This is a genomic window from Propylenella binzhouense, assembly GCF_009866965.1.
Classification (GTDB): domain Bacteria; phylum Pseudomonadota; class Alphaproteobacteria; order Rhizobiales; family Afifellaceae; genus Propylenella; species Propylenella binzhouense.
This window is the reverse complement of the sequence record NZ_SPKJ01000001.1, coordinates 53,871-110,894: the sequence shown is the minus strand read 5'-3', so window position 1 is coordinate 110,894 and position 57,024 is coordinate 53,871. Positions and strand designations below refer to the sequence as shown.

The 57,024-nt window shown below is 65.4% G+C and carries 51 protein-coding genes and 2 pseudogenes (2 of these 53 running past the window's edge); 40 read left to right on the top strand and 13 right to left on the bottom strand.

Going from position 1 to position 57,024, the window contains the following annotated elements; genetic code table 11:
* The 8 genes and pseudogenes from E4O86_RS00570 to E4O86_RS00540 all read left to right on the top strand — a co-directional run.
* Window positions 1–360 carry the end of a hydantoinase/oxoprolinase family protein gene (locus tag E4O86_RS00570; RefSeq protein ID WP_161138566.1) on the top strand. 1,692 nt of this gene lie to the left of the window's left edge, so only the last 360 of its 2,052 coding nucleotides appear in the window; the start codon falls outside the window, past its left edge; the stop codon is at window positions 358–360.
* The gene (locus E4O86_RS00565; protein WP_161138565.1) at window positions 357–2,084 is read left to right on the top strand and encodes a hydantoinase B/oxoprolinase family protein; all 1,728 of its coding nucleotides are present in this window, start codon (window positions 357–359) and stop codon (window positions 2,082–2,084) included. Before E4O86_RS00570 ends, E4O86_RS00565 begins: the two co-directional genes overlap by 4 nt.
* Entirely contained in the window at window positions 2,085–3,227 is a 1,143-nt protein-coding gene (locus E4O86_RS00560) for an NAD(P)/FAD-dependent oxidoreductase (RefSeq protein WP_161138564.1), read from the top strand. It abuts the gene before it with no gap.
* Between the two features lie 440 nt (window positions 3,228–3,667).
* Complete coding sequence (locus tag E4O86_RS00555) at window positions 3,668–4,594, top strand: ABC transporter substrate-binding protein (protein ID WP_161138563.1); 927 nt, start codon at window positions 3,668–3,670, stop codon at window positions 4,592–4,594.
* 70 nt (window positions 4,595–4,664) lie between these two features.
* Window positions 4,665–5,327: an ABC transporter permease subunit gene (locus E4O86_RS00550; RefSeq protein ID WP_161138562.1), complete on the top strand. Its 663-nt coding sequence runs from the start codon at window positions 4,665–4,667 to the stop codon at window positions 5,325–5,327.
* A 15-nt stretch (window positions 5,328–5,342) separates the two neighbouring features.
* Window positions 5,343–5,593: pseudogene (locus tag E4O86_RS23365) on the top strand (integrase core domain-containing protein); the annotation flags it as partial.
* 706 nt (window positions 5,594–6,299) lie between these two features.
* Window positions 6,300–7,028, top strand: coding sequence for an AbiV family abortive infection protein (locus E4O86_RS00545; RefSeq protein WP_425500098.1), 729 nt, complete (start codon window positions 6,300–6,302; stop codon window positions 7,026–7,028).
* Window positions 7,029–7,434: 406 nt separating this feature from the next.
* Entirely contained in the window at window positions 7,435–8,778 is a 1,344-nt protein-coding gene (locus E4O86_RS00540) for an integrase arm-type DNA-binding domain-containing protein (RefSeq protein ID WP_161138560.1), read from the top strand.
* Window positions 8,779–8,902: 124 nt separating this feature from the next.
* On the opposite strand, the gene E4O86_RS00535 is transcribed toward E4O86_RS00540, so the two are convergent.
* From E4O86_RS00535 to E4O86_RS00515, 5 genes are all read right to left on the bottom strand, one after another.
* A complete protein-coding gene (locus tag E4O86_RS00535; protein WP_161138559.1) occupies window positions 8,903–9,340 on the bottom strand; it encodes a hypothetical protein in 438 nt (145 codons plus the stop codon).
* Window positions 9,341–9,413: 73 nt separating this feature from the next.
* Window positions 9,414–9,701, bottom strand: a complete 288-nt coding sequence (locus tag E4O86_RS00530; protein ID WP_161138558.1) for a hypothetical protein — start codon at window positions 9,699–9,701, stop codon at window positions 9,414–9,416.
* A 28-nt stretch (window positions 9,702–9,729) separates the two neighbouring features.
* Complete coding sequence (locus E4O86_RS00525; RefSeq protein WP_161138557.1) at window positions 9,730–10,767, bottom strand: CBASS cGAMP-activated phospholipase; 1,038 nt, start codon at window positions 10,765–10,767, stop codon at window positions 9,730–9,732.
* Window positions 10,757–11,257, bottom strand: a complete 501-nt coding sequence (locus E4O86_RS00520; protein WP_161138556.1) for a type II CBASS E2 protein — start codon at window positions 11,255–11,257, stop codon at window positions 10,757–10,759. The genes E4O86_RS00525 and E4O86_RS00520 overlap by 11 nt, the downstream gene beginning before the upstream one ends.
* Window positions 11,247–12,488, bottom strand: coding sequence for a nucleotidyltransferase domain-containing protein (locus E4O86_RS00515; RefSeq protein ID WP_343039051.1), 1,242 nt, complete (start codon window positions 12,486–12,488; stop codon window positions 11,247–11,249). Before E4O86_RS00515 ends, E4O86_RS00520 begins: the two co-directional genes overlap by 11 nt.
* 191 nt (window positions 12,489–12,679) lie before the next feature.
* On the opposite strand from E4O86_RS00515, the gene E4O86_RS00510 reads away from it, so the two are divergent.
* From E4O86_RS00510 to E4O86_RS00475, 8 genes are all read left to right on the top strand, one after another.
* Complete coding sequence (locus tag E4O86_RS00510) at window positions 12,680–13,033, top strand: helix-turn-helix domain-containing protein (RefSeq protein ID WP_161138554.1); 354 nt, start codon at window positions 12,680–12,682, stop codon at window positions 13,031–13,033.
* On the top strand, window positions 13,030–13,908 hold the full coding sequence (locus E4O86_RS00505; protein ID WP_161138553.1) for an ImmA/IrrE family metallo-endopeptidase: 879 nt from the start codon (window positions 13,030–13,032) through the stop codon (window positions 13,906–13,908). Before E4O86_RS00510 ends, E4O86_RS00505 begins: the two co-directional genes overlap by 4 nt.
* 464 nt (window positions 13,909–14,372) lie before the next feature.
* On the top strand, window positions 14,373–15,551 hold the full coding sequence (locus tag E4O86_RS00500) for a DNA cytosine methyltransferase (protein WP_205520539.1): 1,179 nt from the start codon (window positions 14,373–14,375) through the stop codon (window positions 15,549–15,551).
* Between the two features lie 7 nt (window positions 15,552–15,558).
* The gene (locus tag E4O86_RS00495) at window positions 15,559–17,766 is read left to right on the top strand and encodes a hypothetical protein (RefSeq protein ID WP_161138552.1); all 2,208 of its coding nucleotides are present in this window, start codon (window positions 15,559–15,561) and stop codon (window positions 17,764–17,766) included.
* A complete protein-coding gene (locus tag E4O86_RS00490; RefSeq protein ID WP_161138551.1) occupies window positions 17,763–18,635 on the top strand; it encodes a hypothetical protein in 873 nt (290 codons plus the stop codon). Before E4O86_RS00495 ends, E4O86_RS00490 begins: the two co-directional genes overlap by 4 nt.
* Window positions 18,632–24,277: a DEAD/DEAH box helicase gene (locus E4O86_RS00485; protein ID WP_161138550.1), complete on the top strand. Its 5,646-nt coding sequence runs from the start codon at window positions 18,632–18,634 to the stop codon at window positions 24,275–24,277. Before E4O86_RS00490 ends, E4O86_RS00485 begins: the two co-directional genes overlap by 4 nt.
* 1 nt (window position 24,278) lies before the next feature.
* Entirely contained in the window at window positions 24,279–25,424 is a 1,146-nt protein-coding gene (locus E4O86_RS00480; RefSeq protein ID WP_161138549.1) for a PD-(D/E)XK nuclease family protein, read from the top strand.
* A 12-nt stretch (window positions 25,425–25,436) separates the two neighbouring features.
* Window positions 25,437–25,922: a DNA mismatch endonuclease Vsr gene (locus E4O86_RS00475; RefSeq protein WP_161138548.1), complete on the top strand. Its 486-nt coding sequence runs from the start codon at window positions 25,437–25,439 to the stop codon at window positions 25,920–25,922.
* Window positions 25,923–26,029: 107 nt separating this feature from the next.
* On the opposite strand, the gene E4O86_RS00470 is transcribed toward E4O86_RS00475, so the two are convergent.
* The 3 genes from E4O86_RS00470 to E4O86_RS00460 all read right to left on the bottom strand — a co-directional run bounded on the left by E4O86_RS00470 (window position 26,030) and on the right by E4O86_RS00460 (window position 28,394).
* Window positions 26,030–26,812, bottom strand: a complete 783-nt coding sequence (locus E4O86_RS00470) for an HNH endonuclease signature motif containing protein (protein ID WP_161138547.1) — start codon at window positions 26,810–26,812, stop codon at window positions 26,030–26,032.
* A 102-nt stretch (window positions 26,813–26,914) separates the two neighbouring features.
* Window positions 26,915–27,784, bottom strand: a complete 870-nt coding sequence (locus E4O86_RS00465) for a nucleotidyl transferase AbiEii/AbiGii toxin family protein (RefSeq protein WP_161138546.1) — start codon at window positions 27,782–27,784, stop codon at window positions 26,915–26,917.
* Window positions 27,777–28,394 carry a type IV toxin-antitoxin system AbiEi family antitoxin domain-containing protein gene (locus E4O86_RS00460; protein WP_161138545.1) on the bottom strand — a complete coding sequence of 206 codons (618 nt, stop codon included), beginning with the start codon at window positions 28,392–28,394 and terminating at the stop codon, window positions 27,777–27,779. The genes E4O86_RS00465 and E4O86_RS00460 overlap by 8 nt, the downstream gene beginning before the upstream one ends.
* A 328-nt stretch (window positions 28,395–28,722) precedes the next feature.
* Between E4O86_RS00460 and E4O86_RS00455 the strand changes: the two genes are divergently transcribed.
* The 12 genes from E4O86_RS00455 (at window position 28,723) to E4O86_RS00400 (ending at window position 41,548) form a co-directional block, all read left to right on the top strand.
* Window positions 28,723–29,685 (top strand): ArdC family protein, encoded by a 963-nt coding sequence (locus tag E4O86_RS00455; protein ID WP_161138544.1) that lies wholly within the window; start codon window positions 28,723–28,725, stop codon window positions 29,683–29,685.
* Window positions 29,682–30,053: a DUF2958 domain-containing protein gene (locus E4O86_RS00450; protein WP_161138543.1), complete on the top strand. Its 372-nt coding sequence runs from the start codon at window positions 29,682–29,684 to the stop codon at window positions 30,051–30,053. The genes E4O86_RS00455 and E4O86_RS00450 overlap by 4 nt, the downstream gene beginning before the upstream one ends.
* A 179-nt stretch (window positions 30,054–30,232) precedes the next feature.
* Window positions 30,233–32,386 carry a ParB N-terminal domain-containing protein gene (locus E4O86_RS00445; protein ID WP_161138542.1) on the top strand — a complete coding sequence of 718 codons (2,154 nt, stop codon included), beginning with the start codon at window positions 30,233–30,235 and terminating at the stop codon, window positions 32,384–32,386.
* Window positions 32,387–32,447: 61 nt separating this feature from the next.
* Window positions 32,448–32,669 (top strand): hypothetical protein, encoded by a 222-nt coding sequence (locus tag E4O86_RS00440; protein ID WP_161138541.1) that lies wholly within the window; start codon window positions 32,448–32,450, stop codon window positions 32,667–32,669.
* 71 nt (window positions 32,670–32,740) lie between these two features.
* Window positions 32,741–33,394 (top strand): hypothetical protein, encoded by a 654-nt coding sequence (locus tag E4O86_RS00435; RefSeq protein ID WP_161138540.1) that lies wholly within the window; start codon window positions 32,741–32,743, stop codon window positions 33,392–33,394.
* Window position 33,395: 1 nt separating this feature from the next.
* Window positions 33,396–33,590, top strand: a complete 195-nt coding sequence (locus tag E4O86_RS00430; protein ID WP_161138539.1) for a hypothetical protein — start codon at window positions 33,396–33,398, stop codon at window positions 33,588–33,590.
* Between the two features lie 72 nt (window positions 33,591–33,662).
* The gene (locus E4O86_RS00425) at window positions 33,663–34,088 is read left to right on the top strand and encodes a hypothetical protein (protein WP_161138538.1); all 426 of its coding nucleotides are present in this window, start codon (window positions 33,663–33,665) and stop codon (window positions 34,086–34,088) included.
* The gene (locus E4O86_RS00420; RefSeq protein WP_161138537.1) at window positions 34,085–34,327 is read left to right on the top strand and encodes a DUF6117 family protein; all 243 of its coding nucleotides are present in this window, start codon (window positions 34,085–34,087) and stop codon (window positions 34,325–34,327) included. Before E4O86_RS00425 ends, E4O86_RS00420 begins: the two co-directional genes overlap by 4 nt.
* A 141-nt stretch (window positions 34,328–34,468) precedes the next feature.
* Entirely contained in the window at window positions 34,469–34,777 is a 309-nt protein-coding gene (locus tag E4O86_RS00415; RefSeq protein ID WP_161138536.1) for a DUF4326 domain-containing protein, read from the top strand.
* Window positions 34,778–34,873: 96 nt separating this feature from the next.
* Complete coding sequence (locus E4O86_RS00410) at window positions 34,874–39,229, top strand: strawberry notch-like NTP hydrolase domain-containing protein (RefSeq protein WP_161138535.1); 4,356 nt, start codon at window positions 34,874–34,876, stop codon at window positions 39,227–39,229.
* Entirely contained in the window at window positions 39,229–40,290 is a 1,062-nt protein-coding gene (locus E4O86_RS00405; protein ID WP_161138534.1) for a DUF7146 domain-containing protein, read from the top strand. Before E4O86_RS00410 ends, E4O86_RS00405 begins: the two co-directional genes overlap by 1 nt.
* A gap of 334 nt (window positions 40,291–40,624) precedes the next feature.
* Entirely contained in the window at window positions 40,625–41,548 is a 924-nt protein-coding gene (locus E4O86_RS00400; RefSeq protein ID WP_161138533.1) for a DUF2493 domain-containing protein, read from the top strand.
* Window positions 41,549–41,615: 67 nt separating this feature from the next.
* Here the strand turns inward: E4O86_RS00400 and E4O86_RS00395 are convergent, their stop codons facing one another.
* Window positions 41,616–41,840: a hypothetical protein gene (locus E4O86_RS00395; protein WP_161138532.1), complete on the bottom strand. Its 225-nt coding sequence runs from the start codon at window positions 41,838–41,840 to the stop codon at window positions 41,616–41,618.
* Window positions 41,841–42,172: 332 nt separating this feature from the next.
* Here E4O86_RS00395 and E4O86_RS00390 point away from each other — a divergent pair, with 332 nt between their 5' ends.
* The 3 genes and pseudogenes from E4O86_RS00390 to E4O86_RS23360 all read left to right on the top strand — a co-directional run.
* Window positions 42,173–42,613, top strand: a complete 441-nt coding sequence (locus E4O86_RS00390; RefSeq protein ID WP_161138531.1) for a hypothetical protein — start codon at window positions 42,173–42,175, stop codon at window positions 42,611–42,613.
* A gap of 594 nt (window positions 42,614–43,207) precedes the next feature.
* Entirely contained in the window at window positions 43,208–43,534 is a 327-nt protein-coding gene (locus tag E4O86_RS00385; RefSeq protein WP_161138530.1) for a DUF736 domain-containing protein, read from the top strand.
* Window positions 43,535–43,874: 340 nt separating this feature from the next.
* Window positions 43,875–44,037: pseudogene (locus E4O86_RS23360) on the top strand (glutaredoxin); the annotation flags it as partial.
* Window positions 44,038–44,120: 83 nt separating this feature from the next.
* On the opposite strand, the gene E4O86_RS00380 reads toward E4O86_RS23360, so the two are convergent.
* Complete coding sequence (locus E4O86_RS00380; RefSeq protein ID WP_343039054.1) at window positions 44,121–44,396, bottom strand: c-type cytochrome; 276 nt, start codon at window positions 44,394–44,396, stop codon at window positions 44,121–44,123.
* 207 nt (window positions 44,397–44,603) lie between these two features.
* Between E4O86_RS00380 and E4O86_RS00375 the strand changes: the two genes are divergently transcribed.
* The 7 genes from E4O86_RS00375 (at window position 44,604) to E4O86_RS00345 (ending at window position 52,172) form a co-directional block, all read left to right on the top strand.
* Window positions 44,604–44,993 (top strand): hypothetical protein, encoded by a 390-nt coding sequence (locus E4O86_RS00375; RefSeq protein ID WP_205520535.1) that lies wholly within the window; start codon window positions 44,604–44,606, stop codon window positions 44,991–44,993.
* Window positions 44,994–45,066: 73 nt separating this feature from the next.
* Entirely contained in the window at window positions 45,067–46,551 is a 1,485-nt protein-coding gene (locus tag E4O86_RS00370) for a multicopper oxidase family protein (protein ID WP_161138529.1), read from the top strand.
* A gap of 264 nt (window positions 46,552–46,815) precedes the next feature.
* A complete protein-coding gene (locus E4O86_RS00365) occupies window positions 46,816–47,202 on the top strand; it encodes a DUF302 domain-containing protein (RefSeq protein ID WP_161138528.1) in 387 nt (128 codons plus the stop codon).
* Window positions 47,202–47,726, top strand: a complete 525-nt coding sequence (locus E4O86_RS00360) for a hypothetical protein (RefSeq protein WP_161138527.1) — start codon at window positions 47,202–47,204, stop codon at window positions 47,724–47,726. The genes E4O86_RS00365 and E4O86_RS00360 overlap by 1 nt, the downstream gene beginning before the upstream one ends.
* Window positions 47,727–47,841: 115 nt before the next feature.
* On the top strand, window positions 47,842–49,149 hold the full coding sequence (locus E4O86_RS00355) for an APC family permease (protein WP_161138526.1): 1,308 nt from the start codon (window positions 47,842–47,844) through the stop codon (window positions 49,147–49,149).
* Window positions 49,150–49,216: 67 nt separating this feature from the next.
* Window positions 49,217–51,550, top strand: coding sequence for a heavy metal translocating P-type ATPase (locus E4O86_RS00350; RefSeq protein WP_161138525.1), 2,334 nt, complete (start codon window positions 49,217–49,219; stop codon window positions 51,548–51,550).
* Window positions 51,551–51,557: 7 nt separating this feature from the next.
* The gene (locus E4O86_RS00345) at window positions 51,558–52,172 is read left to right on the top strand and encodes a class I SAM-dependent methyltransferase (protein WP_246206022.1); all 615 of its coding nucleotides are present in this window, start codon (window positions 51,558–51,560) and stop codon (window positions 52,170–52,172) included.
* Window positions 52,173–52,215: 43 nt separating this feature from the next.
* Here E4O86_RS00345 and E4O86_RS00340 read toward each other — a convergent pair whose 3' ends face one another.
* From E4O86_RS00340 to E4O86_RS00330, 3 genes are read right to left on the bottom strand one after another with little or no spacing between them, the layout of a single operon-like run.
* Entirely contained in the window at window positions 52,216–53,535 is a 1,320-nt protein-coding gene (locus E4O86_RS00340) for an MFS transporter (protein WP_161138524.1), read from the bottom strand.
* A 12-nt stretch (window positions 53,536–53,547) separates the two neighbouring features.
* Window positions 53,548–53,883: a YnfA family protein gene (locus E4O86_RS00335; RefSeq protein ID WP_161138523.1), complete on the bottom strand. Its 336-nt coding sequence runs from the start codon at window positions 53,881–53,883 to the stop codon at window positions 53,548–53,550.
* Window positions 53,880–54,335, bottom strand: a complete 456-nt coding sequence (locus E4O86_RS00330; protein WP_161138522.1) for a MerR family transcriptional regulator — start codon at window positions 54,333–54,335, stop codon at window positions 53,880–53,882. Before E4O86_RS00330 ends, E4O86_RS00335 begins: the two co-directional genes overlap by 4 nt.
* Before the next feature lie 90 nt (window positions 54,336–54,425).
* Here E4O86_RS00330 and E4O86_RS00325 point away from each other — a divergent pair, with 90 nt between their 5' ends.
* On the top strand, window positions 54,426–56,657 hold the full coding sequence (locus E4O86_RS00325; protein WP_205520533.1) for a heavy metal translocating P-type ATPase: 2,232 nt from the start codon (window positions 54,426–54,428) through the stop codon (window positions 56,655–56,657).
* 251 nt (window positions 56,658–56,908) lie between these two features.
* Window positions 56,909–57,024: the beginning of a DUF411 domain-containing protein gene (locus E4O86_RS00320; RefSeq protein ID WP_246206020.1), read on the top strand. The gene runs 358 nt beyond the window's last position; the window shows 116 of its 474 coding nt (coding positions 1–116); its start codon is at window positions 56,909–56,911; the stop codon falls past the right edge of the window.

Sequence of the window (57,024 nt, the reverse complement as noted above, 5' to 3'; positions counted from 1 at the left end):
GAGGCCTTCTCGCTGGTTCATCGCCGGATCTACGGCTTCGACAACGCCAATGCGCAGATCGAGGTGACCTCGGCGCAGCTTGCCGCGTCGGGCCGCCATACCGACCGTGCCGAGTTCACCCCGGCCGCGGTTTCCAGTGGGTTCGCCGGCCCTCCGCAGCCGGTCGATCACCGCGAGGTCTGGTTCCAGCGCGAGGCGCCGCACCGCGCCGCAGTGTATCGGCGCGATGACATCGGGCCGGGGCAGGAGATTGCCGGGCCGGCCATCGTCGAGCAGCTCGATACGACCACCGTGCTGTTCCCCGGCGATCGCGCCCGCTCCAGCTCGACCTCCACCCTTGTCATCGAGATCGATCCATGAGCCTCCCCGCCTATATGACCGATGCCGCCGCCCGGCCGGAACTCGACGCGGTGACGCTGGAGATCATCCTTTCGGGACTGCGTTCGATCGCGGATGAGACCTACATCGCGCTGATGAAGAGCGCGTTCTCGACCAACATCAAGGAACGCAACGATCACTCCACGGCGCTGATCGACATTCACGGGCGGATGCTCTGCCTGTGCGAGAAGTCGCAACCCATTCATCTGTCGTCCATGCTGGGGCTGACCGGGGCTCTTCTGCGCAAATACCCGCTGGAAGCGTTCCGGCCCGGCGACATCTTCATCGCCAACGACCCCTATGTCGCCGACGGCTCGCATTTGCCCGACGTCAATTTCTCCATGCCGGTCTTCGTCGACGGCAAGCTGATCTGCTTCATGTGCAACATCGCCCACCATGCCGATATCGGCGGCATGGCGCCGGGATCGATGTCGGGCGGCATGACGGAGATCTATCAGGAAGGCCTGCGCATTCCGCCGGTTCGCCTGTTCTCTGGCTACGAGCTGCAGCAGGACATTCTCGATCTGGTCCTCCTGAACGCCCGCGTGCCCGATGAGCGCCACGGCGATTACAACGCGCAGATCGCCGCCTGCCGGCTGGGAGAGCGCCGTGTGCACGAACTCGCCGCCCAGCACGGGCTCGCCGCGCTGGAGGCGGCGTTCGCGCAGATTCTCGCCCGCAGCTATGGCCGAATGATCCGCGCGATCGAACAGGTTCCGCCCGGAAGCTACGTGTTCGAAGACGTGATGGACGATGACGGGTTCGGCGCCATCAACATGCCGATCCGGCTGCGCGTGACCGTGGGGGACCCGGCGGACGAAGGACGCATACGCTGCGACTTCACCGGCTCGCATCCCATGGTCCGGGGCAATATCAACGTCCCTTACCGGGCTTTGCAGTCCTCGGTGGTCTATGCCATGCGCGCGCTGCTCGATCCTAACATTCCCTCGAACCAGGGCATGCTCGACGCCATCGACATCGTGGCGCCGGCCGGATCGATGCTGCACGCGACCTTCCCGGCAGCGGTCGCCGGGCGCGCCAATACCTGCCAGCGTGTCATCGACGTGGTTCTGGGCGCGCTTGCCCCGGCGCTTCCCGACCGAGCGGTCGGCGCCGCCAATGGCGCGAACACCATGGTGGTGTTCGCGGGTCGCGATGCGCAGACCGGCAAGGATTATGTCTATCTCGAAACCGTCGGAGGCGGCTTTGGCGGCCGCGCCGGAAAGGACGGCAAGGACGGGGTCCAGGTTCATCTGATCAACACCTCCAACCTGCCGGTCGAGGCAATCGAGACGGAGTATCCGCTTCTGGCGGAAGCCTATGAGTTTGTCGAGGATTCCGGCGGCGCGGGCCGGCATCGCGGCGGGCTGGGCCTGCGCCGGACCATTCGTCCGGTCGGCCATACGGCGCAGTTCACCGGGCAGGGCGAGCGGTTCCTGAATGCGCCCTGGGGCATTTTCGGCGGGACCGAGGGCGGGCGCGGTCGCTTCTACATGCAGGACGGCGAGGGGCGCCAAGACCTGCCGACAAAGCCCGGACTGACGCCGGTGACGCCGGACCAGTCGATCACCGTCGAGACGGCCGGCGCCGGCGGATATGGCGCGCCGCAGGCCCGCAGCCCGCAGTCCGTCCAGGCGGACCTGAGTTCCGGGAAATACACGCCGGACTACCTTGCTCGCCATTATCCGCAGTTTGAGGAGCCGTGAATGTCCGCAACACCGTCAGTCGGGAGCGTCATCGTCGTCGGGGTCGGCATCATGGGGCTGAGCCTCGCCTGGGCCCTTTCCAGGCGCGGCGTGAAGGTCACGCTGTTCGATCAGGGCCCGATCCCCAACCCGATGTCGTCCTCGCTGGACGAGCATCGCATCAACCGCCACGCCTACGGCAAGCTCAACGGCTATGCGCGGATGATGCCGCAGGCCTTCCGCGCCTGGGACGCGCTGTGGGCGGATCTGGGGCGATCGCACTATGAGGAGACCGGCGGCATTTATGTGCTGCGCCATGAGGATGCCTGGTACGACAACACGGTAGCCCAACTCGCGGAAATGGGTATTTCCTGCAAGGATCTCGGTGCCGCCGAGGTCGTCCGGCGCCTGCCGGTGCTGAACGAGCAGGGCATTTCCCGCGCGGTCGAGGTCGGCGGATCAGGGCTGCTGTTCCCGCGCCGGATCATGACCGACCTGATCGTCCATCTGAATCTGCTGGGCGTTGAATTCCAGGCCCATACGCCTGTCACCGACGTCGATCCTGACAGGGCCACCGTTACCACGTCCAGGGGCGTGTTCGGCGCCGACCGCGTGATCGTGGCGGCAGGGCCTTGGATCGGGCGGCTGGTGCCGGGCCTCGACGGCGTGGCCGTGCCTTCGCGGCAGGCCGTGCTCTATCTCGCGCCGCCGCCCGAGCATCTGCGCGTCTGGATGTCGGCGCCGGTCGTAGTGGTCCGGGATGTCGAGGCCGGGCTCTACTGCCTGCCGCCCCGGCGCGGCACCCGCCTCAAGATCGGCGATCACCGCTTCTCGCTCACCGGCGATCCCGACGAGGACCGCATCGCGACCGCGGACGACATCGCGCCCATCTGGGCCGGCATGAAGAAGGCCTACCGCGATGTCGAGAGCTACAGCATCATCGAGCCGCGCGCCTGCTTCTACACTGTCACCGACGACGAGACCTTCCGGGTGGTGCAGCCGGGCGCGAACGGCTTTGCGGTTTCGGCCTGTTCCGGCCACGGTTTCAAGCTGGCCCCGCTTGTCGCTTCTGGCATCGCCGCGGCCGCTCTTGGCGAGCAGCCCGTGGAGCGGATCGCCCCGTGGGCGGCGGGCAAGGCCGAGCCTTCGCTGCCGCTGTTCTAAAGGGGCCTGGCGGGAGCGGGCTTCCGCCATTTCAGGCTGCGTGGCCGGCCGGTGCGGCCGCGCCGCGCGTTCGCATCCGACCAAGGCCGCCTGCCTGGGCGGCAGTACTCGCACGCGCGTATAGGGCTGCGGAGAAGATGAGGCGAAGACAATTCGATGTGAAGTGACGTTTGGAAAGGTGTATCAATTTCATTTCAAAGAAGTTCTTGGTTCTGAAGCCAATACACTAATTCGTTGAGCTGAAAATTTTTTCTCCAATAATAAAGTTATTGAACGATTTGCTTGAATCTATGCGAATTTTATGAGACGTTACTCGTCGCTCGCGAATGAGCCGGGTTGAGCAGCGGCTGCGTAACGGCGAGCGATCGTTCCGTCGGCAGCATCACCTTCCGGGCTGACGACGATGGGGAACAACCCCCTGCATCGAAGCAGGGACAATCTTGGAGACGGGCATGACTGCATCTCACGATACGCCGTCCGCGCGGCCGACCTTCGGCCGTCGCGATTTCATGCGTGCCGGCCTCGCTTCCGCCGCGGGTGCCGCCGTGCTGGCCAATGCGCCGGCGGCCCGCGCCGCGGCGCCGGCCATCGACACCAGCTTCGAGGGCTTTTCCATTCCCGATATCGGCGGCTCGGACAGTTCCTTGGCCGATGTTCAGGCCAAGGGAAAGCTGGTCGTGGCCACGGCGAACAGCTGGCCCTTCAGCTTCTTCGACGCCGGCTCCAACGAGTGGCAGGGCATCGATGCCGATATCATCCGCCTCGCGGCAAAGATGCTGAAAATCAAGGAAATCGATCCCCAGACCGTAACGTTCGATGGCCTTGTGCCGGGCGTGGAGGCCGGACGCTTCGACATGGTCGGCGATTCCATCATGTCCACCACCGAGCGGGCGAAGGTCGTGAGCTTCAGCTTCCCGACCTATTATTACGCCGAGGCTCTGGTCGTGAAGAAAGGCAACCCGCTCAAGCTGCACCAGCTTGCCGATCTCAAGGGCCATCGCGTCGGCACGCTGATCGGCAGCAACTATGCCGAATGGCTCGACGCCGAGAAGGGCCTCGATGCCCAGCTCTATCAGGACTGGGTGCAGATGCTGCCTGAGCTCGCCATGGGCCGCCTCGACGCCGTGCTCTACGACCAGCCGGTGATGGCGGCCTCGCTCAAGGACCATCCCGAATGGCAGGTGGAGATGGTCGAGGACTACGCCCCGCGTTCGGTCAAGAACCCGAGCGCCTATAGCCGCTATGCTTTCCGCCAGAAGGACGTCCAGCTCATGAGCGCGATCTCGGCCGCCGTGGAATGGATGCAGTACAATGGCGAGATGCCGAAGATTCTGGCCAAGTGGGGCCTGACCGCCGTCAACAACTGAGCATCGGGCGGATTGTCGTGGGACGGTCCGCCCTGCCTGTTCCCGGGCGCCGGACCACGAGGATCGCACCGTGCAGCAGCTTGTCTCCTACCTGCCGCCCCTGCTGTACGGCGCGCTGGTGACGCTGGAGGTCTCTTTCGCCGCCTATGCGCTCGCGCTTGGCCTTGGCCTCCTCATCGGGCTTTCGCGTCTGTCGCAGCTGGCACCGGTGCGCTGGCTGGCCGCCGCCTATATTCAGTTCATACGCGGCACGCCGCTGCTGCTGCAGCTTTTTACGCTCTATTACGTGCTGCCCTATGGCGGCATCGTGCTGTCGCCCTTCGTCGCGGGGGTGGCGGGGCTCTCGATCAACTATGCCGCCTATATGGCCGAGGTGTTCCGCTCCGGCATCCAGGCCGTGCCGCGCGGCCAGTTCGAGGCGGCGACGGCGCTGGGCATGACGCGACGGCTCGCCCTCTGGAAGATACTCATTCCGCAAGCGATCCGGCTGGTCATTCCTTCGCTGGGAAATTTTTTCGTATCGATGTTCAAGGATTCGTCGCTTGTCTCGGTCATCACCATGAGAGATCTGATGATGACGGGACAACTCCTCGCGGCGAAAACCTTTCACCATTTCGAGATTTTCGGATTGGTGGCGGTTCTTTATTTCGCAATCAGCTATCCTGCGGCCAAACTGGTCGAATGGACCGAGCGTCAGCTCGACGTGAGCAACCGCCGCCGCACCGCCAGGTAGCCTCTGAAAAGCATCGACGAGCTGCTCAACGAGAGCCTGTTCTTCGGCCTCGATCACGCCCGGAACGCCATCGCCGAGTGGGTCAGCGAGTACAACACGAGAGGCCTCACTCGGCGTTGGGCTACGCCATTCCGGCCGAGTTCGCCACCACCATCACCGCAACCGGCAGCGACGCTCCGCCGGATGAAAGCTCCGCGACGGCGCCGATTGCTCATGCAGCGCCAAATGGTGCATCAACAGCCGAGACTCCAATCGCCGCTCGATGAAGGTTCAGCGGCAGGTCAAACCTTATAGCGCCGATCATCGGGTTTTCCGACGGACCGAAAGCGGATTGCGTCAAGATCAGCAGTGAGGCAGGTCTCGCCCTATCGGGCGAAATAGTCGCATTGCGCCGAAAGCAGGCGTTCCGAACCGCTGCTATGGGTCACAGGAAGCCTTACCGTCCACCTGGCAAATTAGCTTGCGCCAATAACGATGGGCGTTGCCCACGTGAGCAACGCTCGATGGGTTAGCTGTGTCTCGAGCCGAAATGCTTTCGCCAAGAATGGCTCAGGCGCGTCCTCGAATTCCGCAGAAACGCGTCCAACGCCCCCTTTTCCGTCGCGCAGGAAACGCGACGCGGCGCTTCCGTGGGCAGAGGCCGCCAAAACCTGGAAGGCGCGCACAATCAGATAATTCGTTGACTTCATTGCGGAAATTGGCGCGCCGGATAGGATGAAACTGGGCACCGCTATGTCATTGTCAGTGCTACATATAATTCTTCGGCGTCTGTCCGCGCATGACCATCATCACCATCCGCTCTCGACCAATCAGCGTCAGGCGGGCATTCTTGTGCACGTTCATCCGGACCTCTTCCTGAAGTGCTGCGGCTTTGACACCTTCAGCTTCTCCCGGATCGGACCGGATGGACAACCTAATGAAACCTCACATTTAGGTTGTGAGGGGGTAACCGCATCATGCGACAGCACTCCAATGAGGAAATTGGTAAGCAGTTCGATGAAGGATCTTGATCTTAGAACCCTGTGTCAGGGCATCGTTGCCGTCAAAGATAACGCGCTTGACCTGTTGGAGGATGCAAAGATTCTACGCGCTAACAACAAGCTAGCCAGATCTTATGCTGTGGCCTACATGGCTTGCGAGGAAATTGGCAAGCTTTCCATTCTGCTCGGCGCTGCAACGCAAATAATCATTGGCCATGCTGTCGATTGGAAATCAACGGCCAAGCGGTTTAGATCGCACGACTCTAAGGCCAGCCAGTTTATGGGCTTAGCAAATGCCATTCCGATATTGGAAAGCGCCATTAAAGAAGGCCAGAAATCTGTCAGCATCGACGAGGTGCTGTCTAAAGCATTCGTCGGTGTCAACGTGGGCCCCATGCTTTTCCAGGGACGGAACGCATCGCTTTATTGCGACTTCGTCGATGGGCTTTTCAAGCGACCGTCGGATGTCATCACAAGCGAGATGGTGGATAGAATGATCGACGCAGCGGAAATTAACATCCGCGCTGCAACTGTGCTCGCATGCGACACCGCAGAGGAAACCGCAGAGAAACTGAAGGAACAGACATCAGCTCAACGGTACGAATCGATTGTGAATTCGACGCACGAGTTTGTGGACGAGTTCTATGCCAACCTGCGTTCTAAGGAAGAGAGGGAGGCGATGGTGAAAGAAATTTACGCCCGCAAGGCCTCCAAGAAATAGCCGCTTACTAGCGGTGGTGCTCTTCGAGGGGCGGCCACGACGTAGCCCTTTCCTGTCCCATTCGGTGCCAACTAGCCTGCAGTGAAGCGGACATTCCGGACATCAGGAATGGGGTCGATAGCAGACCCAGTGCCCAGCCTTATTCCGGAATGGACCTGAGGAAATTGGCGCACCCGACAGGATTCGAACCTGTGACCTCTGCCTTCGGAGCCTGAAAAGACGGTTTGCGCCACAGTTTCTATTTGCACGCTAGGGCACGCTAAACCACTGTAGACGCTGATCTTTTCTGGTTATCAATCCCGAAGCCAGTATCCTGTGATGACCCCGAATTTCCGTCCGGCTGCTTCCGTGGTGCTTCCGCGGAAAGGGTCCAACGGAACGCGGCGCAGCCGCCGGAGTATGTCACATGGCGAAGTTAAGCAAGCGCATCGTCGATCACGCCGAAGCCGGCGACAAAGACTATTTCATCTGGGACGACGAACTGCCCGGCTTCGGGCTGCGCGTCTTCAAGTCGGGCAAGCGCAGCTACCTCGTGCAGTACCGCGCCAAGGGGCGCACGCGGCGTTTTACGATCGGCACGCACGGCGTCTGGACGCCCGAGACTGCGCGCGTCCAAGCGCGCGTCCTGCTCGGCCGCATCGCGCAGGGCGACAATCCCGCCGAAGAGCGCGAACTCGATCACAAGGCGATCACCGTCAAGGAGCTGTGCGAGCGCTATCTCGAGGACGCGAAGAATGGCCTGATCCTCGGCAAGAAGCGGCGCCCGAAGAAGGCCTCGACCATCTATACGGATGAAGGCCGCATCCGGCGCCACATCATTCCCCTGCTGGGGACCCGGCGCGTGAAGGATCTCACCAGCGCCGACATCATCCGGTTCATGCGCGATGTCGCTTCAGGAAAGACCAAGGCCGATCAGAAGACCAAGAAGCGTGGCAGGTCGATCGTGCGCGGCGGGATCGGCACGGGCACACGGACAGTCGGCATGCTCGGCGCCATCCTCACCTATGCGCGCGAGAACGGGATTATCGAGACCAATCCGGCTCATGGCATTCGCAAGCCGGCCTATGACAAGCGAACCCGACGCCTGTCGGAGGACGAATATCGGCTCCTTGGAAAGCTTTTGCGGAAGGCGGCACAGGATGATCAACTCGCCACGGCAGCGGCGATCGCGCGAACAATCGCTCTGACCGGCTGCCGGCGCGGCGAGATCATCAATCTCATCTGGCCGGAAGTGGACGCCGATAACAGTTGTCTGCGTCTGACCGACAGCAAGGAAGGCGCATCGGTGCGCCCCGTCGGGCTACCAGTGATCGATCTGCTAACCGCTCGTCGCCCAGAACACCCAGCCGGACCCGTGTTCGTCGGAACCCTTGAGGGAAAGCCGCTCGTCGGGTTTCCCAAGCACTGGCACAAGATGGTCGGGGGTACGCCACTCGCCGGCATCACGCCCCACGTGCTTCGACACAGTTACGCTAGTGTGGCCAACGACCTCGGCTTTACCGAATCGACCGTCGCTGCGCTTCTCGGTCACGCACAAGGCACTGTCACAAGCCGATACATCCACACCGTCGACACCGCCTTGATCATGGCTGCTGATGCTGTGGCCGGTTACATCAACGGGTTGCTCGAAGGCGTACAGTTCAAGCGAAGCTCTTACGCAATTGATCGTGAGTCGCGTCTAGCAGCGATGGAGCGCCTGTTTGCGTCAGCCGAGAACGCGGCCGAACCGGGAAAGCGCCTCGCGGCATAGGAGAGCGGGTTCGTGCGCGGCGATGTTTGGTACCGGCCACTTCTCGACCGACCGTGGCAGGCGACGATGTGCGTGACCTCCTCGGCGAGCCCATTGCATGGCGGCGAGGCGGACGCAGCGGTCGCTAGGTTATGGCTGCACCCATTCCCCAGCTGCGAACGGGCCACGCGCCGTCGCTTCCCGCCTCCAGCGTAAAGTGAAAGCCTCGCAGGCGCTTTGCCTCGAACATCCGCAGCATGTCGGAGAACTGGCCGCGCGTGACATCGAGCGAAAGCGCAAGCGCAGGCAAATGTGCCGCCTTGAACAAGCTGCCGGCGTCAGCATGTTCGGTCTTCATCGGCGTCGGCGTCATGATCACGATGACGCCGGGCCAGGTGAACCGGGTCTCCGGCATCGCGAGCGCCGCTGGCATGATGAGATAGGTGAGCTCGACGGACTGCCTCGGTGGCCCGTCCTGCACGACCTGCCCGAAATTGACGGAGCAGCTTCCAACGATTTCCCCGATCCAGTCGCCGGGGCAGATTTCAGGGAAGCGCGGCGCGTGTTTCTCTCTTTCGGTCATCGGGATCAGCGATCAGGATCGTCGAGGCGGGCAAGGTGTGGAGCCATGCCACGCGCTTGACGGTTTTCGACTCTTAGGTGGCGACCTCTTCCTTGAGCGTGCGTTTGGCATCCTGCGTGATCCGGGTTTCAAGAGCGGTCCTCTGTCCGAGCCAGCGGCGGTTTTCGGTTACATGCTCTATCACAGCGTCCAGGACTGGCTGCTCGTTGTTGCGCAGCAGCGTCTGGAGGTCTCCGACGTCGTAGTCCCTGCCGCCCGCGACCCGCCTGGCGAAACCGTCGTAGTCGAGATCGCCCTTGTCGCTCTCCCACAGTTTGATGACCGCGAGCGCACGCGTCAGGTCGCACGTAGACCATCCCATTGAGAAGGCCGCGCCCTGACGGTCCTCCTCAATCTCCGTGCGGCACGCTTGTATAGTGCCGTTCGCGCGGCGCGGCGGCCTGCGCGAAGAAGGGCGCGACGGCCTCCTTGTGCGCGGCGAAGTCCGCGGCGGCCAGCGCCGGAAGGCAGGCGAACGCCGCGTCATAGTCGTCCATCTCGACTGCCGCGTCATCACCCGCCGGTTCGATCCGCAGGCAGCGTTCGGGACCGAGCAGGAGCTTGACCTGCGCGGTGGCGTTGTCGGTGGTCAGGAACATCGCGGCCTTGATGGCTTCGCGCCAGGCGACAAGGCCGCTCATGACTTTGTCCCTGCTGAGGGAGAACGGCGCGTTGCCGGTGCCGATGCTCAGCATCTGCACCTGGTCGGGCGTGATGTCGTAGGCAGTCAGTGCATCCACCAGCGCGACCATGGCCGGGTTGTTCGCCCACACGCCGCCGTCGATGAAGATGCGGCCGCTTTCCTCGTGCTCCAGCCCCTTGAGATAGGTCGGGGCCGCCGATGTCGCCCGGGCCACCTTCCACATCGGCGTCTTGTAGTCGTTGCGGAAATCCTCGTGATGGTCAGTCTTGAAGACGGCGATCTCGGTCTTCGGCATCATGAAGGCGGGGATTACGAGGCGGCATGTCGACTCGCCGAGAAGATGATCCTCGAACCGCCGCTTCAGGGCGCGCTCCAGCTCCCCGTGGTTCAGCTTGGGGCCGTGCAGCGCGCACCAGAGCTTCCACCACCGCATCAGTCTGCGCTGCGGCAGCGGCGGAAAGATATGCCGCCCGTCGTCGTGGTAGAAGGCGGCGATTTCGGCAGCGGATTTGCCGAGGCCAAGGCCGAGGGCGATGATGCCGCCGGTCGAGGTGCCGGCGATCATGTCGAACGCCGGCGCCACCGGCCTCCTAAAATGCTCTTCGCACAGCCGCATCAGTTCAGCGGTGTAGACGCCCTTGATGCCCCCGCCATCGAGCGCCAGGATTCTGAACGGCCGGTCCTCGGGCCAGGGCTGCTTGCGCCGACGCGTTCCCCGGCTGTTTGCGCGGCGGTCAGTGAACATCGTCCAGCACCGCCTTCACGGCCTCCGCATCGGCCCGTATCATCCGCGCGACGCTCTCGTAACCCACGCCCGGCGCGAGCCATTCGCCGGTCATGTGCCACAGTTCATAGTAGGTCAGCCATTCGGCGGTCCACAGCACTGTGGTGTCGGCGATCAGATCGGCCGGCGACCATTCACGGCCCTCGGGATCGAAAAGGCACAGACCCGACTGTTCCGGCTTGTCAGCATAGAAGATGAGGTGCGGGATTTCCGCGAAGGCGCCGCCCGGGCGGGGCCGCAGCGGCGGATCATCCACGATGACGTAAGGCAGGGACATCGTGACGGGATGCCAGCAGATGAAGACCGTATAGAGTTGCGCTTTCGGCCGCAGCGGTCCCTGCCAGATCAGCGTCCCGTCGCCAAGGCGCCGGCCTGCAAAGTCCGGCCACTGGCGGCGCATCGCCGCCAGTTGCGCGTCAGGAGAGCGTCGGCGAGCGGGCTCAGCCTTCATCCTCGCCGCCGAGGATCATGGGATGGAAATTATGACGCGGGACCTCGCGGTAGGTCTGCGGCGCGGGCACAATGGCCGGGGCGGCGATGGCGCCACTGCGCGGCACCGCGAAGAGCCGGCCCGGCTCCTGGCGGCGGTCGTAGCGGGCGGCCATCGCTTCGCGCTGCGCCTTGCCAACGCGCTCGCCGAACAGCTCGTCGATGACCTTGGCCATGTCGTCGAGCGGCGCGATCGCCATCTGCTCGAGGCGGTCGCAGAGATATTCAAGATGCTCGGCGAACATCTTCATGTCCTTGATGCCCACCGCGCCGTCAGCCGGCCAGCGGTCGTTGATGCGGTCGGGATGATAGGAAGGATTGAGTTCGCGGGGGCGCGTCCCGGCGGCGATGTGGCCGCGCATGATCTTGGCCGTTGAATCGGCGAGCGCGAAAAGCTGCGCCGTGAGACCCTGCGGGACGTAACCAACATCCCCGGCCCGCTTGGTCAGGTAGATCGAGGGCGGCCGCTTCACCGGCAGGCCCTCATAGCGCAGGTTGAGGAAACGCTTCAAAAGCTTGAGCGCGACGGCCTCCTGCGCGTCGATGGCACTCGGGATCATCGGCGGCAGATCGACCTGGTCGGCCTTGGCGACGACGAGCCGCTCGCGCTCGTTGAGGAGCGGCAGCCGGTCCCGCCCCGCGGCGCCGCGGTGGCGGCGCAGGATTTCCTTGAACGCCTCCTGCCCGATGCCGACCGTGCGGCGGAACCACGACGTGAAGCCCCACGGGTTGGACGGCACGCGGGACGATTCGCCCTTGTCGGGCGAGTGGAAAATCTCCCCCGCCCGCTCGACCGCGATGCGGGCGCGGCGGTCCATGATGGTCACGTCCATATGCATGAAGGCGAACTGAAGCTGGACGCAGCGCGTGCAGCGCACGATCTTCACGACGCCGGGGAAGCCCTGCAGCGACTCCTCAAGAAGATCGAGCGCCCGGTCGTTGTCCCAATGCGCCGGCACGTCGATCTCGACGATTGCGTCAACGTCGAACCGGTCGTCATCGGTGCCGCTGACGATCGTCGTGCTGGTGGCGATCGAGCCCTGCGCGTAGATCAGGCTGACGCCGTCTACGAGATACGGCGCCAGCGGGCTGCCCTTGCGCTCCAGATGCTGCTTGAGAAGGCGGTAGCGGTTGTCCGCGACGCGGCGGTCGCGGGGACTCAGTTCGATCAGCGCCGCGACGTCGAGCAGCACTTCGTCGAGGGCATCGGTCTGCCGGAAAGGGTTCACATGCTCGTTCATGGCGTCGCTCCTTGGCGCTGCCGCGGCCAGTCGCCCGGCCGGTGAGGGTTTTGCTTGCACATGTCGGGGGCGACATGAGAAACTTGACTCGCATTATATAGAACGGGGAAAAAACCCGTCAAGTCGCACTTGCCGGAGACGACATGAACGAAGAGCCATCCCCCTCGGACATTTTCCGCCAGCGCCTGCGGGAGGCGCGCGAGATGAGGGGCTACAAACAAGAGCAACTGGCGGAACGCGCGAAAATGCCCGCAACCACGGTCGCTCATTTCGAGGCCGGCACGCGCAAGCCGTCCTTCGACTCACTGCGCAAGCTCGCCATCGCGCTGGAGATTACCACGGACTACCTGCTGGGCCGCGTCGATGACCCCGAACTTGCCGAGGCCGGCGATCCTCTGTTCCGCGACGTGGCGAAACTGAGCGGCAACGACCGGGAGATCGCGAAAGACTTCCTGAAGATGCTCGCGGAGCGCAGCAAGAAGGACAAGGGATCATGAGCCGGCCGTTCCGCCTCATGATCGCGCGGCGCGGCGCCGAGGCCTTGCTTAGAGAGGAGGGTATCACGAGCCTGCCGGTCGATCCGTTCGCCCTCGCTGCCGGGCGCGACATCACGGTCGAGGGCAAGCCCGAAGCGCATGACGGCGTATCGGGCATGTTGCTGCGCCATGGCAACAGCTTCGGCATCGTCTACGCAACGCATATCCCCAACGAAGGCTTTCAGCGTTTCAGCGTGAGCCACGAGCTGGGGCATTATTTCCTCGAAGGCCATATCGACCAGCTTCTGAAGACGGGCGTGCATGTCTCGCGCGCCGGCTTCGTCACGGCAGACCCTTATGAGCTGGAGGCGGATCACTTCGCCGCCGGCCTGCTTATGCCTGAAACGCCCTTCCGCATGGAGATGGAAAATTACGAGCCGGGCCTCGCCGCCGTGGATGCCCTTGCCGCCCGCTGCGTCACCTCGCGCACCGCGACCGCGATCCGCTATGCCGAACTGACCCGCGCCGCCGTCGCGATCATCGTCAGCACCGGCGGCGTCATCGACTATTGCTTCATGTCGGACGCGATGAAGACCCTGCCGAAACTCTCATGGCTGAGAAAAGGAACGAAGCTTCCCATCGGCACGGTCACCGCGCGGCTCGCGGATGACCCGGACCAGGTGCGCGCCGGCGCAACTGTGGCCGACGAGGCGGACGTACGCGACTGGCTGGGCGGAACCACGAAGGCGTCCGTCTCCGAGGAGTCGGTCGGCCTTGGCGGATACGGCAAGGTCCTGACCGTCCTTTCCTCTGGCGCGATCAGCCGCGAAGAGGAAGGCGACGATGAAGAAGACGAGGACGATCTCGTCGAGCGATGGACTCCGCGGTTTCGATGACGAAGGGGTCGCACTCGGCGCTTCACCATTGGAACGCACGGAGTATGGACGCCCGAGACGGCGCGCGTGCAAGGCGCGCATCAAGAGGGCTCCAGCTTGCTGGAGCGGCACCGGAACGGGGCGCTCTCGCTGCCCTGCGATCCAGCAGGACTAGGCTTGCAAAGCCGATTCAGACCGCTGGCGCTACTGTAGCGTGTGGGCTAGAGAACATAAACTTCTTTCGCCTATACTGTTCGCGAAACGAGCGCCTAGGGCCGCCACACACGGGATTCATCGCCTCGGAAAATGCGCCGACTCTGCCGGCGTTTGGTGCGTCTGGGTCCACGCGCGCTCAATATGAGGGAATCTGCGGGACGTGGATCGAACCGCAGCCGTGACGGGGGGGACTATGGGGCATATCGAATTTCCACGATACCGAAGCAGTGGTGGCAGCGGCAACATCCGATGCCGGCAGGCAGCTTAACATGACTCTGACGGCCGTGTCGCTCTTCAGCGGTGCAGGCGGATTCTGCGAGGGCGTGCGCCTCGCAGGATGGGATGTCGTTTGTGCCGTCGAGTCGGATGCGCAGGCGTGCCTAACCCATGCTGCCAATTTCTCCGAAGTCGCACTGTTCAAGGGCGATATCGCCCGCTTTCTGGAGGATGAGCAGCCTGGCGTGCCAAGCCTGCGCGAGTTGACTGCCCGCAAGATCGACGTGGTTTATGGCGGGCCGCCTTGCCAGGGCTTCAGCCAGATTGGTCCGCGCAATCTCGCCGACCCCCGGAACCGCCTCTACGAAGAATTCGTCCGCGTTGTCCGGCTTCTTCGGCCTCGCGCCTTCGTGATGGAGAACGTCCCGAACATGGTGGCCATGAAGAATGGCCACTTCAAAGCGCGAATCCTCGATGCATTCCGGGAAGCAGGATATTCGCGAACGGCGATCCTGCCGGCCATCGCCTCAGACTTCGGGGTTCCGCAGCACCGGCGCCGCGTCTTCATCTTCGGAATCCGTGACAGGCTGCCGTTCGCCGGGAGTTTCGAAGAAGCCATCAAAGCGCTGGTCGAGCGGGAGAAGTCCGACACGATCGTCACGGTCCGCGAAGCGCTGTCCGATCTTCCCAAAACCGTGTCGGACGACAATGCGCCGCTCCCCTATCCAAAAAAGCCCGGCGGGCGCTACTCCGACTTCCAGAAGCTCATGCGTCTGGACTGGGACCATGAGCTGCTGACCTCTGAGCGAAAGCGGACGGGTCTGGCCGAAGACGCGCTTCACAACCACCATACGAAAGGCATCGAAGCCCGCCGCAAGAAGATCATCGCCGCCATTCGTCCTGGCGCCCGCGGGGATTCCCTTCCGACCGCGCTGTGGAACGGCACGCGCGGGCACAAATGGCGCCGCCTGGATCCTGAGAAGCCTTCCTACACCATCCTCGCGCAGATGCATCGGGACCTGTCCGAGTGGATCCATCCGACACATGACCGCTGGATCACGGTCCGCGAAGCGGCGCGGCTTCAGTCGTTCCACGACGGTTTCGTCTTCTACGGCAGCGAGTGGCAGCAGCTAAAGCAGGTCGGCAACGCGGTTCCCCCGCTCATGGGACGGGCGGTCGCGCGTGCCGTTTCAGGCCTGCTGGACCAGATACCCCGCAAGGCAAGCGGATAGCGCCGCCATGGAGGGAACAGGCTTTCTCGCTGTCGCCGGGCTGATCGCCGCACTGGCCATCATGGCCGGTCTTTGGGAGTGGCGGCGGCGTTCGCGGACCAGTAGCTTCGAGACGGTGCCCCGCACGGCTGCCGCCACGTTGCGGGTCTCCGCCCCCGAGGTGACTCGCAGCGATCCCGACGTGGACAGCGGGAGCCTGCGCCCGGGCCCCTCTGTTAAGACGGCGCTGGACAGTCCGGCTGGAGCCTCGGCAGCTATCCCCGCAGGACCCGCGCTCGCTGGCCCGGCCGCAGCCGCCCACCCGACCGAAGCTCCGGGTGAGGACGAGGCGCCGGCGCAAAGCGACGCGCCGGAAGTAGCATCCCAGCCGCCCGGGCCTAGCCTTCCCATCCCACCGCCACCGCCCCCGCCGGCCAAGGACGAAGCGGGGCCAGTATCGCCGCACGATGGCGACGAGCCGAACGGTCCCGAGCCAATCCTGCAGCCGGCTGACAGTGGCGCGCCGGTTCTGGAGACAGCAAGTCAGGCCGCAGAAACTGCGACCGGTGGCACCGTCGCGCAAGAGGCCAGCGTCACTGCGCATCAGGATGGTGCGGAGCCGCTACCGCCTTCATCCGGCATACCCGACGCGCCTGGCGACGCCGATCCGGCCGAAGCGGACGGTCAGGACGACGCGCCACAAGAAGGCATCGGGGATCAGCCTGACGCTCACCAGCAGACGTTGCCCTGCGCAGAGCCAGACGCCGATACGGCTGGCTTGCTATCACCGTCAGCGGACGAGGCCAGGCCCGAGGACACCGTGGAGGTGGAGCCGGAACCCGGTCCCGATCCAGCTCTCCCCCCTGCGCCGGAAGCTCCCGCCGGCCCAGCGATCCGGCCCAGGCAGCCCACTGTCCATCGCGACCGCAGAGGAAAACGCCGGGCGGTCACGGCCGCCGCGCTGTCGCAGACAGTCGCGCCCACTCCGGGACTCTCTGCCCGTCCACCGGCCGAAGCCAGGCTGCGTCTGTCGCTCCATCCGATCCGCCGCGTAGCGCGGCTATCCGTTGTACTGACACGTCCGGATGGCTTTCCAGCACGCGTAACGGTTCTCGAAGCCGGCGGCGATGCGGTCGAAGCCTATGACGAGCAGCGCTACGACGATCTGGACCTGCCGTGGACGAGCGAGCTCCTCGAGGGGGAGCTGCGTCTCACGAGCGCCGACGGATTCCAATGGCTCCGCAGCGCGCGGCAGGTCCATATCTTCGCGCAAGATCCGAACGAACCCGAGCTGATCTCAACAAGCGCGGCAAGGGCGAGCACCGCGCATACGCTGATCTGCCGGTCCAGCGATGCAGAGGCCGTCCGCCTGGCTGCGGCTGCGACGGGCTCCCCCGAACTCCAGACTCACGAGCATTGGCAGGGCATCCCCGACGGCTGGCTCGTGCTGTCGGGCTACACCCCAGTCCACGCCGCTGCGCCGCCGCTGCCCTCAGGGTTCCGGACGATGGACCCAGGTGAGGGGCTGGAGATCAGTTTTAATGGAGGCCTCGCGGTCCGCGCCCGTGTCTACGCCGCCGGCCATCCTCCGCGCATCATCATCACGCCAGCGCCGGGCGTTGCGTCAGTCACGATTGGCGGCATGCCGGCGGAGCTCTCGTCCGACGGCGCCTGGACTGCGCCTGGATGGGACAGGCCCGGCCAGCACATGGTCGACATCGTCCCCGGGCCTTCTGTCTCCTACGAGATTGCCGCCGATCCCTGGCTGTCCGGAGGCTGGGACTTCTGGGATGCCCATCCCCAGCGATTCTTCAATGGCGCGGGGGAGCCTTGGGCCCGAGCGAGAATCTGCGGTGCGCGCATCCGGGGGCCGGCCGACGAAATAGTATTCGCCGCCGAGACCCAGCCAACACTCGTCGCTCTTGGTGCCAGAGCAGGCGCAACGCCGCTCCGCCGGCGCGCCGATGCTGCGGTCTCGGTCGGCCTCGTGGCCGAACCGCCCGCATTCCTGCTTTCGGCGACCGGTCCCCGCCGGTCGCAAGGCCGCGTCGTCTGGCTCGGCCTCGCGCCCGCGCAGAGCCCATCCCGGCGGCACGACGCGGAATGGGTCGCGATTGTGCGGAGCGCAGCCGCACGGCGCCTGCCTCTCGTCCAGGCCGATGCACCCGGCGAGGATGCCTGGCGGAAGGCCAAGGAGCGCGCCCGCCGGCTCAGGAACAGGAGGCCGCGCCCATGACCGACCGCCTGCTCGAATGGATGTCCTTCCGCCGGTCCGGCCGGGTCGGCGACATCGCCTCCGACCTCGTCGATGCGGGCGCGATCCGCCGCACCGTGGATGACCTGGCCACGCTCGGGCATATCGAACTGCTGCCCGGCGCGAACTGGAAGATTGCGCCGCCCGTCCTCGCGACGCTGCCGGAAAGGCCAGACGGCGGCGCCTCTGCGGTGCTGTGCGGCGCCCGGACTCCCGGCGTTCTCGCATCGCTGGCCAGCGCATGTGCAAGCGCTGGCGTACAGCTCGACACGCAGGCCGCGGCCGCGCGGCCTTCGGTGATACGCGTGATTGCCGGTTCAAACAGCGAGCTCGCCGCCACTGCGTCTGCCGCCGGCATTCCGCTGCAGCACGACGCGGCGCTAACGCTGCTCGCCTGCACACCGGCCATCCGGGACTGGCCGCGCACGCCCTGTCCGATGGTGGCCGGACGCGTCGAGACCGTGCGCCGCTTCTCCCGGTCGCGGATCGGCTGGATCGACTCCACCCTCCCAGAGGCGACCGCTGCCCGGTCCGGCTTCTTCCGCATCAAGCGCGATTGGGACTGGGTGAGCCTGCTTAAGACGGACGTCTCCGAATGCGCCTATATCGATGACCGCGCGGGCCGGCTCGCCGCTGCCGCAAAGCTCAAGGCTGCCTCCTGGACGGCCAGCACGGGCACGCTCGATCTGCCCGGTCAGCTCTATCCACCTGCGCCCATCGCGCGGGCTCTTGCCCTCTGCACCGGCTTTCTTCCGAGGTACGATGCTGCGAGCCGGCGGATCTCCTTTGCCGGCGTCCCTCCAGAAATCTTGAGGCTGACGCTGGCCATTACGGGGCTGAAACACGCATGAGCGATCCAATCCTGACCTTTCAGAACCTGAAAGGCGCATATCTGCGCTATTTCGACAGCCCCTTCGACCTGCGCTTTGACGAATTGGTCCGATCCCGCCGGCAGCTGCTCGACCGCGACGGCGTACTCTATCGCGAGCCGCTTGTAGAGCCGCAGCCGCCATACGCCGGCAGCGGCCATGACGTGCGCTCCGCTGTGACGAGCGTACTTGGAGCGGCTGCGGGCTGGACAGCCGCAGCCGTAGGCGACCTCGCAGGCATTGCCGAACGGGGCCTGTACCTGCCGCGCGGCGCCGTTCCGATCGAGCTGTACGCACATCAGGTGGAGATGCTGCGTTCGAGCGTCCTGCGCGGCGCTGACTCGGTCATCCTCACCGGCACAGGATCGGGCAAGACCGAATCCATCTATCTCCCCGTCCTTGCCGCACTCATCAGAGAATCCGCCTCCTGGCCCGCGCTTGCTCCAGCGCCGCGCAACGACTGGTGGACCATGCCGCCGCCCCTGGGCTCTGGAAACCGGCGCTACCATCCGCGGATCTCCCAGCGTGCGCACGAGCAGGGAGGCCGGCTGCCGGCCATGCGCGCGCTCGTTCTCTATCCGCTCAACGCACTCGCCGAAGACCAGATGGCGAGACTGCGCCTGGCCCTCGACGGCGATCAGGTGCGCGCCTGGCTCGGCGCAAACCGCCCGGGCAACCGCTTCTGGTTCGGGCGCTATACGGGCTGGACACCGGTTTCGGGACGGCCGGACCGCGATGGCGCGGAAGGCGAGCTGCGCACCGAACTGCAGCGGCTGAGCAGCATGGCCGCGCGCGTCGCCGGAACCGACGCCGAGCGCTTCTTCCCCCGCTTCGATGGCGGCGAGGCGTGGAGCCGCTGGGATATGCAGGATGCACCGCCTGACGTCCTCATCACCAACTACAGCATGCTGAACATCATGCTGATGCGGGACGTCGAAGTTCCCATCTTCGACCAGACCCGCCAATGGCTAGAGGCAGATCCCGCCAACATCTTCCATCTCGTGATCGACGAGCTGCATACCTATCGCGGCACGCCGGGGACCGAGGTTGGCTACATCCTTCGCGTCCTCTACGACCGTCTCGGCCTCGATCCCGATCATCCGCAACTGCGCATCCTGGCCTCCAGCGCATCGCTCGGCGAAGACGAAGCCCGGGCGCAGGACTATCTGCAGCAATTTTTCGGCCGGTCGCGCCCGTTCGACCTGATCAGAGGCGGTGCGCTCCCGCTGTCTCCCGGTGCGGCGAACCGTCTGCGCCACCTCGCCGCTCCGCTTACGGACCTTGGACATCAGATCGCCAATGGCGGCGGGACCAGTCTCTCAGCTGCGGCCAGTGCGTTCGCGGCCGCAGCCGGCCTGCCGGCGCCCGACGCCAGCCTGCCCGAAGCGCAGCAGCTGGGCACCGTGCTGGCGGACGCCGGCGTGCCGGATGCCGTGCGAGCCGCATGCAATGGCGGCACGGACGAGAATCCAACGGTCGTACCCCGGACCATCGGCGCGCTCGGCGCCACGCTCTTTCCCGATGACGCGCGGGAGGATGCGACGGCGGCCGCGACGGGGCTCGTCGCAGCCATGGCGCCCGCGCAATCGCCAAGTGCCGCGCCGCTACTGCCGATCCGTGTCCATCTTTTCTTCCGAAATGTCCAGGGCGTCTGGGCGTGCAGCAATCCGCAATGCAGCGAGGCGTCCTGGACCGACGCTGCCATTCCGGTCGGCCGGCTCTTCGACCGCCCGACGACCACCTGCGCATGCGGATCGCGCGTCCTCGAGATGCTCTACTGCGAGCCCTGCGGCGACATCTTTCTGGGCGGCTACCGCCGCACGCTGCAGCAGAATGTCTGGTCGCTGGTCCCCGACGATCCCAACATCGAAAAGGCACCAGACCATTCGGCCAACGATCGCGACTACGACAACTACGCCATCTACTGGCCCGCGCGGCTGCCGGACGGCACGCTCCGGCAGCCGCAGCGGGACAGCTGGGTCCAGGAGGGCGTCACGCGCAGGTGGCGCATGGCCGTCTTCGACCACCGCACAGGCGAGATCCAGGTTGCGCGGCGGAGCACCGACGCGACGGGCTGGATCTACCATGTCGCCGATCTTCACCAGAATCCCGTGCCGCCGCGTGCGGCCGTCCCGAGCGCCCGCAACGAGCGTCCATCGGTTTGCCCCCAGTGCGAAGCCAACTGGAGCGGAATGGCCAGCTCCGCGCCCATCCGCACGCAGCGCACCGGCTTCCAGAAGGTCGCGCAAGTGCTCTCCGATTCACTGCTGCGCGAGATCGCACCACCGCAGCCGGCTGCCGGTCCGCCGCCGGAAGATGTGCGCCGCAAGCTCGTCCTCTTTTCCGACAGCCGGCAGGACGCTGCCAAGCTCGCCGTCGGCGTCGCCAAGTCCCACTGGCTCGACGGGCTGCGCCAGGCGCTGGTCGATGGCATGACCGAGAGCACGCGCGCGGTGCTTCTCTTCGAGCGGCAGGTCCAGGGTGCCGCCCTGAATCCTGAAGAAACCACGCTCGCCGGGCGGTTCGCCGTTTCGCGGCAGACGGAAGCACAAGCCATCCACTCGGCGCAGCACCCGACTTTGCGCACCTTGCCGTCGGCAGTCGGCGGCCTGACGATGGAGCAGCTCGCGGCCCAGGTTCTTGCGCGGGCCCGTGCAGGGCTCTCGCGCGTCACCGACCTCGAGGAGGAGGCCGCACGCCGCCTGCTCACCACCGGCATGAACCCCGGCGGTGTCGACCGCAGCGTCATGTGGACTGACCTCGACGAGCACCAGGGCGAATGGCAGCGGCTTTTCGACTGGACCCGCTCTCCGCCGGACTACAGGCCGGCGCTTTCAGGCGAGGAGCAGGCACACCGCACGCGCATCCAGGTTGCGGCACGCGAAGCCGTCGCCGAGACGCTGTTCTCCGGCGGCCGGCGCGACCTCGAATCCCTGAAGCTCGGCTATGTCACGTTCGACCGCATGCGGCCCGTCGGCACTTCCGCAGTCATCCGCGAAGCCGCAGACAGCTGCATCCGCATGCTCGGCAAGCGGCGCCGCATCGACACTCATCGCGCGACCGTCGATGACCCGCGCCTCCCGAAATATGCGCGCGATTATCTCGAAGCCGTCGCCGCCTTGAATGGGCTCGTTCCGGCCGACTTCGAGCGCGACGTCACCGATCTCCTGACATCGGCGGGCGTGTTCGATCAGGGGCTGCTGCTCTTCCGCGGCCTGTTCGCCGCCGATGCCGGCGAGACCTATTATGAATGCGGCCGCTGTTCGCGCATCCATCTGCATGCAAGCGGCGGAATCTGCAGCGGCTGCCACAACCGGCTCGGCACGCCGCTGCGCATCGGGATCGATGACGCCGGCCAGGAGGCCGACTACTACCGCTGGCTGGCTGTGAGCGCCGGCCCCATCTTCCGGCTCAATTGCGCCGAGCTCACCGGCCAGACGGACAAGCTGCTGGCACGCGACCGCCAGCGCCTCTTCCAGAACATCACGGTCGGTGCTGAAGTGCCGCTCACCGACAATATTGACCTGCTAAGCGTGACCACCACCATGGAGGCCGGCGTCGACATCGGATCGCTGCTTGCCGTGATGATGGCCAACATGCCGCCGATGCGCTTCAACTACCAGCAGCGCGTCGGACGCGCAGGACGCCGCGGCGCACCGCTTTCACTGGCGCTGACGCTTTGCCGCGGCCGCAGTCACGACGACTATTATTTCCAGCGGCCCGAGCGGATCACGGCCGATCCACCGCCTCCGCCATATGTCGATACCAACAGGCCGCAGATCCTCCTGCGTGTTTTTGCGAAGGAAGTGCTGCGCAGGGTCTTCTCCGAGCTCAGTCTATTCCCGGGCACGGCAGGAGACAGCGTGCATGGCGAGTTCGGCACGGCCGACGCGTGGACTCAGCCGCCGCCCAATCCGCCTGCCGGCTATACGGGCACGACCGTCGCCGACATCATCCAGGAATGGATCGGCCGGCATCATGCTGCCATCGCAGGCACCTGCGATGCGCTCCTGGTCGGCACGCGTCTCGCCGACGACGCCGCCCAGCGGACGGCCGCGATCGGCTGGATCACCACCAGGCTCGTGCCCGAAATCACGGCTGCGACCCAGGATCAGAGCCTTATCCAGATCGGCCTGAGCGAGCGGCTCGCCAATCGCGGCATCCTTCCGATGTTCGGGTTCCCGACCCGTGCACGCCTGCTCTACCACAAGCAGCCCGCGAACTGGCCGCCCCGCCAGGTCGTCGACCGCGATCTCGAACTCGCGGTCAGCATGTTCGCCCCCGGCGCCGAGACCGTGAAGGAGCGGACTATCCACACCGCCATCGGCGTCGCGCACTATCGGCCCCAGGGACCTCGCGCTGTCGAAGACAGCAACCCGCTCGGTCCATCGGTCCGCATCGGACTTTGCGGCAACTGCCAGCATGTCGAGACGGTGACCCCCGACGTCCCAGCCTGTCCAGTCTGCGCATCACCGACGGGGCCGGACGAACGCGACTACCACCCGATGGACCTGCGCCAGCCAAAAGGCTTCGTCAGCTATTTCACCAAGGCGCGCGACTATGATGGTGTGTTCGATTTCGTCCCTCGTGCCGCGCGGCCGAAGGTCGGCAGGCCAGCCTTTCCCATCACGCCGCACCTGAATTTCGATGTCGGCGCTGGCCAGGGACGGCTTCACGTCGTCAATGACAATGCCGGCAGGCTTTTCCGTTTTTCACAGGAGCGCCGCTTCGGCAGCGAGGCGATGATCGACGTCGCCGCGGCCAATGCCGCAGAGGAGAAGTGGGCTGCATCGGTCGGACGGCGGCCGGCGCCGCCGCTCCCGCCGACTGCTCCCGTGGTGCCTTGCGCGCTAGCAGCGATCACCGAAACCGACATGATGCTGCTGGGCATCCGCGACTATGGCCCTGGGCGTGGCGCCGATCCCCGGACACCGCAGGGGCGGGCGGCGCTCTATTCGCTGGCCTTCATGCTGCGCCGCGCTGCGGCCGTCTATCTCGATATCCAGGACTATGAGCTGAAGGCGGGCATCCGCAGCCAGGAAGACCCCGCGCTCGGCACTGTTGTCGGCCAGGTCTTCCTCTCCGACACGCTCGAGAATGGCGCAGGCTACGCCACCCACCTCGGCACACCGGCAGCCATGCAGGAACTGCTGGAGATGATCGCGCAGCCGACGCCGCGCGAATTTCATGACCGGCTGGCTGCCCACTCTCACGCGGACGTCTGCGACACATCCTGTCCCGACTGTCTGCGCAGCTACAGCAACCTCGCCTACCATAATCTGCTCGACTGGCGGCTCGCGATCGACATGGCGCAGCTCGCGCTCGATCCGTCCGTTCCGCTCCTGCTATCGTCCCCAAGATGGAGCCGCGTTGCGGATCTTGCGGCTGTCACGCTCGAGGCGGCGCGGCCGGGCTTCAGCCGCACGCTGTTCGGCAGCCTGCCTGCCCTGACAGACGGCAGAGAGGCGGTCATCATCACCCACCCGCTGTGGCTCACCGACAGAACCGCGGTGGGTCCTGAACTCGCGTCCGCCTGGGATGATGCCGAGCGAAACCACGGTCTCAGGGTCGATCCGCAGCGAAGCTTCATTTCTGTTTTCGAGGCTTTGCGGCGGCCGGTCTAGCATGCACCGCCGGATCGTCCTCACGCCCCTCGACCGCACCGGCCCGACCTTATGGTCTCACATGCGCTTGTGCGCGCTCCGTGGTGCCTTCGCCGCATCGCGGGCTGCGGAGAGCTTCGTCCTGCATGATCCACGCGCGTGGCTAGGAACGGCATTCCACAAGGTCGCGGAAGCGGCTGCACAGCCCGGTGCAACAGCCGCAACCACGGAGCAGGTCTGGAAGGCGGCGGTCGATGAGGCAGCTGCGGCGGCGAGATCGCATCCGCTCGACGCGCGCTACGCGGCGCCCGACCGCTGGCCGGGCTATTTTCTTGTCCGGCAGCGGGCGCTCTCGTCGGCGCAGGGTATCGTCGCAGCGAATACCGGCAGCCAGCGCAAGGCGCCGCGCAGCGGCAGTGTGTCTGCCGAACGACTGCTTCTAGCGCGAGGAGGCCGGCTTGCCGGCCGCCCGGACCGTTTCGATGGCCGTGTCCTTACAGAATACAAGTCCTCGATTCCTGATCCGGCCTGGCGCGGAGCGGGGGCCGTGCTTGAAGGCTTCCGCCGACAGCTTCGACTCTACGCAGCTATCATCGCCGAAGCGCTGGGGCGGTGGCCGGCGCAAGGCCGCATTGTCGCCGCATCAGGCCAGACCATGGATGTGCCGCTCGATCCCGCAGTCTGCGGGGCAGAAGCCAGAGACGCACTTGCCGCGCTCGACAGCTTGAATCGGGCTCTTGCTGCAGCTGCTCCGCCAGAAGCGCTTGCTCGGCCCGGAGAGGAGGCATGCACCGCATGCCCCTTCCAAGCGCTCTGCCCAGCATTCTGGCCGTGGCTCGCAACGGCCGGTTCAAACGGCCTCACAGAGACCGCGGCGGCGGGCGTGCTGGACCGGATCGAGCTGGGTCAGGACGGAGACCTCTACACTGCGTATCTCTCTATCCATCAGCCATTCATGCCGCCAGAAATACAGCCGCTCGTTTTGCGCCGGAGCATTCACGGTGATCTGACCGCGTCGCCAAAGGACGCGCGCTGGAGAATCGTCTCCGCTAAGCTGAAGCCCGACGGCCGGCTCCGCGCAGACCCGTCGACCTGCGTCTTCGCGGTGGACGATCTACCCGGCGTAGTGACGGGCGCGACGCCTGCGAGCGCAAATCAATTGTCGTGACAGGAAAGCTAGGTGCCCAAGTCCAAGTCATCACCGGTCGCAAAGATACCACCGCGCCGGAAGCGTGAACCACTTACGCGCTCCCAGATGATGGCGCGCATCCGCTCAAAGAATACGAAGCCGGAAGTGCTGACCCGATCGGCCGTACAAGCCCTTGGCCTACGTTTCCGCAACCATGTCGTCGACCTCCCAGGCAAGCCGGACCTCGCGAACAAAAGCCGCAAGTGGGCGATCTTTGTCCATGGGTGCTTCTGGCACTCCCACACAGGCTGCCGGCTTGCGTCGTCACCGAAATCGAATACCAGCTACTGGGGCGAGAAGCTCGCCCGAAACCAGGCCCGCGATGCCGAAAAGATCGCAGCTCTAGAAGCGCAAGGCTATCGCGTGCTCGTTGTCTGGGAATGCGACGTTCGGAATGGCGAGCGCCTCAAGCGCGCCCTCCAGGCATTTTTCGCCCCGTCTGAGGTTCGTGAGTTCGTAAAACCGCCTTACGCCTAGCTTCCGTTTCCGCAGCCCGCCGCATTCAGGGATGAGCGCACACCCTTGGCCGTATTATTGGCCGAGCCTCAGGGCCGGATCGCGCCCTTCTAAAGCGTCGGTGCGATTCAAACCGCTTTACCGCAGGTGAATTCCTCAAAAGTGGAAAACGAACGGTGGCTTTTGGCCGTGTTCAGCTTTGCTACGCGTGTCTTGCTGATGCGCCGCTGAAGGTATTCACATAAGGAAGAGAATTGTTCTATCGGAAGGAGTCTCCAGGGCGAGCCGAAATTGCTCTCTATATTTTTAGAAATCGCGCCGAAGCTGAATTTTAACGCACGCGTTTTGTCCGCACTGGCGAATTCATTGTAACGGTTGATGAGATACTGAATGTACCTGCTCGCGTTCTGATCGGCCCCGATAGTGCCTGGCGGTGCGTTGATCTTCACCGTCTTCCGGATAGTTTTCACGTTGATGGTTTGAGCCTGTATCGCTCCTGGGCTATCGATTGCGACATTGCCGCCATCGTTTTTCACCGTGATCCGCCGAAGGTCATTGAGGAGAATCTTGGCGTAGAAGCCGTCGGCGGGTTGCTCGGGCCGGCCCATCTCCCGTTCGCGGAGGACCTTGATTTCCAGCAATGATTCCGCCGAATACACATTGGGTTGGGCATCAACGAGTTTGTGGTGGCGGCGGCAGAGGAGCACGAGATTGCCAAAGCCGTGACGCTCCTCCTCCGTCTGCATGGCATGGTACCGGGGACCGCCCTTACGATGCGCGCGGATATGACAGATTTCTCCCGTAATGGTCCCATCGGGTTCGACGATGCGCAGCGAACAATCCGGAAAGGCGCAGAGGTTTCCCGACAGGGCGAAGAGCCGCCTGACCGTTGTTTCAGATGGACCGGCCATCGAGGAAACCTCCCGCTCGATATGTTGGTGGCCACGTGCGAGAGACGGCGTTTTGTTCGCTGTTACGTCTCCGGCTTACTGTGGCCATGGTCCAAAGTTTGCTCATTGATTTATCCGTGCGGCGGTCATGGCATGCGGCATCAGGAAGTCTGCAATATCCCGGATCACTGCTGCCAGATCCCCGGGGTCGAGAGCAACGTCTTCAACGAATGCCCGCCATTGCCGCTGCTTTTGTTGATCTACGGCGAAAGCCGGCGTCAGCGCGTCTGGCAACTCTATCGGGATCGGTGTTTCACGGCGGGTAAAAGTAGCCGCGATGGCGCGTGGCAGGCGATCGCCGTCGAATGGGAACGACCGGCTCAGAATCCAGATGTCGTAGAAGTCCTTCATCCGGCTGTTGGTACGGCCGAGCGCCACCATCGCCTGGAATTTCTCGGCGATGACGGTCTCGCGGGCATAGGCGCGAAGGCGAGGCGCCGGAAAGTCGAGCAACGTCGGGTATTCCAGCATCTCAGCACCCGGCTCCAAGGTGTCGCCGAAGCCGATGTCGATCACCAGATTGACCCGAGCTCCGCTGATCGAAGCCGTGGTTCTGAGTCTCAGACCGCCATATTCCAGCTCTTCACGGATGCGATCGACCCGGAGCGCGTCGGCGTCGAAGGTCACGCCATCGTTGGCATCGATGGTGAGGATTTCCCGGAATGCTGCGAGCATCGGTTCGGGGTCTGGGTCCCCGAAACCAAGCAAGTCGAGATCGCGCGTGCCGCGGTGCGGATCGTCGAACCAGCTCATGAGCAGCATCGCACCCTTCAGCACGAAACGGTCTGCATGAGACGATCGACCAAGCCGGAAGAGCAGCCGCTCCAGCGCGAATCGGATGAGGACCAGTTCGAAGCTTTGGCCACTCGCCTTGGAGAGGCTCAAGAGGCGCGCGCGTACTGACGCGTCGATATTCTTGAGCTCCTTAGCCATTCGCAGTCAGCGCTTCGAGATAGGGCCGGATCACGGTGGATACGCCCCCGCGTTCAGCTTGGCGGGCAATTTCCCCCGGCGTGGCCTTGCGCTGACGCAGCGCTTCCTGAAGCCCCTCGATGGCGACTGTCTGGCCGATTTTGCTGCGATGCCGGAAGCAATCTGCGATGGTCTTGGCGACGCTGAAGACCTTCACCGGCACGCTTTCGATGATGTGCGTCTCCACATCTTCGGTGAGCAGGCTCTCCGTGAAACGGACGATCCGAATGGACGAACTGTCTGGTTTGGGTGCCCAGTCCTTCTGACCGATCGCGAGCCAGACTTTCCTCGGAAGCTGATCGGTAAGGCCGTGGAAGGCGAGCGCCGAAACCAGACAGACGACGCCCTTGGGTACGCGCTTGGCGGCTTCGGCCAGGTTATGGCTTGCGTCCAGCGCTGCATCGGGGAGTTGATATAGTCCCCGGGCCAGCCGCAGCACTTCGCCGTCCCTTTCCATACGGCTCATCGTGGCGGCTGTTATGCCGGCGGTGCGCAGTTCGGCTAGGCGCACGATTCCTCGCTCCTGAAGAAGGGCCTTGGCGGCTTGCCGCTGGGAACCGGTGTGAGGCATTGATACAAATACTCGTAATATGGCTCCTATACTACGAGGTTTTGTATCACCTCCCTCCTGCCTTTGGTAGCCTGCTCGTCCTTGGAAAATCGGAGATGCGACGCATAGTGATTGGGAAGTCACCGCCCCGCAGATTGGAAGTGATAGAGACGTGATCCAAGTGAGTGGAGGGGAAGGCCTTCCCCTGCGGCCGAGCCAAGGTCTCGGCCGACCCCTTCTGCGGGGACACCCCCGCAACGCCCCTAGAGAGTGAGAGTGCGGACCGGGTTCGCCGTGACGGGTTGAGGGCTGGAGGAGAGGCCTCCGGCGCCCGTCGCGGAGAACCGCGATGTCCAGACATAACCGCAACGTTCGTGCCGGCGCCGACCGGGCGAGCCTCTATGACGACATCACCAACAAGATCATCGCCGAGCTGGAGGCCGGCCGCGTGCCCTGGGTCCAACCCTGGGGCACGGCCGGGGCGAAAGCGCCGCTCGCCATGCCAGCCAACGCGGCAACCGGCCGGCAGTATTCGGGGATCAACGTGCTGATCCTGTGGGGCGCGGTGATCGAGCATGGCTTCCCGCTGCAGTGCTGGCTGACGTTCCGCCAGGCGCTCTCACTCGGCGGCCATGTCCGCAAGGGCGAGCGCGGCACCACCGTCGTCTACGCCGACCGCTTCATTCCCGACGACGAGAAGAAGCGCGCGCAGGAAACCGGCGAGGAAGCGCAGGCCATTCCGTTCCTCAAGCGCTTCACCGTCTTCAACGTCGCGCAATGCGAGGACCTGCCCGATGACCTCGCCGTCGCGCCACCCGCACCGGAGGCCGGCCTGATCGAGCCGCGCGTAGAGGCGCTGATCAAGGCGACGGGAATCGACTTCCGGATCGGGGGCAATCGCGCCTTCTACGTGCAAGCGCACGACTACGTTCAGGTGCCGCCTCCGCAGGCCTATTTCGAGACGATCAACTGGCACCGCACAGCCCTGCATGAGCTTGGTCATGCGACAGGCCATGCGTCCCGCCTCGGCCGCGATCTTTCCGGCTCCTTCGGCTCGAAGAAGTATGCGTTTGAGGAACTGGTCGCCGAGATGAACGCGGCCTTCTGCTGCGCCTCCCTCGGCATCGTCCCGACTGTGCGGCACACCGACTACATCGCCTCGTGGCTCGACGTGCTACGGGAGGACAATCGCGCCATTGTCCGCTCCGCATCCCAGGCCAGCAAGGCTGCGGATTGGCTGCTCACTTTCCTGCCAGAGACCACCGCCGCCACGGAGTCCGACGAAACCAACATCGATAGGAGGGCGGCATGATCCTCCTGACCGACGACCTGCGCGAGCGTCTGCTCGCCAACGGCCGCGAACGCGGCGCCGATCATGTCCCTGTCGTCAAGTTCTTTAATCCCCTGGGCGAAGGCGTCTGGCTCGCTACCGAGTTGGACGGCGACGGCGACACGCTATTCGGCCTAGCCGATCTCGGCGATCCTGAGCTCGGCAGCTTTTCCCTCGAGGAGCTAACCTCGATCCGTCTGCCGTTCGGGATGGGGATCGAACGCGACATCCTCTTCACCGGCGACTTCACGCTCTCGACCTGGGCGGAGGCCGCCCGCGAGGCAGGAAGCGTCCGCGCCGCCGAACGCATCCTCTACCGCGCGCAGCGTGCTCGTGGTGATGGCGTGTGAAGCGCCTCATCCTGGAACTCCCGGGCCGGAGATGCGCGTTCGCGCGCGTCTCCGGCTCTGCCCTTCTCCGGATCGTCAGCAGGCTGCGCCGTCCTCAGAGTAAGAGGGCGACGCTTCGCTTCGTGACGGGTTTAGGTCCGAGAGAGAGGCTCTCGGCGCCCGTCGCGGAGCAAACCGATATGGCAAAGGCTACCAAGAAGATCGTCTTCTCGCGTTCGCGCGACATCCCCTTCAACAAGCTCGTGCTGTCCGAGTCGAATGTCCGGCGCATCCGGCCTGAGGCCGACCTCGACGAGCTAACCCACGACATCGGCCGGCGCGAGGACCTGGTCCAGGGCCTCAATGTCCGCCCCGTCCTTGATGCCGATGGCAATGAGACCGGCATGTTCGAGGTGCCGGCCGGCGGTCGCCGCTATCGGGCGATCGAGCGCCTGGTCAAGGCCAAGCGCTTCCCCAAGGACGGGCTCGTGCCCTGCATTGTGCGCAAGTCCGACACCAAGATCCTCGCCGAGGACGACTCCCTCGCCGAGAACCTGCTGCGCGCCGGCCTTCACCCGCTCGACCAGTTTCGCGCCTTCCAGGACATGCTCGACAAGGGCATGACCGAGGAGGAGATCGCAGCGGCGTACCTCGCGACCGTTCAGGTCGTCAAACAGCGCCTCCGTCTCAACGCGGTGTCGCCGACGCTCCGCGATGCCTATGCCGCGGAGAGCATGACGCTCGACATGTTGATGGCCTTCACCGTCAACCCGGATCACGAGCGTCAGGAGCAGGTGTGGGAGGCGGTGCAGCATTCGTACAATCGGCAGCCCTGGCATATCCGCCAGTTGCTCACCGAGAGCACGATTGCGGCGTCCGACAAGCGTGCGCGCTTCGTCGGCATCGACGCATATGTCGCCGCCGGTGGCGCGGTGCTGCGCGACCTGTTCGAGGACGATAACGGCGGCTGGCTCCAGGACCCAGCGCTGCTCCATCGCTTGGTCGGCGAGCGGCTCAAGACCGTGGCCGAAGAGATCGCCAGCGAAGGCTGGAAGTGGGTGAAGATCGACCTCGACCTACCGTATGGCTACGATCATGGTCTGCGCCAGATCACCGGCGCTTCCGTCGATCTCACCAACGAGGAACGGGCCGACCGCGAGACGCTGCGCGCAGAATACGATCGGCTCGAGGCGAAATATGATGGCGCCGACGAGCTGCCGGACGAGATCGATCAGCGGCTGGGCGAGATCGAGGAGGCTCTCGATGCCTTCGAGAAGCGCCCGGTCGTCTACGATCCCGCCGAGATCGCTCGCGCCGGGGTCTTCGTCAGCGTGGACCGCGACGGCGACATCGTGGTCGACCGTGGCTATGTGCGGCCCGAGGACGAGGCCCCTGTTGCCGTCGACGGCGGCGACGCCGAGGCCGATGGAGAGGACGGCGGGGTTTATGCTCCCGCAACACCGTCCGTTCAGCGCGCTGTCATCACCATCGGCGGACAAGAACTAGAGGGCGACGATGATGAGGACGATGATGGCGTCAAACCGCTGCCCGAGCGCCTGGTCATCGAGCTCACCGCGCATCGCACGCTGGCGCTGCGTGAATCAGTCGCCAATCACCCGCATGTCGCCCTCACGGCGCTCCTGCACAAGCTCGTGCTCGACGCCTTCAAGCGCAACGCACACGGTTCCGCCGTCGAGGCAGCAGTTCGCGAGGTTCACTTCCCTGTCCAGGCCACCGACCTGAAGCACAGCGCCTCCGCCAAGGCGATCGAGGCGCGCGTCGAGGCCTGGAAGGCCGACATGCCGCTCGAGGACGACGATCGCCTATGGGACTGGATCGCAGGGCTCGACGATGCAAGCCGTCTCGCGCTGCTCGCGCATTGCGTCAGCTACGGGGTCAACGCTCTTTACGAGCGTCCGAATCCCTATAGCGGCAACGGCGTCTCCCAGCACGGGCTCGACCGGCGGATGCGCGAAGCCGAACGGCTCGCGCGTGCCACGGGCCTCGACATGGTGGAGGCTGGATGGCGTCCGAGCGTCGCGAATTATCTCGGCCGCGTCACGAAGAGCCGGATCGTCGAAGCCGTGCGAGAAGCGCTCGGCGAAGAGAAGGCGCAGCTCATCGACCACCTCAAGAAGGCCGACATGGCCAAGGAGGCCGAGCGCCTGCTCGCGGATACCGGCTGGCTGCCGGAGCCCTTGCGTCCCGCCGATCCCGACGCAACGAGCACGGCGGACGCGAGCGAGACCGACGGCGACGATGCGCTGCCGGCATTCCTCGCCGACGATGAGGACGAGCAACCGGGTGACGGCGAAGCCGACGCCGACGACCCGGCGATGATCGCCGCCGAGTGACGCGAACCATGGCGGGGGCGGCTGCGGTCGCTCCCGCCATTTCTCAACAAGGAGCATTCCGATGACCAAGCTCAGCTCGGCCATGCCGCGCCGCGTCGTCTTTCAGTATCACGTGCCCGTCCATGTCGAGGTGGAGGACGGCCTCGTCTGCGCCGTGACGGTGATCGACGAAACGCCCGTCGAGAACCCGACCGTCGTGGAAGGGAATGCCGACTATCTCGGGGAGGCGGTCAAGGCCGCCGATGACGGCCAGCCCTGGCCGTCGTGGCGATTCGGCTACTAGCCCGCCTTTTCTCCATCCACCCCCCAACAGCCCGGCCACCGCGCCGGGCTTCGCTTTTTCAGGACCCTGACATGCCCACCTATACGATCGAGACCACCTACCGCGTGCCCGTCTACAGGCAGCGGACTTATGACGCCGCAACACCCGCTGCAGCCTGTCGCCAGGCCATCGAGGACGATGACTGGTCCAATGACAAGCTCGACTACGAGGCCGCCGGCGAAACCTATGTCACCGGCATCTGGCTCGGCGCCAACGCCGCCTATTCGGGCGCGCCCGTGCCGGTCCCATCGCATTTCGATGAGACCATCCAGCGCAAGGTCACGCACTTCGAGGTGCTGTTCGGCCTCCTCAAGATCGTCATTGCGGACCAGGTCGCCCAACGGCGTACCGACGCGTATTGGCTCGCGCGAGCAAGCACCGCGGTCGCCAAGGCCGACGCGATCCTGACCGGCGCCCGCGATCCCGACGATCCCATCGCGGCGCCGCGTCCCTGTCACGTCCTGGCGCAGCTCGCGGAGGATCGCGTTCGCGACCAGATCGCCGCGATCATCGAGACCGATCCCAGGTTTGCGGGTCTCGCACCAGAAGCCGTGTCGGAAGGCGACATTCACGCCGCCTGCCTGACGGTCGCCGCCAGCATCGATCTCTCAGAAGAGATCGGCGCAGCGGAATTCCGCGCGGTGATCGCCGCCCTGCGAGCAGCCAAGCAGGCGAAGGGAGGCTGAGATGTACGGCACGTATATCCGCCTCGACGTCACGGTCTGGGCCAGCGACCGAGCAGTGATCCGCGCTGCTCGGCGCAAGCTCACGCGATCGGCGCGGCGTGATCCGGCGAAGCGGGAGGCGCGCAGGCGATTTTACCGCGAGATGCTGGAGCATCACGCCAACGCGCAGCGGCTCGTCACCGAATTTCGGCTCTAACCTTCCAGCAGCAACCCCGTCCTTCACCCAGCTCGGCCATCGCGCCGGGCTTCGTCGTTTCAGGAGCCTGATATGGCCAAATACTTCACACACTTCTCCTGTCTTCTCGATGTCGGCACGCCGGAGAATGCCGCGCGTGCGCTCGAACTCTACAATCGCATGATGGAGGAGAACGACGCGGAGGACACGCCGTCCGATGCGTTCCTTCTGTCCATCCAGCCTGAGCATAGCGGAACCCAGCTCTGGATTCGCGATGACGTCACCGGCGATCCGCAGGCGGTGATCGACTTCGTGCTTCGATGCGCCGAGGAATTCGGCCTTGCCGGGCGCTGGGGTTTTCAGTGGGCGAACACCTGCTCACGCCCGCGCGTGAACGCCTTCGGGGGCGGCGCCCACGTGCTGGATCTCAGCCGCCGCAAGACCGTCACCTGGACTGCGACCAATCCCTGGCTCGACAGCACGCTTTCGACCAAGCGCAGCAAGCGAGGTGCGCGATGAGTATCCCCGATCACGCGCGCACCAATTTCGCGACTCTGTTGCGAGCTGCGGCTGACGGCAACCTCGCGCTCATGGAGTGCGCTGACTCCGCGACCGGCGAGCCGCGCTACGTCATCTGCGCTGTCGGCCGCGACGGCTCGGATTTCGTGTTCACGCCGTTCGGCCATCTCGCCGACGGCAATCCCTTCGACGCCTACATGCCTCCTGCGGCAACCCTGCCGGACAAGCCGACCTTCTGATCCCTCGCACCATAGCCTGTCTGGACGCGGCGGCCGGCCGGTCAACGGGCGAGCCGTTCCCACATCGCCTGCGATGCGTGACCGACCGGGCCTCGGCCGCATCCAACGCCAGTCCGTCGCATCGGAATCAGGAGACGTCGGATGTGCAGGGTCCTCAACAAGCATCACGCAGGCGTGCCGGCGGGCGCCGTCTACATTGGCCGCGGCTCGAAGTGGGGCAATCCGTTCCGGATTGGCTCCGACGGCGACCGCGCCGCCGTCATCGCGAAATACGAGCGCTGGCTTGCGGATCAGCATCATCTCTTGCGCGCGCTCGACGAGCTACGCGGACGCAACCTCGTTTGCTTCTGCGCGCCGCGTCCGTGTCACGGCGATCTGTTGCTGCGCGTCGCCAACGCCACACGCGATGAGCGCGTCGCATGGTGGCGCGCGGTGAAGGCGGCGGCGTGACGAGAGGGAGAGCTTGGCCAGGACGGGTTTGAGCCGGAGCGGTCCAGAGAGAGCGCCGGCCGGCTCGCCCATTCCGCTCTCCCGAGGTTCACCGACATGACCACATCCACCGCTCTCGCGGCCGCGCCTGCGGTCGCGACACCCGCGCTTGCGCCGCGTCCTGGTATCGCTCGCTGCATCGGCACGGCCGCCCAGCTCCTCCTCCCTTATCTCGAACAGGGCCGCCAAGTCGACGCGGCGTTCCTACGTGCCGTGATGGAGCAAGCCTTCGCCGGCTCCGATACGTCCGGCGCCTGGGACTGGAAGACGGCCTACGACGCCTGCGAGGCCGCGACCGTTCTGTTTCTCCGCAAATACGGAAAGGCGCTTCTACGCAAGGCCGGTTCTCCGGCCCTGGCCCTCCCCATGCTGGAGAAGATCGTCGGCCTCCTGCCGACGCACACGCGCCGCTCGACCGAGAGCGAGGCCCTCCAGCAGTTCTCGACGCCGATCCCGCTCGGCCTCGCGGTACTGACTGCCGCCGCGATCACGCCGGCCGACCGCGTGCTAGAGCCGTCGGCCGGCACCGGCCTGCTCGCCATCCTCGCGGAGATCGCGGGCGGATCGCTCATCCTCAACGAACTGGCCGAAACCCGCGCCGGCATTCTCTCGCTGCTGTTTCCGACCATCGGGGTGACCCGGCACGACGCCGCGCAGATTCACGATCACCTCGATGCCGCCATCGTGCCGAGCGTCGTCATCATGAATCCGCCGTTCTCGGCGATGGCGAACGTGCAGGGCCGCATGGCCGACGCCGCGCTCCGCCATATCGGCTCGGCGCTGGCGCGGCTCGCCGATGGCGGCCGCCTGGTCGCGATCACCGGGGCCAACTTCGCGCCCGACGCTCCGGCCTGGCGCGACTCCTATGTCCGGCTGCAGGAGCGCGGGCGCGTCGTCTTCTCCGCCGCCATCGACGGCCGGATATATGCCAGGCACGGCACGACGTTCCCGACGCGGCTGACCGTCATCGACAAGCGCCCGGCCGACGATCCCACCGTGTTCCCGGCTGCGCCTGGCGTCGCGCCGGACATTGCCACGCTGCTGGCCTGGATCGCGGAGCACGTTCCGGCACGGCTGCCGGTCGCTCCCTCCGTCGCCGTTCCGACTGTCACCACGCCGCGCACCGTTCGCGGCTACATCGCTCGCGCCGCCCGAGCCGCATCGCAGTCCACGAGCGCGGCCGAACCAGCCGGCATCGAGCTCACCTACGAGACGGTCGACTGGACGCCGCCGCAGGGCGCGCGCCTCTCCGATTCCATCTACGAGGATTATGCGCTCCAGAGCATCCGGATTCCCGCCGCTCAGGATCACCCGACGCAGCTCGTCCAGTCGGCGGCGATGGCCTCGGTCGCGCCGCCGAAGCCGAGCTATCGTCCGCGCCTTCCGGCGAACATCCTCAGCCTGCTTTCCTGCGCCCAGCTCGAAACCGTCATCTATGCCGGCGAGGCGCATTCCGACTATCTCGCCGGCGCCTGGACCGTGGACGACACCCTCGACATCGTGACCGCCACCGCCGAGGACGCCAAGGGCGCGGTCCGCTTCCGCCGCGGCTGCATGATCGGCGACGGCACCGGCGTCGGCAAAGGGCGCGAGTCGGCCGGCATCATCCTCGACAACTGGATGCAGGGCCGGCGCAAGGCGGTGTGGATTAGCAAGTCCGACAAGCTCATCGAGGACGCGCAGCGCGACTGGTCCGCGCTTGGCATGGAGCGCCTGCTCGTCACGCCGCTCTCGCGATTCCCGCAGGGCAAGCCGATCACGCTTCGGGAAGGCGTCCTATTCACCACCTACGCCACGCTACGGTCCGACGACCGCGGCGAACGCCTTTCCCGCGTGAGGCAGATCGTTGAATGGTTGGGCTCCGACTTCGATGGAGTGATCATTTTCGACGAAGCCCATGCCATGCAGAACGCGGTCGGCGCCAAGGGTGAACGCGGCGATCAGGAAGCCTCGCAGCAGGGCCGCGCCGGCCTGCGGCTGCAACATGCACTTCCCGACGCCCGCATTGTCTATGTCTCCGCCACCGGCGCGACGACAGTGCACAATCTCGCCTATGCGCAGCGCCTCGGCCTCTGGGGTGGCGAGGACTTTCCGTTCTCGACGCGGGCCGAGTTCGTGGAGGCGATCGAGGCCGGCGGTGTCGCGGCCATGGAAGTGCTCGCCCGCGACCTGCGGGCACTCGGCCTCTATACCTCGCGTTCGCTGAGCTTCGCCGGCGTCGAATACGAATTGGTCGAGCATGAGCTGACGGCCGAGCAGACGCGCATCTACGACGCCTATGCCGACGCGTTCGCGATCATTCACAACAACCTCGATGCCGCCATGCAGGCCGCCAACATCACCGGCGGAAGCGAAGGCGGCTCGGGGACGCTCAACCGCCAGGCCAAGGCGGCCGCCCGGTCGGCATTCGAGAGCGCAAAGCAGCGTTTCTTTGGCCACCTGTTGACGTCGATGAAGACGCCGACCCTGATCCGCTCGATCGAGCGCGATCTTGAGGAAGGCCATGCCGCCGTCGTCCAGATCGTCTCGACGGGCGAGGCGCTGATGGAGCGGCGTCTTGCAGAACTGCCGACCGAGGAATGGAACGACGTTCGCGTCGATATCACGCCGCGGGAATACGTTCTCGACTATCTCGCCCACTCCTTTCCGGTCCAGCTCTACGAGCCGTTCACGGATTCGGAAGGCAAGCTGTCGTCACGCCCGGTTTATCGCGACGGCCAGCCGGTCGAGAGCCGCGAGGCGGTTGCTCGCCGTGACTCTCTGATTGCCAAGCTCGCCAGCCTGCCACCCGTTCCCGGGGCGCTCGATCAGCTCGTCCAGCACTTCGGCACCGACATCGTCGCCGAGGTGACCGGCCGCTCGCGCTGCATTGTTCGCAAGTCGGGCGGCGCCGCCAGAAACAACCGTCTTGTCGTCGAGACCCGGGCCGCCTCCGCCAATCTCGCCGAGGCGCAAGCCTTCATGGACGACCAGAAGCGCATCCTGATTTTCTCCGACGCGGGCGGGACCGGGCGCAGCTATCATGCCGAGCTCACGGCGAGGAATACGCGCCTTCGCGTGCACTATCTTCTCGAGCCCGGCTGGAAGGCGGATGCAGCCATCCAGGGCCTCGGCCGCACGCATCGCACCAACCAGCAGCAGCCTCCGCTGTTCAGGCCGGTCGCGACCAACGTCAAGGCCGAGAAGCGCTTCCTCAGCACGATCGCGCGCCGGCTCGATACGCTCGGCGCGATCACGCGCGGCCAGCGCCAGACTGGCGGTCAAGGTCTCTTCCGGCCGGAGGACAATCTGGAGTCCCACTATGCGCGTGACGCCTTGCGCCAGCTCTACATGCTGCTCGTTCGCGGCAAGGTCGAGGGCTGCTCGCTGCAGCGGTTCGAGGCGGCGACAGGCCTCAAGCTCATGGACGCGAACGGCATCAAGGACGAGCTGCCGCCGATCACCACCTTCCTCAACCGGATGCTCGCGCTGACCATCGAGCTGCAAGGCATCCTGTTCACTGCCTTCGAGCAACTCCTGAACGGGCGCATCGAGGGTGCAATCGCCGCCGGCACCTACGACATGGGACTGGAGACGCTGCGGGCCGAAAGCTTCATCGTCACCGATCGACAGACGATCTACACCCATCCTGGCACCGGCGCCGAGACGCGATTGCTGACCATCAAGCAGCGTCAGCGCAACCGGCCGGTCACGCTCGACGAAGCGCTGAGCCGGCTCTGTGAGCGCGGGGCGCGGCTTCTGATCAACGAGCGCTCCGGCCGCGCCGCCGTGCAGGTCCACGCACCATCCGTCATGCTGGACGATGGCGAGGTCGAATACCGCGTCCGCCTGATCCGGCCGATGGAAGCGCCAAACATGCCCGTGCGCACCATGGCAGAGAGCCATTGGCAGGAGGCGGACGAGACAGCCTTCGCCGCGGCCTGGACCGCGGAACTGAACGAGGTGCCGCCGTTCGCGGACTCGACCATCCACATGGTCGCGGGTCTGCTCCTGCCGATCTGGAAGCGGCTGCCGAACGAGTCGACTCGCGTCTACCGGCTGCAAACCGATGACGGCGAACGCATCATCGGCCGCCGGGTCTCGCCCGCCTGGGCGGCGACGGCCACCGCGACCAGCCTGCCTTCGCTGACACCGGACGACGCCTTCGCCGCCCTCCTCGAAGGCAAGACCGTCATCGACCTCGCCGAGGGGCTTCAGCTCCGCCGCGTCCGGGTGATGGGCGGCTATCGCATCGAACTGTCGGGCTTCACCGACACGATGCGCGAGCGGCTTTGCGCCTACGGTCTCTACTCCGAGATCATCTCGTGGAAGCTGCGCCTGTTCGTGCCCAACGACGCAAGCGGGCCCGCGATCCTCGCCAGGGTGATGGACCGCTATCCGGTCGTGCGCGTCGGCGAGCGGGAGGCGGCGTGATGTCCAGGCTCGATGCTTCGGAACTGGCACACCGTCTCGCGCGCAATGCCGAGGCGGTGTGCCGTCAATACCTGTCCAACGGCCGCCGCGAAGGCCGCTACTGGATGGTCGGCGACGTGCGCAACACGCCCGGCCGCTCGATGTTCGTGCGCCTCATCGGCCCGGAGAGCGGCAAGGGCGCGGCGGGCAAGTGGACCGACGCCGCCACGGGCGAACATGGCGATCTGCTCGACGTGATCCGCGAAAGCTGCGGCCTCGTCAACTTCGCCGACGTCGCCAAGGAGGCGCGCGCCTTCCTCAGCCTGCCGCAACCCGAGCCGCAGGCGAGCGAGCGTCGCCGCACGATCCAGCCGGCGCCCACTGGCTCGCCTGAAGCCGCCCGGCGGCTGTTCGCCATGTCGCGGCCGATCCATGGCACGCTGGTCGAGGCATATCTCCGCCGACGCGGCATTACGTCTTTGCACGGAACCGGATCGCTCCGCTTCCACGCGCGCTGCTACTATCGACCGGACGAGCATTCCGCGACCGAGACCTGGCCCGCCATGATCGCAGCCGTCACCGATCTCGACGGCCGCCTCACTGGCGCACACCGGACCTGGCTCGATCCCGAAGGCTTCGATCCTGTCCGTCTCGGCAAGGCGCCGATCGACACGCCACGCCGCGCGATGGGCGATCTTCTCGGACACGCCGTCCGCTTCGGCGTCGCCGGCGAGGTCATGGCCGCGGGCGAAGGCATCGAGACGATGCTCTCGCTCAGGATGGCGCTGCCCGACATGCCGATGGTCGCCGCTCTGTCGGCCGCCCATCTCTCGGCCATCCTCTTCGCGGACACGCTGCGCCGCCTCTACATCGCGCGCGACGACGATCCGGCCGGCGACGGTGCGATGGCGACGCTGATCGAGCGCGCGTGCGACGATGGGATCGAGGCGATCGTGCTGTCGCCGACGCTGGGCGACTTCAACGAGGATCTCCGCATGCTCGGCCCCGACGTGCTGCGCAAGGACCTTCGGGCGCAGATCGCGGCTCGGGACGTCGCCCGCTTCATGGTCGAGGCCGCATAGAGCCCGCGACCGTGAACGCACGGCCGGGACGGAGGTGAGGTCCAGAACCTCGCCGGCGGCCGATGCTCCGAAGCGCCGGAGAGAGCCGCGCCCTCGGCCTTCGAGAGGGCGATCGGGACGGCAAACGGTCCGGCCCGGCAACCTTGTGGGCCGACTATTTTCCGTCGGCGGCAGAGCCGCCTTTACATCGCGAAGCAAAATAGTCGGCCCCCTGCGGTCCTCCGCTGGCGCTTCGGCCCTGCGCTTCGCTCCGGGTGCAGAGCCGGCCCGCCCACCGTCTTCCGTCGCCATGAAGGCCGCGAGGGTCGCGGCCAATCCAGCGACGGAGCATCCCATGGCCACCGACGACGACTTCGAACCCCACCACAACTCGTCCCCGACCGATCACGTTCTCTCCGAGCTTCAGCTCTATGGCTTCCGCCCCTTTCAGGACGAACCGGATCCCCGACCGCTTCCCGAAGGCAACCTCGTCGCCGGGGCCATCGCCGACATCTTCGATGCTCTTGTCGCCACGCTCAGCGACACGCGCCTCGAGCCCGATCTCGAAGATCTGCTGTGGTCGACCACCAACGTCTTTCACCGAGCCGCCGACCGCATCGCCCGCGAGCTCGACGACAACGAGCAGGCGCAGCGTCGCAGCCAGCGCGAACAGGACGGCACCGAGGTCAAGTCCGTCGAGCTGGAGCGGCTCATCGCCGAAGGACAGACGCTCATTGAGCGGCGCGACGCCTTCGAGCTGATGCGCGACCAGGCCTGCAAGCACTTCGAGCGCCACACCGGCTCGGCCTGGCGGCCGCGTAACGGCTCACTCGTCAACCATCGCGCGATGACCGCAGCGATGATCGACAGCCGCGACTTCCTCGCCGCGAAGAAGCGCGCCGAAATCGAGGTCATACTGCCGCCTGGCCCGAAGGTCGCGGTCAGCGGCGGCCTCGACTTCAACGATCATCGATTGATCTGGGCCAAGCTCGACCAGGTGCACGCCAAGCATCCGGACATGGTGCTCATGCATGGCGGCTCACCGAAAGGCGCCGAGCGCATCGCCGCGCGCTGGGCCGATCACCGCAACGTGCCGCAGATCGCCTTCAAGCCCGATTGGACGAAGCACGCCAAGTCCGCACCCTTCAAGCGCAACGACGCCATGCTGGCCGTCCTGCCGATCGGCATCATTGTCTTTCCGGGCACTGGCATTCAGGAGAATCTCGCCGACAAAGCCCGCAAGCTCGGCATTCCCGTGTGGCGGTTCGGCGGCGCGTGAGCGCCGCTGCTTCGCGCTGGCCAGGCACACGCCGTCACGCATGCCGAAGCGGCAACGGCTACAACATTCAGGACATTCCGAACGCGGCCGAGCCGGGCTGGCGATGCACCGCCGCGAATTGTGCTGCCTCTTGTGGCGGCTCTGGTCTCCGACATGACCGTTCGACGCTGCGATCTTCGAACAAACTGCGGCGGCCTTCGACAATCCCGATTTCGTGGACGTCGTCATCCATTCGTACCGCCATCGGTTCGGTCTCGTCGCGAGTGATCCGGCCTATGATGCGGTCGAGCAACGGTTGGCGTCGCAGCCTCACATGAGCGTGCGGTCGATCGTGCTGGAGGGCGAGCACGACGGATACGATGCACCCGAGCCGGTCGACAACGACGCCCCGCATTTCACTGGGCCCTACGAAAGCGCCGCATTCCGAATGCCGGTCCAATCTGCCGCAGGACGTCCCGACCGCCTATGCCGATATCGTGCTTGCGCTCGCTTAGGAGCCCACTCCGACCTGTTGGGTGCTGCCGCTGCCCCTCGCATTTCTGATGCGATCCCAGTATTCCTAGGGCGCGCCGTGGTGGTGGTGGAAGGCGCGACCGTCAGATACTTCTCACGGAGGCCACCGTCATGATTGCCGTCAGCATCCTCGCCAGTATCGCCGCCATCGGCGTGATCTGCTGTTTGTTGTTCTACCTTGCCGTCTATACACTCCTGCTCTTCGCGGGCGTGACCGCTGGCGTGTGGGCATACGGCACCGGCGCCGGCTGGCTCGGAGCAATCGCCGTTGGGGTCGTTGCCGGCTTCGCGACGCTCCTCGTCGGGCATTTGCTGCTCATTTTCGTCAAGCCGCTCTGGCTGCGACTGCCGATCGCCCTGGCTTTCGTCGTACCCGCCGCGGTCGCCGGCTATCACGCGACACATGGCATCGTGAAGCACACCATGCCTTCCGAGGGCTGGCAGATCGCCTTTTCGGTTGTCGGGGCGATTGTCGTCGCCATCACTGCCTTCGCTCGCCTCGCGACACTGGCCCCGCCCGGTCAGCCCGGTCAGGGTGTGGCTCGCGCCTGACGCCATTCCAGCGGCGCGGCATTGCCAGAGCAGCCCGAAGCCTTCGACTCCGCCGCGTCGGTTGGCTTTCGCTGTGCGCTGCGGGACTTCCGGGATCGCAGCGAATTGCTGATCGCGGGGTCACGTTGGAACACGAGGCCAGGGTCGCGCAACGAACGACAACGCCTGCGAAAGCCGCGGCCGGATCGCTCGCTCCCGCGTTACTCATCGGGAGTATTCATGCGCAGGTTCGTTTGCCTCGACATGGCGAAGCCCTGACCGCCGTCGCTGTCGGATCTCTCTGCGGTTGCACGACGGTGTGGCCAGGTTCTCCCTGATCCTTCTCTGTCTGATCGAGCGCTCCAAGCGGCCTTTTTGATGGGCTGATCTGGCCGGACACCGGCTTCGCCTCGATCGCCTATGCCGCAATGGCGCCAATCGACTTTCTTCCCCTGGGCTGCGCCCATTCCTCGCGAAACAAGAAAGTCTTCCCGGCTGCCATCCTCCGCTGCGCTCCGGCCTGCAAGCAGGTGCGGCGTCGATCGCCTCCGGCCTGTCGATCGCCATCGAGGCCGCAATGGTGCGGGCTCGAAACAGAGATCAAGGAGAACTACCATGGCGACCATCGGCACCTTCAAGAAGTCCGGCACCGAGTTCACCGGCCAGATCGTCACCCTCTCGGTCCAAGCGAAGAACGTCCGCATCCTTCCCGAGACCAACCGCTCGGGCGAGAACGCTCCCAGCCACCGCGTCTTCGCGGGCCGCGTCGAGATCGGCGCCGCCTGGGCCAAGCGCTCCAACGAGGGCCGCGACTATCTGAGCCTCAAGCTCGACGACCCGTCGTTCACGGCTCCCATCTATGCCAACCTCTTCGACGACGAGGAAGGCGAAGGCTACAGCCTGATCTGGTCCCGCCCCAACGGCCGCCGCAACGGCGAGTGAGGCGCGAGCCCCAGGCCCCGCCCGAGCGACCGGGTGGGGCCTGATCGCTTCCGGCGGCGGGTCGGCACGGCGACCGAATCAGTCGAGCGTGATTCGGCCAACCGCCCGTCTTAGCCGCCATTTTCGCTCGCCTTGCCGGCCATAAGCGACTATTTTAGATGGGGTATTCGGCACCTATTTCTGCTGCCTTTTGAGAACGGGCGGACGTTGTATAGGAGGCTAGCGATTTCGCGAACGTTCTGCCGCTGCGCCTCTGGCTCGTTTGAGGCAATGGCTTCCTCGACACAGTCGTCGGCACGGTTCTGCAGGAAAAGTGCCCCTGCTCGGGCCAAAGCGGAGTGCGCTCTCGGTCTTCAAGGCGGTCTGCATCGAAAAGCGCGAACTGAATGCGCCGGTTCGGCAGATCGGGCAACGTGCCGCTCGGCTTTGTCTCCCTGACCGAGAATCTTATGATGATCGCCAAGGCGATCTGGATTCCGGTCCGCACGCTCTGGCCCGGGTAGCTCGGCGGTCAAGACGAGAGTCAGCTGGCAGCTGACACGCTCTCTTGGTAGCTGAGTTCGCGCTCCCGCCATGTGCTCTTGATTTAATCGAGAACGGCGCGGATCTCCGCATCGCTCATTACTCCTGCGAAGCCGGGCATGTCGCTCTCGTACCCGCCACCGACGATTGAGGCAGTGCTTTCCTTGACGATGCGGAACAGGAGTTCGTCGGGATGGTGCCATGTGTGACCGCTCTCGTCATGCGGCGGCGCGGGCAATCGGCCGGAGGGAGGCGGTCTACGCCATTCCGGCTGGCCTTCCAGATCCACGCCGTGGCAGGCGGCGCACTGATCGGCATAGATCTGGCGTCCATCGGCGATAATGTCCCAGCGACGCTACGGCAGTGGATGTGGGACTTGCATTATGCGAGACGGCGAAGACAGCGAGGATCACGCCTCCGACAACGAGACCGCTCCCGACAATATTTCGGAGGGGTTTTCCCCAAGATGTCTTTCCCCGTCACCTTTCGCATTCCGCTGGGACCACCATGTGCCAGCGGCGAGGCCCGCGCGACATTGGACATTGGCGTGAGCAATACCTATCTTTGCAGCATGATCGCACGTCTCGTCACCATGCTTGCCATACTCGCGATCACCGTGGTGACGGCGGTGAGTTCGGCGCATGCCGCGCGCATGAGCATGAGTTCCAGCGCGGACCACACGACGCATGTCGGCGAAATGATGCACTCTCCGGAGATCACGGACCCGGCTTGTGACCCTGCACGGCATTGTGGAGCGGCCGATGCCGGAATGTGCGATTTCATCTGCGCGGGTTTTGCGTCCTTCCTGGCCATGCCCGGCGCGCAAGCCGGTCTCCCTGCGCAACGGTCCGCAAGTCATGGGTTTCCGGCTGAGGCAGGCCACGTCGGCCATGCGCCCGGGCTGAACGACCGCCCTCCCAAGCTCCGTCTCCTCTGATCGCGCCCGGGCGGACGCCCGCGGCGTCCCCATAGGCATTCAGATCGGGACGGGATGTCCCGAGGAGACGACCATGCATACCATTTCAAGACGCGGCTTTCTGGCCGCAGGTGCGGCGGCGTTTGCCTCCGTTCACCTTCCGCGCGCTGTCCTCGCGCAGGTGGCGGCGCCTCTCGCGCTGTCCGCCGCGACCCGGACACTCGATATTGATGGCCGTGCGGCCACCGTTTTCGGTCTCGCCGGTCCCAGCGGCCAGGGACTGGTGCTCGACCCCGGCCAGAGGTTCCGGGTCGACCTGACCAACACGCTCGATACCCCGACGATCATCCATTGGCACGGCCAGATCCCGCCCAACGTGCAGGACGGCGTGCCGGACATGCCGATGCCTCTCCTGGCGCCGGGAGAGACCCGATCCTACGATTTCGAACCCCGGCCAGGCACCCACTGGATGCACAGCCATGTGCCGATCCAGGAGATGCAGCTTCTTGCCGCGCCGCTGATCGTGCGGTCACCGGAGGACCTGCGCGCCGACTGGCAGGAAGTCGTGATGCTCCTGCATGACTTCTCGTTCACGCCGCCGGAGGACGTTCTTGCCGAGATCACGGGCGGACAGACTGCCAACAGACATGGAGGTGGCCACGGCGCCGGCCATGGCGGGGGTGCGATGCCAGGGACGGGCCAGGGCGCTACGGGCAACATGCCGATGAACGGCATGATGGGCATGGGTGGCATGGCCATGGACCTGAACGATTACGACTGGGACGCCTATCTCGCCAACGACAGAACCCTCTCGGACCCGGAGGTGGTGCAGGTCGAGCGCGGCGGACGCATCCGGCTGCGCGTCATCAACGCTGCCGCGGCGACGGTATTCTGGATCGACACCGGTGCGGTCTCGGCGAGACTGATTGCTGTGGATGGACATACCGTTCAGCCTGTCCCGGGCACGCAGTTCGGGCTGGCGATGGGTCAGCGGCTTGATCTCGAGATCGACCTGCCGAGCGAAGGGGGGGCCTGGCCGATCCTGGCGCTGCGCGAAGGCGCGCGCGAGCGCACCGGCCTGATCCTCGCGACGCAAGGCGCGGACGTCCGGCGCATCACGGCCCTGGCGGAGACAGAGGCAGCCCCGTTCGACACCGATCTGGCGCAAGAAGCGCGATTGATCGGCCTCGAAGCCCTGCCTGATCGACCTGTGGACCGCAGCCAGATGCTGATGCTCGGCGGCACGATGCAGCCCTATGTCTGGACGATCAATGGAGACGTCTGGGGCCAGCAACAGCCGATCGTCGCGCGCCACAACGAACGGGTTGTGCTGTCGTTCCACAACATGTCGATGATGGGTCACCCGATGCATCTGCACGGGCATGCCTTCCAGGTGGTCGGTCTGAACGGACGGGCCGTTGCCGGCGCACTGCGCGACACGATCTATGTTCCGCCGATGTCGATGATCGATGTGGCCCTCGACGCGGGCGAGGCTGCACGCTGGATGCTGCACTGCCATCACATGCCGCATCTGGCCTCAGGAATGATGACCGAGTTTGCGGTCACGGCGTCGGTCTGATCTGCCACGGGGCGCTTTCTCGGGAAGCGCACCGAAATCCCGACACCTGCCATGTGCCTTCGCGTCCTGCCTCACGTTATCGCCAGGGCCGGGCGAAAGGCGCATCATGCAGCAGAAATGAAGGAGGAACGAAGATGAACTGGAACGATATGGGCTATGGAATGGGCTTTGGCTGGCTTTTCGGCCTGCTTTGCATCGTCCTTGTTGTCCTGATCATAGCAGCGCTGATCAAATACATCGGAAAGTAGAAGGAAGGATTTCTTCATGTCTTACACAATCGATCGAATGATCCCCGGCGCGGGCATCGATGATGTCGACTCTCGCACGCGCAAGACACTTGCAGACCATGGCTTCGGCGTACTGACCGAGATCGACGTCAAGACGACCATGAAAAAGAAACTTGACGTCGAGATGCCGGCCTATCGCATCCTTGGCGCCTGCAATCCGAAGATGGCGCATCAGGCGATCGGGATCGAGCCGCGGGTGGGCGCGATGCTGCCCTGCAACGTGATCCTGCGCGAGGTCGAGGGCGGCGTCGAGGTCAGCGCAATCGACCCGGTGGCGTCGATGCAGGCGATCGAGAACACCGAACTGACCGCCGTCGCGGGCCAGGTTCGCGACCTTCTGGCGAAGGCCGTCGCGGCGATCTGATGGTGCAGCACTCCAACATGACCGCGAGGCGCGCCATTTCAATAAACCGCGCGCGGCGTGTCGATCTGTGGAGGGCACCGGAACTGCCGATCGTCTTCCTTTCATTCCTGCTGCATTTCGTCTGGGAATTCGTTCAGGTGCCAACTTATGCCGGCATGGCAGAGCTGCCCCATTGGGACGCAATCAAGCTGTGCATATCGGCAACATTCGGCGACGTCGGGTTCGCACTGACGGCATTCTGGATTGCCTCTCTGGCGGCGCGCAGACGGGACTGGGTCCTTCGGCCGACGCGTCTTCCAACCGTGATCTTTGTCGCTGTCGGCATCCTGCTGACTGTCGGGTTTGAGTATTACTATACGAATATCAGCATGCGCTGGACCTATTCGGAACTGATGCCGCTTGTGCCGCCCTTAGGCACCGGGCTCAGTCCGCTTCTGCAATGGCTCGTCATTCCTCCGCTCCTGGTCTGGTTGACCCGTCGCCACCTCCTTGGCGCACAGATCATCGATGAGGCGGCCGCATGACACCGGGCGCGTTCAGATCCTGCTTCAGCCCGAGGCCGCGGCCGACGCTGCTGCGTCGGTCGGGACTGTCGCTCGTGCGGTTTGGATTGCGAAAAGAGCCTGAAGAGGAATACTGATGGCGGACACCTACAAGAAGAACAGCATTACCCTGACGGGCGCGGTGGCCATGGGCACCGGCGTGATGATTGCCGCGGGCATCTTCGCGCTGACAGGTCAGATCGCCGAGCTTGCCGGTCCGCTCTTCCCGCTGTCGTTTGTCGTGGGCGCCATCGTGACCGCGTTCAGCGCTTACACCTACATCAAGATGTCGAACGCCTTTCCGTCGGCAGGCGGCATCGGAATGATCCTGACGAAGGCCTATGGGCCGGTGACGGTCGCGGCGGGGGCGTCGCTGCTGATGGCGCTGTCGATGGTCATCAACGAAAGCCTCGTCGCGCGCACCTTCGGCACCTACACGCTTCGGGCGTTCGGCGGCGATCCGGACAGCGTTCTGGTGCCGGTTCTGGGCGTCGGGCTGATTGTCTTCGCCTATCTCGTGAACGTCTCGGGCAACCGGTCGGTCGGACTTCTGTCCATCGTCATGGCTGTGCTGAAGGTGGGTGGCATCGCCTTGTTCGGCACGGCCGGTCTCTGGGCGAGCGGCTTTTCGTTCGAAGCTACTGGCGGAGACTTGGGCGCCGGTGGCTTCGTGGCCTCGGTTGCGCTGTCGATCCTCGCCTTCAAGGGGTTCACCACCATCACCAACAGCGGCGCCGAGATCACTGACCCGAACCGCAACGTGGGGCGCGCCATCGTCTGGTCCATCGCCATCTGCGTTGTCGTCTATCTGCTTGTGGCCTTCGCGGTCGGCTCCAGCCTGCCGCTCGACCGCATCGTCGCGGCGAAGGATTACGCGCTGGCCGAGGCGGCCCGGCCCGCACTGGGTCAGACAGGCTTCTATCTAACGGTGGCGCTGGCGCTGGTGGCCACGGCGTCGGGTCTGATCGCGAGTGTGTTCGCCGTCTCGCGGATGCTGGCGATGCTGACCGACATGAAGATGATCCCGCACAGCCATTTCGGGATGCCGGGCACGATCAAGGACCACACGCTCGTTTACACCGTGGTGATCGCGGGCTTTCTGACGGTCTTCTTCGACCTCAGCCGGATCGCCTCGCTCGGGGCGTTTTTCTACTTGGTGATGGACATCATCATCCATTTCGGCGTGTTCCGGCATCTGCGAGAGGAGATCGGCGCGAAGAGCTGGGTGCTGCTGACGGCGATCGCTCTCGACGCGGTGGTGCTGGCCGCCTTCGCTGGGATGAAGTGGCAGTCCGACCCGATCATCGTCGTGATCGGCATGATCGGCATGGCGCTGGTGTTCCTCTTCATAAGGGTTTTCCTCGCGCGCAATCCGGTTCGGGAAGGCGCGCAGGACCATCACTGAACAAGGCTTGACCTTCCAACGGCTGGAGGCCGCAAGCTGAACCAAGATACCGAAAGGCTGGCAGACCATGGAGCAGGATCATCATCACGCGACACCCGACATTGCGGCGGGGACCGAGGCAGCGAAGGATCCCGTCTGCGGGATGGCGGTCGCGACAAAGCCCGACGGGCGGCATGCGGAGTTCCAGGGCGAGACCTTCCATTTCTGCTCGGAGAAGTGCCAGACGAAGTTCAAGGTCGACCCGTGGTTCTACGCCTCGGGGCGCGCTGGCGGACGGAAGAAGGCGGCGCCGGCCAACGTCCAGTACACCTGTCCGATGCATCCCGAAATCGTGCGGGATGCTCCGGGAGCCTGCCCCATCTGCGGCATGGCGCTGGAGCCGATGGTGCCGTCGGACGAGCCCAGCGAGGAACTGACGGACTTTACCCGACGGATGTGGATTTCGGCGGCAGCGGCGGTGCCGCTGATCATCCTGACGATGGGCGAATTGGTCGCCCTGCCGGTGCGCGACTGGGTCGGGCATCAGACGGCCAGCTACCTGGAATTCCTGCTGGCTACACCGATCGTGCTCTGGGCGGCCTTGCCGTTTTTCCGGCGCGGCTGGGAGTCGATCGTGAACCGCAGCCCCAACATGTGGACGCTGATCAGCCTCGGCGTGGGGGCGGCCTATCTCTATTCGATCGTCGCGACGTTCCTGCCGGGTCTCTTCCCCGAACAGTATCGTATGGGTCACGGCGTCGGCACCTACTTCGAAGCGGCGGTGGTGATCGTCGCGCTGGTCTTCGTCGGCCAGGTTCTGGAACTGCGCGCGCGCGAACGCACCGGCGACGCGATCCGCGCGCTGCTGGACCTCGCGCCGAAGACCGCGCGGCGCATCCTGCCCGACGGCACGGAATATGACGCGCCGCTGGAAAACATCATGGAGGGCGACCGTCTGCGCGTGCGCCCGGGCGACGCCGTGCCGGTCGATGGCACGGTGATCGAAGGGCGTTCCTCGCTCGATGAAAGCATGCTGACTGGCGAGTCGATGCCGGTGGAGAAAGGTCCGGGCGACGCGGTCACCGGGGCCACGATCAACAAGAACGGCTCTCTGGTGATGGAGGCAGGCAAGGTCGGCGCCGACACGGTGCTGGCGCAGATCGTCGCCATGGTGTCGAACGCGCGCCGGTCACGTGCGCCGATCCAGGGGCTGGCCGACCGGGTCTCGGCGGTGTTCGTGCCGACCGTGGTCGGCGTGGCGATCCTCGCCTTCATTGTCTGGATGATCTTCGGTCCGGAACCGGCATTGGTCTTCGCCATCGCCTCGGCGGTTTCAGTACTGATCATCGCCTGTCCCTGCGCGCTGGGGCTGGCGACGCCCATCTCGATCACCACTGCGGCGGGGCGCGGAGCGCAGGCGGGCGTGCTCATCAAGGATGCCGAAGCGCTGGAGCGCATGGCGGCGGTCGATACGCTGATCGTCGACAAGACCGGCACCCTGACCCTGGGAAAGCCGAAGCTGACGGATACCGTAGCGCTTGGAGACCTGACCGAGACGGACCTGCTCTCGCTTGCAGCGGCGCTCGAGCGCGGCTCGGAACACCCGCTGGCCGAGGCGATCGTCGAGGGCGCCGAGACGCAGGGTGCAGCCCGTCAGGAGGCCGTGGACTTCGACGCCGTCACAGGCAAGGGCGTGCGCGGCCGCGTCGGCGGACGCGCGGTGGCGCTCGGCAATGCGGCGATGATGCAGGAGATGGGACTGGACACGGGCACGGCCGAGTCGAAAGCGGATACTCTGCGCGCCGAGGGCAAGACGGCGATGTTCGTCGCTCTCGACGGCGCGCTCGTCGGCATCGTGGCAGTCGCCGACCCGATCAAGGACAGCACCGCACAGGCGATCCGGGAACTGCATGCCCAAGGGCTGCGCGTCATCATGGCGACCGGCGACAACGAGCGCACGGCACAGGCGGTCGCGGGCAAGCTGGGGATCGACGAAGTGCGCGCGGGCATCCTGCCCGAGGCAAAGAAGGACCTGATCGACCATCTGCGCCGCGACGGCCACAAGATCGCAATGGCGGGCGACGGGGTAAACGACGCCCCCGCATTGGCCGCCGCCGATGTCGGCATCGCCATGGGCACCGGCGCGGATGTGGCGATGGAAAGCGCAGGCATCACCCTGCTGGGCGGCGATCTGATGGGTATCGTCCGGGCGCGCAAGCTGGCCCGCGCCACGCTGCGCAACATCAAGCAGAACCTGTTCTTCGCCTTCGCATACAACGCCCTTGGCGTCCCCATCGCGGCCGGGCTGCTTTACCCCGTCACCGGCCTTCTGCTCTCACCAATGATCGCCGCGGCGGCCATGAGCCTGTCGTCGGTGTCGGTGATCACGAACGCGCTGCGGCTTCGGCGGGTCGATCTGTGAGGGGGCGATGATGGCTGAAGACCCGAACCGCTGGGAAGGCGTCTATCAAAGCAAGAAGGAGACCGAGACGAGCTGGTTCGAGGAGCGCCCGCAGGTCTCGCTCGACCTGATCGCCGCGACCGGGGCAACCAGCGACGCCGCCATCGTCGATGTCGGCGCGGGGGCGTCGCGGCTGGTGGATTGCCTGCTGGAACAGGGATTCCACCGGATCACTGCGCTCGACCTGTCGGACACCGGGCTGGCGAAGGCCCGCGCCCGGCTGCCCAACGATGCGCCCGTCGAATGGGTTGTGGCGAACGTCCTCGACTGGCAACCGTCCGGGCCCTTCGATGTCTGGCATGACCGGGCCGCGTTCCATTTCCTGACCAACGCTGCCGATCAGGAGGCCTATCTGCGTGTCATGGACCGTGCCCTTGTCCCCGGCGGCCATGCCATCATCGGCACCTTCGCGCCGGATGGCCCGGAAAGGTGCAGCGGCCTGCCGGTTGCCCGCTATGACGCCGCTCTACTCGCGGAACGGCTGGGTCCGGGTTACCGGCTGATCAAGTCGCTGCTTCACGATCACCACACGCCCTGGAACAGCGTGCAGCGGTTCCATTTCGGCCTGTTCAGGAAGGCCTGATTCATCCGACGAGTCCTCTGCCCGGCTTTCCAGGACCGGGTGGTCAGGCCAGCCGCGACCACTGCGGATGCAAATCGTCGACGATGGCGGGATGGGCGTGGCCCCGAGCGACACTCCCGTCGCGCAAATGCGGATGGTCGGGCGGAAGGTCGTCGTGGCGATGCGGTATGGGTTCTTCTTCCGCCGCAGGCCAGACCGCCAGGGCCAGCGCGACCGAAGCGGCCGCGATCAGCGCCAGCACGGCGAATGTCGGCCCCATGCCCACACGCGCGCCGAGCCAGCCCGCCAACGGGTAGGTGATCAGCCAGCAGCCATGCGACAGTGCGAACTGCGCGGCAAACACCGCCGGGCGGTCCTCCGGCAAGACCGAACGGCGCAAGAGCCGACCTGAGGGAGTCTGCACGACGGAATAGCCAAGACCCAGTGTGACCCACAGCGCCATCAATGCGGGAAGCCCGGCCGTTGTCAGGAATGGCCCGGCGATCAGTCCCTCCGCCAGCACCGCAGCCCCCGCCAGCATCACCGGACGGTCGGACACGCGGTCGAGCAGGTGCGGCAGGAGCAGCGCCGCCAGCATCGACCCGCCCCCGAAGGCCGCCAGCGCCAGGGCCACCTGCGACTGCCCAAGGCCTAGACCGGCCTGCACGATCACCACCGTGTTCACGATCACCATGGCCCCGGCAGCGGCAACGGCAAGATTAAGCGCCAGAAGCCCGCGCAGCCGTGGCGTCGCCAGGTAGAGCCGGATACCGCGCGTCGTGCGGTCCCATATCCCGCGCGGGAACCCCGGCTTCGGGCTGGGCAGCACGACCGAGACCACCAGCGCCGCCGAGGCGAGAAATCCGAGCACCGTGCCGCCGAACAGCGCGGAAAAGCTCACCACCGTCAGCAAAGCCGCCGCCAGCATCGGCGAGACCAGGTTCTCCAGATCGTACGCCAGCCGCGACAGCGACAGGGCCCGGGTGTAGTCCCGTTCGTCGGGCAGAATGTCCGGTACCGTGGCCTGGAATGTCGGCGTGAAGCCGGCCGATGCCGCCTGCAACAGGAAGATCAGCACATAGACCTGCCAGACCTCGGTCACGAAGGGCAAGGCCAGTGCGACCCCGGCGCGGGTCAGATCGAGCGTGACCAGCATGGCGCGTCGCGGCAGACGTTCAGCAAAGGCCGCAGCGATCGGGGCCAGCACCACATAGGCCACCATCTTGATCGCGAGGGCCGTCCCCAGCACCAGCCCTGCGTCCGCCCCCGCCAGATCGTAGGCCAGAAGGCCAAGCGCCACCGTGGCAAGGCCGGTTCCCAGCAGCGCCACGACCTGCGCCGCGAACAGGTGGCGATAGGCGCGATTGGCGAACAGTCGGAGCATGACGTGACCCTTTCAGGCGGCGCGTGGCGCGAGCAGGATGATGCCGGCGCCGAGGAGACAGAGAGCCGCACCAGCGGCGTCCCAGGTATGGGGCCGTTGGCCCTCGACCGCCCAGAGCCAGACCAGAGAGGCAGCGATGTAGACTCCGCCATAAGCCGCGAAGGCACGACCGGCGAAGTCGGACGGGGCGAGCGTCAGAAGCCAGGCAAAGCTGAATAGCGAGACAAGGCCGGGCAGCAGCCACAGCGCCGAGGCCCCGAGCCGCAGCCACGCCCAGACGGCGAAGCATCCGGCAATTTCGGCCAGCGCCGCGGCGGCATAGATCGCAAAGGTCGGGATCGCGGTCATGTGGTCGCCCCCGACTCCGCGCCCGCCCCAGGCTTGGGGCGATGGTCATCGGCGCACAGCGCATGGTCGCTCAACACCTCGATTACCCGGCAATCCGCGATCGTCCCTTGGGCGCATTGCGTGATCATCCGTTCCAGCTCGGCCTTGAGAGCTGTCAGCCGTGCAATCCGGGCCTTCACGGCTTCAAGCTGCTCCTTTGCGATGATGTCCGCAGCGGCGCAAGACTGGTCTGGCTTGTCGGAGAGGCTGAGCAGGTCGCGGATCGCCTCGAGCGGAAATCCGAGATCGCGGGCGTGGCGGATGAACGCCAGCCGGTCGAGCGCCTTGGACCCGTAGAGCCGCTGGTTCCCGGCGCTGCGTTCGGGTTCGGGCAGAAGCCCTATCTGCTCGTAATAGCGAATGGTGGGAACCTTGACGCCCGCCGCTTCGCCCAGTTTCCCGATGGTCAGCATCGAATGCCCCTTGAAGCTATAGTTGCTAGAGACATTAGGTTACAGATCCGATGGACACAATCGCCACGTTTGGCGGGACGGGAAAGCACGATGACGACGCGCAATGCGACAAGCTGTGAATGGAGGGTCACCGGCATGGACTGCGGTTCCTGCGCCGGCAAGGTCCGGGGCGCGCTCGAGCGTCTGCCGGGGGTAGCGGATGTCGACGTGGCGCTGATGGCCGAGCGGCTACGGCTTACGCTCGATGAGGATCAGACCTCCCGCGATCACGTCGAGGCCGCGGTGAAGAAGCTGGGGTTCGGCATCGCGCCGAAGGGCAGCGCCGCCCCGCGCAAGGGCTTTGTTCTGCCCGATGGCGCCTTTTCTGCAGGCGCGACTGGCGACGCCGCGCTTGCACCGGACACTGCGCAAGGCACGCCGGCTTCTGCCGAAGGGCGTACAGCAAGCGACTTGTCCTGGTACACGACCGGCAAGGGCCGTCTGGTGATCGGCGCCGGCGCCCTGCTGGTCGCCGCCTGGGCGGTGAAGCTTCTGGCCTCGGGCGGGATCGCGAACTGGGCCTTTATCCTGGCGACGCTGATCGGTGTCGCACCGATCGCCCGTCGCGCCATCACCGCGGCACGCGCGGGCATGCCCTTCACCATCGAGATGCTGATGACCATCGCGGCCACCGGCGCGCTGGTCATCGGCGCCGCCGAGGAAGCGGCGCTGGTGGTCTTCCTGTTCGCGGTAGGCGAAGTGCTGGAAGGGGTCGCGGCGGACAAGGCTCGCGACGGGATCAGGGCGCTGGCCCGGCTGGTTCCCAAGACGGCCTTTTTGGAGGTTTCCGGCAAGACGCGCGAGGTGCCCGCTGAAAACCTGAAGATCGGTCAGACGGTTCTGGTGCGGCCGGGCGACCGGGTGCCCGCCGATGGCGAGGTGATCGAGGGCGTCTCGGGCGTGGACGAAAGCCCGGTCACGGGCGAAAGCGTGCCCAACCTGAAGGAACCCGGCCAGCCTGTGTTCGCAGGCTCGATCAACACCGAAGCCGCCTTGCGCGTGCGGGTGACGAAGGCGGCCGAGGACAACACGATCGCCCGCATCATCCGTCTGGTCGAGGAAGCGGAAAGCGCCCGCGCCCCGACCGAGCGGTTCATCGACCGGTTCAGCCGCATCTACATGCCCGCCGTGGTGGGCCTCGCCCTCATGGTGGCTATCGTGCCGCCGCTGGCATTCGCCCAGGCTTGGGACACGTGGGTGTACCGCGCGCTGGCGCTTTTGCTGATCGGCTGTCCCTGCGCACTGGTCATCTCGGTTCCGGCGTCCATCGCCTCGGCATTGTCCGCGGGAGCACGGCGCGGGCTTTTGATGAAGGGCGGCGCGGTGATAGAAGCCGCGGCCCGAACCACGCAGGTAGCCTTCGACAAGACCGGCACGCTGACCCTTGGACGCCCCCGGATCACCGACATCGTGCCGATCGGCGGATCGGAGGCGGAGGTTCTGTCCCTCGCCGCAGGGATCGAGGCGGGCTCCAGCCATCCCCTGGCCGAGGCGATCCTGTCCCGCGCCGAGGCCGACGGTGTCGCGACCCTGCCCGCATCCGGCGCCCGCGCACTGCCCGGCAAGGGCGCCGAAGCGATGGTCGGCGACGGCCTTGCATGGGTTGGCTCGCCGCGCTTTGCCGAGGCGACGGGCGTTCTCGACGACGCCGCGCGCCAGACCGCAGCGACGCTTGAGGACGAGGGCAAGACCATCGTGGCGGTCTTCCGGTCCGATCGACTGGTCGGGCTTCTTGCGCTGCGGGACGAGCCTCGCCCGGACGCAGGCGACGCGGTGCGCCAGCTGAAGGCGCTTGGCATTGGCGCGGTGATGCTGACCGGCGACAACGCCCGCACCGCCGCGGCGATCTCGCAGGCCCTCGGCATGGATCACCGCGCCGAGTTGATGCCGGAAGACAAGGTCGCGGCCATCCGCGAGATGACGGCGGGCGGCCGCGTGATGATGGTGGGCGACGGGATCAACGACGCCCCCGCGCTGGCCTCGGCCCATGTCGGGGTCGCCATGGGCTCGGGCACCGACGTGGCGCTCGAGACCGCCGATGCGGCGCTACTGCGCAACCGGGTGACGGACGTTGCCGGGACGATCCGGCTTTCCCGCGCGGCCATGGCAAACATCCGCCAGAACGTGGCGATCGCGCTCGGCCTCAAGGGGGTGTTCCTTGTCACGACCGTGCTGGGCGTGACCGGGCTCTGGCTCGCGATCCTTGCCGATACAGGCGCCACGGTTCTCGTCACGCTCAACGCGCTGCGTCTGCTGGCCTTCAATCCCGATAAGGAGACCTGAGATGACATCGCCGTTCAGCCGGAGCGCTTGCGGTCCTCAGTCTGTTCAGTGCCTCGGATAAGGCATGGATGTTCGCGAATAAGGAATATGCTGGCCGCCGCCATCGGCCCGCCTTGCCTGATCGATGGGGCGCAAGTGCCGCGTTGGATCGGGTGAATGGAAGAGATAGACAAGCAGGGAGCGTTGCGGCCGGTTTCCCGCGGTCCGGCGAGTTACTTCGCCGGGCAACCTGCAAGAATGGAGGATATTCGATGAAATTCATGGTCTCCCGACGCCGCCTGATGCTTGGCGCTTGTGCGGCTTCAATTGCGACAACGCTGCCCGCTTTGGCGCAAGACAGCCCGGCGATCCATGTTCTCAAAGACCC

What these genes read in the sequence shown, in the direction of transcription:
- E4O86_RS00565 (WP_161138565.1), top strand. Translation starts at nt 357, where the DNA reads ATGAGCCTCCCCGCCTATATGACCGATGCCGCCGCCCGGCCGGAACTC.
- E4O86_RS00560 (WP_161138564.1), top strand. Translation starts at nt 2,085, where the DNA reads ATGTCCGCAACACCGTCAGTCGGGAGCGTCATCGTCGTCGGGGTCGGC.
- E4O86_RS00545 (WP_425500098.1), top strand. Translation starts at nt 6,300, where the DNA reads ATGAGGAAATTGGTAAGCAGTTCGATGAAGGATCTTGATCTTAGAACC.
- E4O86_RS00540 (WP_161138560.1), top strand. Translation starts at nt 7,435, where the DNA reads ATGGCGAAGTTAAGCAAGCGCATCGTCGATCACGCCGAAGCCGGCGAC.
- E4O86_RS00535 (WP_161138559.1), bottom strand. Translation starts at nt 9,340, where the DNA reads ATGACCGAAAGAGAGAAACACGCGCCGCGCTTCCCTGAAATCTGCCCC.
- E4O86_RS00530 (WP_161138558.1), bottom strand. Translation starts at nt 9,701, where the DNA reads ATGGGATGGTCTACGTGCGACCTGACGCGTGCGCTCGCGGTCATCAAA.
- E4O86_RS00525 (WP_161138557.1), bottom strand. Translation starts at nt 10,767, where the DNA reads ATGTTCACTGACCGCCGCGCAAACAGCCGGGGAACGCGTCGGCGCAAG.
- E4O86_RS00520 (WP_161138556.1), bottom strand. Translation starts at nt 11,257, where the DNA reads ATGAAGGCTGAGCCCGCTCGCCGACGCTCTCCTGACGCGCAACTGGCG.
- E4O86_RS00510 (WP_161138554.1), top strand. Translation starts at nt 12,680, where the DNA reads ATGAACGAAGAGCCATCCCCCTCGGACATTTTCCGCCAGCGCCTGCGG.
- E4O86_RS00505 (WP_161138553.1), top strand. Translation starts at nt 13,030, where the DNA reads ATGAGCCGGCCGTTCCGCCTCATGATCGCGCGGCGCGGCGCCGAGGCC.
- E4O86_RS00500 (WP_205520539.1), top strand. Translation starts at nt 14,373, where the DNA reads ATGACTCTGACGGCCGTGTCGCTCTTCAGCGGTGCAGGCGGATTCTGC.
- E4O86_RS00495 (WP_161138552.1), top strand. Translation starts at nt 15,559, where the DNA reads ATGGAGGGAACAGGCTTTCTCGCTGTCGCCGGGCTGATCGCCGCACTG.
- E4O86_RS00490 (WP_161138551.1), top strand. Translation starts at nt 17,763, where the DNA reads ATGACCGACCGCCTGCTCGAATGGATGTCCTTCCGCCGGTCCGGCCGG.
- E4O86_RS00485 (WP_161138550.1), top strand. Translation starts at nt 18,632, where the DNA reads ATGAGCGATCCAATCCTGACCTTTCAGAACCTGAAAGGCGCATATCTG.
- E4O86_RS00480 (WP_161138549.1), top strand. Translation starts at nt 24,279, where the DNA reads ATGCACCGCCGGATCGTCCTCACGCCCCTCGACCGCACCGGCCCGACC.
- E4O86_RS00470 (WP_161138547.1), bottom strand. Translation starts at nt 26,812, where the DNA reads ATGGCCGGTCCATCTGAAACAACGGTCAGGCGGCTCTTCGCCCTGTCG.
- E4O86_RS00465 (WP_161138546.1), bottom strand. Translation starts at nt 27,784, where the DNA reads ATGGCTAAGGAGCTCAAGAATATCGACGCGTCAGTACGCGCGCGCCTC.
- E4O86_RS00460 (WP_161138545.1), bottom strand. Translation starts at nt 28,394, where the DNA reads ATGCCTCACACCGGTTCCCAGCGGCAAGCCGCCAAGGCCCTTCTTCAG.
- E4O86_RS00455 (WP_161138544.1), top strand. Translation starts at nt 28,723, where the DNA reads ATGTCCAGACATAACCGCAACGTTCGTGCCGGCGCCGACCGGGCGAGC.
- E4O86_RS00450 (WP_161138543.1), top strand. Translation starts at nt 29,682, where the DNA reads ATGATCCTCCTGACCGACGACCTGCGCGAGCGTCTGCTCGCCAACGGC.
- E4O86_RS00445 (WP_161138542.1), top strand. Translation starts at nt 30,233, where the DNA reads ATGGCAAAGGCTACCAAGAAGATCGTCTTCTCGCGTTCGCGCGACATC.
- E4O86_RS00440 (WP_161138541.1), top strand. Translation starts at nt 32,448, where the DNA reads ATGACCAAGCTCAGCTCGGCCATGCCGCGCCGCGTCGTCTTTCAGTAT.
- E4O86_RS00435 (WP_161138540.1), top strand. Translation starts at nt 32,741, where the DNA reads ATGCCCACCTATACGATCGAGACCACCTACCGCGTGCCCGTCTACAGG.
- E4O86_RS00430 (WP_161138539.1), top strand. Translation starts at nt 33,396, where the DNA reads ATGTACGGCACGTATATCCGCCTCGACGTCACGGTCTGGGCCAGCGAC.
- E4O86_RS00425 (WP_161138538.1), top strand. Translation starts at nt 33,663, where the DNA reads ATGGCCAAATACTTCACACACTTCTCCTGTCTTCTCGATGTCGGCACG.
- E4O86_RS00420 (WP_161138537.1), top strand. Translation starts at nt 34,085, where the DNA reads ATGAGTATCCCCGATCACGCGCGCACCAATTTCGCGACTCTGTTGCGA.
- E4O86_RS00415 (WP_161138536.1), top strand. Translation starts at nt 34,469, where the DNA reads ATGTGCAGGGTCCTCAACAAGCATCACGCAGGCGTGCCGGCGGGCGCC.
- E4O86_RS00410 (WP_161138535.1), top strand. Translation starts at nt 34,874, where the DNA reads ATGACCACATCCACCGCTCTCGCGGCCGCGCCTGCGGTCGCGACACCC.
- E4O86_RS00405 (WP_161138534.1), top strand. Translation starts at nt 39,229, where the DNA reads ATGTCCAGGCTCGATGCTTCGGAACTGGCACACCGTCTCGCGCGCAAT.
- E4O86_RS00400 (WP_161138533.1), top strand. Translation starts at nt 40,625, where the DNA reads ATGGCCACCGACGACGACTTCGAACCCCACCACAACTCGTCCCCGACC.
- E4O86_RS00390 (WP_161138531.1), top strand. Translation starts at nt 42,173, where the DNA reads ATGATTGCCGTCAGCATCCTCGCCAGTATCGCCGCCATCGGCGTGATC.
- E4O86_RS00385 (WP_161138530.1), top strand. Translation starts at nt 43,208, where the DNA reads ATGGCGACCATCGGCACCTTCAAGAAGTCCGGCACCGAGTTCACCGGC.
- E4O86_RS00370 (WP_161138529.1), top strand. Translation starts at nt 45,067, where the DNA reads ATGCATACCATTTCAAGACGCGGCTTTCTGGCCGCAGGTGCGGCGGCG.
- E4O86_RS00365 (WP_161138528.1), top strand. Translation starts at nt 46,816, where the DNA reads ATGTCTTACACAATCGATCGAATGATCCCCGGCGCGGGCATCGATGAT.
- E4O86_RS00360 (WP_161138527.1), top strand. Translation starts at nt 47,202, where the DNA reads ATGGTGCAGCACTCCAACATGACCGCGAGGCGCGCCATTTCAATAAAC.
- E4O86_RS00355 (WP_161138526.1), top strand. Translation starts at nt 47,842, where the DNA reads ATGGCGGACACCTACAAGAAGAACAGCATTACCCTGACGGGCGCGGTG.
- E4O86_RS00350 (WP_161138525.1), top strand. Translation starts at nt 49,217, where the DNA reads ATGGAGCAGGATCATCATCACGCGACACCCGACATTGCGGCGGGGACC.
- E4O86_RS00345 (WP_246206022.1), top strand. Translation starts at nt 51,558, where the DNA reads ATGATGGCTGAAGACCCGAACCGCTGGGAAGGCGTCTATCAAAGCAAG.
- E4O86_RS00340 (WP_161138524.1), bottom strand. Translation starts at nt 53,535, where the DNA reads ATGCTCCGACTGTTCGCCAATCGCGCCTATCGCCACCTGTTCGCGGCG.
- E4O86_RS00335 (WP_161138523.1), bottom strand. Translation starts at nt 53,883, where the DNA reads ATGACCGCGATCCCGACCTTTGCGATCTATGCCGCCGCGGCGCTGGCC.
- E4O86_RS00330 (WP_161138522.1), bottom strand. Translation starts at nt 54,335, where the DNA reads ATGCTGACCATCGGGAAACTGGGCGAAGCGGCGGGCGTCAAGGTTCCC.
- E4O86_RS00325 (WP_205520533.1), top strand. Translation starts at nt 54,426, where the DNA reads ATGACGACGCGCAATGCGACAAGCTGTGAATGGAGGGTCACCGGCATG.